58 protein-coding genes, 1 tRNA gene and 3 pseudogenes are annotated in these 51,491 nt (G+C 61.7%); 25 read left to right on the top strand and 37 right to left on the bottom strand.

Annotated elements, in window-relative coordinates; all coding sequences use genetic code 11:
- The 3 genes and pseudogenes from BLR85_RS16210 to BLR85_RS16200 all read right to left on the bottom strand — a co-directional run.
- Nucleotides 1-243: pseudogene (locus tag BLR85_RS16210) on the bottom strand (IS110 family transposase); the annotation flags it as partial.
- On the bottom strand, nt 240-686 hold the full coding sequence (locus tag BLR85_RS16205; protein ID WP_093158303.1) for an aldehyde dehydrogenase family protein: 447 nt from the start codon (nt 684-686) through the stop codon (nt 240-242). The gene BLR85_RS16205 and the pseudogene BLR85_RS16210, both read right to left, overlap by 4 nt.
- Nucleotides 687-696: 10 nt before the next feature.
- The gene (locus BLR85_RS16200; RefSeq protein WP_093158300.1) at nt 697-1,086 is read right to left on the bottom strand and encodes a 5-carboxymethyl-2-hydroxymuconate Delta-isomerase; all 390 of its coding nucleotides are present in this window, start codon (nt 1,084-1,086) and stop codon (nt 697-699) included.
- A gap of 250 nt (nt 1,087-1,336) precedes the next feature.
- On the opposite strand from BLR85_RS16200, the gene hpaR reads away from it, so the two are divergent.
- From hpaR to BLR85_RS16160, 8 genes are all read left to right on the top strand, one after another.
- Nucleotides 1,337-1,804, top strand: a complete 468-nt coding sequence (hpaR, locus tag BLR85_RS16195; RefSeq protein WP_093158295.1) for a homoprotocatechuate degradation operon regulator HpaR — start codon at nt 1,337-1,339, stop codon at nt 1,802-1,804.
- Nucleotides 1,805-2,132: 328 nt separating this feature from the next.
- On the top strand, nt 2,133-2,372 hold the full coding sequence (locus BLR85_RS16190) for a DUF2798 domain-containing protein (RefSeq protein ID WP_093158290.1): 240 nt from the start codon (nt 2,133-2,135) through the stop codon (nt 2,370-2,372).
- Between the two features lie 349 nt (nt 2,373-2,721).
- Nucleotides 2,722-3,570, top strand: coding sequence for a transketolase (locus BLR85_RS16185; RefSeq protein ID WP_093158285.1), 849 nt, complete (start codon nt 2,722-2,724; stop codon nt 3,568-3,570).
- Nucleotides 3,567-4,595, top strand: a complete 1,029-nt coding sequence (locus BLR85_RS16180) for a transketolase family protein (RefSeq protein ID WP_093158280.1) — start codon at nt 3,567-3,569, stop codon at nt 4,593-4,595. Before BLR85_RS16185 ends, BLR85_RS16180 begins: the two co-directional genes overlap by 4 nt.
- A gap of 24 nt (nt 4,596-4,619) precedes the next feature.
- A complete protein-coding gene (locus tag BLR85_RS16175; RefSeq protein WP_093158275.1) occupies nt 4,620-5,372 on the top strand; it encodes an SDR family NAD(P)-dependent oxidoreductase in 753 nt (250 codons plus the stop codon).
- Between the two features lie 165 nt (nt 5,373-5,537).
- Nucleotides 5,538-6,506, top strand: coding sequence for a TRAP transporter substrate-binding protein (locus BLR85_RS16170; RefSeq protein WP_093158270.1), 969 nt, complete (start codon nt 5,538-5,540; stop codon nt 6,504-6,506).
- The gene (locus tag BLR85_RS16165; protein WP_093158265.1) at nt 6,503-7,075 is read left to right on the top strand and encodes a TRAP transporter small permease; all 573 of its coding nucleotides are present in this window, start codon (nt 6,503-6,505) and stop codon (nt 7,073-7,075) included. Before BLR85_RS16170 ends, BLR85_RS16165 begins: the two co-directional genes overlap by 4 nt.
- Before the next feature lie 12 nt (nt 7,076-7,087).
- Nucleotides 7,088-8,344, top strand: coding sequence for a TRAP transporter large permease (locus BLR85_RS16160; RefSeq protein ID WP_093158259.1), 1,257 nt, complete (start codon nt 7,088-7,090; stop codon nt 8,342-8,344).
- Here the strand turns inward: BLR85_RS16160 and BLR85_RS16155 are convergent.
- A complete protein-coding gene (locus tag BLR85_RS16155; protein ID WP_093158254.1) occupies nt 8,338-9,363 on the bottom strand; it encodes a LysR family transcriptional regulator in 1,026 nt (341 codons plus the stop codon). The genes BLR85_RS16160 and BLR85_RS16155 overlap by 7 nt on opposite strands.
- 176 nt (nt 9,364-9,539) lie before the next feature.
- Entirely contained in the window at nt 9,540-9,992 is a 453-nt protein-coding gene (locus BLR85_RS16150) for a MarR family winged helix-turn-helix transcriptional regulator (RefSeq protein ID WP_093158248.1), read from the bottom strand.
- A gap of 135 nt (nt 9,993-10,127) precedes the next feature.
- Between BLR85_RS16150 and BLR85_RS16145 the strand changes: the two genes are divergently transcribed.
- Both BLR85_RS16145 and BLR85_RS30485 read left to right on the top strand, forming a co-directional pair.
- Nucleotides 10,128-12,044 carry an FAD-binding monooxygenase gene (locus BLR85_RS16145; protein WP_093158243.1) on the top strand — a complete coding sequence of 639 codons (1,917 nt, stop codon included), beginning with the start codon at nt 10,128-10,130 and terminating at the stop codon, nt 12,042-12,044.
- Between the two features lie 12 nt (nt 12,045-12,056).
- Nucleotides 12,057-12,479, top strand: a complete 423-nt coding sequence (locus BLR85_RS30485) for an integrase core domain-containing protein (RefSeq protein WP_093158238.1) — start codon at nt 12,057-12,059, stop codon at nt 12,477-12,479.
- Here BLR85_RS30485 and BLR85_RS16135 read toward each other — a convergent pair.
- The 5 genes and pseudogenes from BLR85_RS16135 to BLR85_RS16115 all read right to left on the bottom strand — a co-directional run bounded on the left by BLR85_RS16135 (nt 12,440) and on the right by BLR85_RS16115 (nt 16,144).
- Entirely contained in the window at nt 12,440-12,901 is a 462-nt protein-coding gene (locus BLR85_RS16135) for a NanQ anomerase/TabA/YiaL family protein (RefSeq protein WP_093158233.1), read from the bottom strand. The two genes, BLR85_RS30485 and BLR85_RS16135, sit on opposite strands and share 40 nt — an antisense overlap.
- Nucleotides 12,902-13,010: 109 nt before the next feature.
- Nucleotides 13,011-14,024 (bottom strand): LacI family DNA-binding transcriptional regulator, encoded by a 1,014-nt coding sequence (locus tag BLR85_RS16130; protein ID WP_244520755.1) that lies wholly within the window; start codon nt 14,022-14,024, stop codon nt 13,011-13,013.
- Nucleotides 14,025-14,114: 90 nt separating this feature from the next.
- Nucleotides 14,115-14,447 carry a hypothetical protein gene (locus BLR85_RS16125; RefSeq protein WP_093158228.1) on the bottom strand — a complete coding sequence of 111 codons (333 nt, stop codon included), beginning with the start codon at nt 14,445-14,447 and terminating at the stop codon, nt 14,115-14,117.
- Nucleotides 14,444-15,340: pseudogene (locus tag BLR85_RS30365) on the bottom strand (NAD(P)-dependent oxidoreductase); the annotation flags it as partial. The gene BLR85_RS16125 and the pseudogene BLR85_RS30365, both read right to left, overlap by 4 nt.
- 30 nt (nt 15,341-15,370) lie before the next feature.
- Nucleotides 15,371-16,144 (bottom strand): SDR family oxidoreductase, encoded by a 774-nt coding sequence (locus tag BLR85_RS16115; protein ID WP_093158220.1) that lies wholly within the window; start codon nt 16,142-16,144, stop codon nt 15,371-15,373.
- 89 nt (nt 16,145-16,233) lie between these two features.
- Here BLR85_RS16115 and BLR85_RS16110 point away from each other — a divergent pair, with 89 nt between their 5' ends.
- On the top strand, nt 16,234-17,181 hold the full coding sequence (locus tag BLR85_RS16110; RefSeq protein ID WP_170844599.1) for a 2-hydroxyacid dehydrogenase: 948 nt from the start codon (nt 16,234-16,236) through the stop codon (nt 17,179-17,181).
- An 84-nt stretch (nt 17,182-17,265) separates the two neighbouring features.
- Nucleotides 17,266-17,487, top strand: a complete 222-nt coding sequence (locus BLR85_RS29895; protein WP_425284487.1) for an alcohol dehydrogenase catalytic domain-containing protein — start codon at nt 17,266-17,268, stop codon at nt 17,485-17,487.
- A 548-nt stretch (nt 17,488-18,035) separates the two neighbouring features.
- Here BLR85_RS29895 and BLR85_RS16100 read toward each other — a convergent pair.
- From BLR85_RS16100 to BLR85_RS16080, 5 genes are all read right to left on the bottom strand, one after another.
- Nucleotides 18,036-19,580: an alanine/glycine:cation symporter family protein gene (locus BLR85_RS16100; protein WP_093158212.1), complete on the bottom strand. Its 1,545-nt coding sequence runs from the start codon at nt 19,578-19,580 to the stop codon at nt 18,036-18,038.
- Nucleotides 19,581-19,591: 11 nt separating this feature from the next.
- Nucleotides 19,592-20,029, bottom strand: a complete 438-nt coding sequence (locus tag BLR85_RS16095) for a universal stress protein (RefSeq protein ID WP_093158209.1) — start codon at nt 20,027-20,029, stop codon at nt 19,592-19,594.
- A gap of 450 nt (nt 20,030-20,479) precedes the next feature.
- A complete protein-coding gene (locus BLR85_RS16090; RefSeq protein ID WP_139188424.1) occupies nt 20,480-20,959 on the bottom strand; it encodes a DUF6538 domain-containing protein in 480 nt (159 codons plus the stop codon).
- 82 nt (nt 20,960-21,041) lie between these two features.
- Nucleotides 21,042-21,117: transfer RNA gene (locus tag BLR85_RS16085), tRNA-Ala, on the bottom strand.
- A gap of 69 nt (nt 21,118-21,186) precedes the next feature.
- The gene (locus BLR85_RS16080) at nt 21,187-21,510 is read right to left on the bottom strand and encodes a TIGR02300 family protein (RefSeq protein ID WP_093158203.1); all 324 of its coding nucleotides are present in this window, start codon (nt 21,508-21,510) and stop codon (nt 21,187-21,189) included.
- Between the two features lie 100 nt (nt 21,511-21,610).
- On the opposite strand from BLR85_RS16080, the gene BLR85_RS16075 reads away from it, so the two are divergent.
- Both BLR85_RS16075 and BLR85_RS16070 read left to right on the top strand, forming a co-directional pair.
- Complete coding sequence (locus tag BLR85_RS16075; RefSeq protein ID WP_093158198.1) at nt 21,611-22,312, top strand: M48 family metallopeptidase; 702 nt, start codon at nt 21,611-21,613, stop codon at nt 22,310-22,312.
- A gap of 31 nt (nt 22,313-22,343) precedes the next feature.
- Nucleotides 22,344-23,012, top strand: coding sequence for a GntR family transcriptional regulator (locus tag BLR85_RS16070; protein WP_093158192.1), 669 nt, complete (start codon nt 22,344-22,346; stop codon nt 23,010-23,012).
- Here the strand turns inward: BLR85_RS16070 and BLR85_RS16065 are convergent.
- The 4 genes from BLR85_RS16065 to BLR85_RS16050 form a co-directional block, all read right to left on the bottom strand.
- Nucleotides 22,981-23,595, bottom strand: coding sequence for a thymidine kinase (locus BLR85_RS16065; protein ID WP_093158188.1), 615 nt, complete (start codon nt 23,593-23,595; stop codon nt 22,981-22,983). The two genes, BLR85_RS16070 and BLR85_RS16065, sit on opposite strands and share 32 nt — an antisense overlap.
- A gap of 83 nt (nt 23,596-23,678) precedes the next feature.
- On the bottom strand, nt 23,679-24,383 hold the full coding sequence (deoD, locus tag BLR85_RS16060) for a purine-nucleoside phosphorylase (RefSeq protein WP_093158183.1): 705 nt from the start codon (nt 24,381-24,383) through the stop codon (nt 23,679-23,681).
- A 73-nt stretch (nt 24,384-24,456) separates the two neighbouring features.
- Nucleotides 24,457-24,777: an H-NS histone family protein gene (locus tag BLR85_RS16055; RefSeq protein ID WP_093158177.1), complete on the bottom strand. Its 321-nt coding sequence runs from the start codon at nt 24,775-24,777 to the stop codon at nt 24,457-24,459.
- 117 nt (nt 24,778-24,894) lie between these two features.
- Complete coding sequence (locus BLR85_RS16050; RefSeq protein ID WP_093158173.1) at nt 24,895-26,862, bottom strand: protein meaA; 1,968 nt, start codon at nt 26,860-26,862, stop codon at nt 24,895-24,897.
- Between the two features lie 296 nt (nt 26,863-27,158).
- On the opposite strand from BLR85_RS16050, the gene ccrA reads away from it, so the two are divergent.
- From ccrA to BLR85_RS16030, 4 genes are all read left to right on the top strand, one after another.
- Nucleotides 27,159-28,445, top strand: coding sequence for a crotonyl-CoA carboxylase/reductase (gene ccrA, locus BLR85_RS16045; RefSeq protein WP_093158168.1), 1,287 nt, complete (start codon nt 27,159-27,161; stop codon nt 28,443-28,445).
- A 606-nt stretch (nt 28,446-29,051) separates the two neighbouring features.
- Nucleotides 29,052-29,765, top strand: coding sequence for a helix-turn-helix transcriptional regulator (locus BLR85_RS16040; RefSeq protein ID WP_093158163.1), 714 nt, complete (start codon nt 29,052-29,054; stop codon nt 29,763-29,765).
- A gap of 114 nt (nt 29,766-29,879) precedes the next feature.
- Nucleotides 29,880-30,518, top strand: coding sequence for an acyl-homoserine-lactone synthase (locus tag BLR85_RS16035; RefSeq protein WP_093158158.1), 639 nt, complete (start codon nt 29,880-29,882; stop codon nt 30,516-30,518).
- A gap of 80 nt (nt 30,519-30,598) precedes the next feature.
- Complete coding sequence (locus BLR85_RS16030; RefSeq protein WP_093158153.1) at nt 30,599-32,122, top strand: ATP-dependent DNA helicase; 1,524 nt, start codon at nt 30,599-30,601, stop codon at nt 32,120-32,122.
- A gap of 46 nt (nt 32,123-32,168) precedes the next feature.
- On the opposite strand, the gene BLR85_RS16025 is transcribed toward BLR85_RS16030, so the two are convergent.
- From BLR85_RS16025 to lgt, 5 genes are all read right to left on the bottom strand, one after another.
- Nucleotides 32,169-32,972 (bottom strand): Hint domain-containing protein, encoded by an 804-nt coding sequence (locus BLR85_RS16025; protein ID WP_170844598.1) that lies wholly within the window; start codon nt 32,970-32,972, stop codon nt 32,169-32,171.
- Nucleotides 32,973-33,244: 272 nt separating this feature from the next.
- On the bottom strand, nt 33,245-33,391 hold the full coding sequence (locus tag BLR85_RS29190) for a hypothetical protein (protein WP_170844597.1): 147 nt from the start codon (nt 33,389-33,391) through the stop codon (nt 33,245-33,247).
- A gap of 127 nt (nt 33,392-33,518) precedes the next feature.
- Entirely contained in the window at nt 33,519-34,274 is a 756-nt protein-coding gene (pgeF, locus tag BLR85_RS16020) for a peptidoglycan editing factor PgeF (RefSeq protein ID WP_093158143.1), read from the bottom strand.
- Nucleotides 34,271-35,344 (bottom strand): class I SAM-dependent methyltransferase, encoded by a 1,074-nt coding sequence (locus BLR85_RS16015; RefSeq protein ID WP_093158139.1) that lies wholly within the window; start codon nt 35,342-35,344, stop codon nt 34,271-34,273. The genes pgeF and BLR85_RS16015 overlap by 4 nt, the downstream gene beginning before the upstream one ends.
- A complete protein-coding gene (lgt, locus tag BLR85_RS16010) occupies nt 35,341-36,267 on the bottom strand; it encodes a prolipoprotein diacylglyceryl transferase (protein WP_093158136.1) in 927 nt (308 codons plus the stop codon). The genes BLR85_RS16015 and lgt overlap by 4 nt, the downstream gene beginning before the upstream one ends.
- Before the next feature lie 96 nt (nt 36,268-36,363).
- On the opposite strand from lgt, the gene BLR85_RS16005 reads away from it, so the two are divergent.
- The 4 genes from BLR85_RS16005 (at nt 36,364) to BLR85_RS15990 (ending at nt 38,745) form a co-directional block, all read left to right on the top strand.
- On the top strand, nt 36,364-36,615 hold the full coding sequence (locus BLR85_RS16005) for an accessory factor UbiK family protein (protein ID WP_093158133.1): 252 nt from the start codon (nt 36,364-36,366) through the stop codon (nt 36,613-36,615).
- A 344-nt stretch (nt 36,616-36,959) separates the two neighbouring features.
- Nucleotides 36,960-37,460 (top strand): type III secretion system chaperone family protein, encoded by a 501-nt coding sequence (locus BLR85_RS16000; RefSeq protein WP_093158130.1) that lies wholly within the window; start codon nt 36,960-36,962, stop codon nt 37,458-37,460.
- A 137-nt stretch (nt 37,461-37,597) separates the two neighbouring features.
- A complete protein-coding gene (gene proC, locus BLR85_RS15995) occupies nt 37,598-38,410 on the top strand; it encodes a pyrroline-5-carboxylate reductase (protein ID WP_093158127.1) in 813 nt (270 codons plus the stop codon).
- Nucleotides 38,407-38,745, top strand: a complete 339-nt coding sequence (locus BLR85_RS15990) for a tRNA-binding protein (protein WP_093158124.1) — start codon at nt 38,407-38,409, stop codon at nt 38,743-38,745. The genes proC and BLR85_RS15990 overlap by 4 nt, the downstream gene beginning before the upstream one ends.
- Nucleotides 38,746-38,767: 22 nt before the next feature.
- On the opposite strand, the gene BLR85_RS15985 is transcribed toward BLR85_RS15990, so the two are convergent.
- From BLR85_RS15985 to mntR, 7 genes are all read right to left on the bottom strand, one after another.
- Nucleotides 38,768-39,610 (bottom strand): urea carboxylase-associated family protein, encoded by an 843-nt coding sequence (locus BLR85_RS15985; RefSeq protein WP_093158121.1) that lies wholly within the window; start codon nt 39,608-39,610, stop codon nt 38,768-38,770.
- A gap of 282 nt (nt 39,611-39,892) precedes the next feature.
- Nucleotides 39,893-40,672, bottom strand: a complete 780-nt coding sequence (locus BLR85_RS15980) for a succinate dehydrogenase iron-sulfur subunit (RefSeq protein WP_068308611.1) — start codon at nt 40,670-40,672, stop codon at nt 39,893-39,895.
- 87 nt (nt 40,673-40,759) lie between these two features.
- Nucleotides 40,760-41,185 carry a hypothetical protein gene (locus BLR85_RS15975; RefSeq protein ID WP_093158118.1) on the bottom strand — a complete coding sequence of 142 codons (426 nt, stop codon included), beginning with the start codon at nt 41,183-41,185 and terminating at the stop codon, nt 40,760-40,762.
- Nucleotides 41,185-42,990, bottom strand: coding sequence for a succinate dehydrogenase flavoprotein subunit (gene sdhA, locus BLR85_RS15970; RefSeq protein WP_093158115.1), 1,806 nt, complete (start codon nt 42,988-42,990; stop codon nt 41,185-41,187). The genes BLR85_RS15975 and sdhA overlap by 1 nt, the downstream gene beginning before the upstream one ends.
- A 16-nt stretch (nt 42,991-43,006) precedes the next feature.
- Entirely contained in the window at nt 43,007-43,414 is a 408-nt protein-coding gene (locus BLR85_RS15965) for a succinate dehydrogenase, hydrophobic membrane anchor protein (RefSeq protein WP_093158111.1), read from the bottom strand.
- A gap of 14 nt (nt 43,415-43,428) precedes the next feature.
- A complete protein-coding gene (gene sdhC, locus BLR85_RS15960) occupies nt 43,429-43,827 on the bottom strand; it encodes a succinate dehydrogenase, cytochrome b556 subunit (RefSeq protein ID WP_093158108.1) in 399 nt (132 codons plus the stop codon).
- Between the two features lie 206 nt (nt 43,828-44,033).
- On the bottom strand, nt 44,034-44,510 hold the full coding sequence (mntR, locus tag BLR85_RS15955; protein ID WP_093158105.1) for a manganese-binding transcriptional regulator MntR: 477 nt from the start codon (nt 44,508-44,510) through the stop codon (nt 44,034-44,036).
- 163 nt (nt 44,511-44,673) lie between these two features.
- Here mntR and BLR85_RS15950 point away from each other — a divergent pair.
- Nucleotides 44,674-45,955 (top strand): annotated as a pseudogene (locus BLR85_RS15950) (Nramp family divalent metal transporter).
- Between the two features lie 4 nt (nt 45,956-45,959).
- Here BLR85_RS15950 and BLR85_RS15945 read toward each other — a convergent pair.
- The 4 genes from BLR85_RS15945 to BLR85_RS15930 are packed head-to-tail and all read right to left on the bottom strand — an operon-like array spanning nt 45,960 to nt 48,639.
- Entirely contained in the window at nt 45,960-46,991 is a 1,032-nt protein-coding gene (locus BLR85_RS15945) for a MaoC family dehydratase (protein WP_093158102.1), read from the bottom strand.
- Between the two features lie 3 nt (nt 46,992-46,994).
- Nucleotides 46,995-47,198, bottom strand: coding sequence for a DUF1737 domain-containing protein (locus BLR85_RS15940; protein ID WP_093158099.1), 204 nt, complete (start codon nt 47,196-47,198; stop codon nt 46,995-46,997).
- A gap of 4 nt (nt 47,199-47,202) precedes the next feature.
- Entirely contained in the window at nt 47,203-47,760 is a 558-nt protein-coding gene (locus BLR85_RS15935) for an NnrU family protein (protein WP_093158096.1), read from the bottom strand.
- Between the two features lie 9 nt (nt 47,761-47,769).
- The gene (locus tag BLR85_RS15930) at nt 47,770-48,639 is read right to left on the bottom strand and encodes an HpcH/HpaI aldolase/citrate lyase family protein (protein ID WP_093158093.1); all 870 of its coding nucleotides are present in this window, start codon (nt 48,637-48,639) and stop codon (nt 47,770-47,772) included.
- A gap of 216 nt (nt 48,640-48,855) precedes the next feature.
- Here BLR85_RS15930 and BLR85_RS15925 point away from each other — a divergent pair, with 216 nt between their 5' ends.
- Nucleotides 48,856-49,206, top strand: coding sequence for a hypothetical protein (locus BLR85_RS15925; protein ID WP_093158090.1), 351 nt, complete (start codon nt 48,856-48,858; stop codon nt 49,204-49,206).
- 4 nt (nt 49,207-49,210) lie between these two features.
- On the opposite strand, the gene BLR85_RS15920 is transcribed toward BLR85_RS15925, so the two are convergent.
- The gene (locus BLR85_RS15920) at nt 49,211-49,963 is read right to left on the bottom strand and encodes a sulfite exporter TauE/SafE family protein (RefSeq protein WP_093158087.1); all 753 of its coding nucleotides are present in this window, start codon (nt 49,961-49,963) and stop codon (nt 49,211-49,213) included.
- A gap of 140 nt (nt 49,964-50,103) precedes the next feature.
- On the opposite strand from BLR85_RS15920, the gene mdh reads away from it, so the two are divergent.
- The gene (mdh, locus tag BLR85_RS15915; protein WP_093158083.1) at nt 50,104-51,066 is read left to right on the top strand and encodes a malate dehydrogenase; all 963 of its coding nucleotides are present in this window, start codon (nt 50,104-50,106) and stop codon (nt 51,064-51,066) included.
- A gap of 105 nt (nt 51,067-51,171) precedes the next feature.
- Here mdh and BLR85_RS15910 read toward each other — a convergent pair.
- The coding region (locus BLR85_RS15910) for a transposase (RefSeq protein ID WP_244520753.1) at nt 51,172-51,491 on the bottom strand (320 nt) is incomplete at its 5' end.

The raw sequence follows: 51,491 nt of genomic DNA, 5'->3' as shown, positions 1-51,491 counted from the left end.
AGGTTTGACATAGGCCGCCGGCATGAGCCGAACATCATGGCCAAGCTTGCGCAGTTCGCGACCCCAGTGATGGGCTGAACCGCAAGCCTCCATTCCAACCACACAGCGTGGCAATGTCTCGAAGAAGGCGAGCAGCTTCGCGCGTTTGATTTTCTTGTTGATGATCTTACGCCCGGTAGCCGAAACGCAGTGCACCTGAAAAACGTCCTTGGCCAAATCCAGGCCCACCGTCTTTACTGTCATTGGATGGCTCCTTTCCTCGCAGTCGATGACAACTGCACTTTGGCACGTTCGATGCCGGTGGAGCAGGAGCCATCCACCTCATCCGCTTTCGACATGAAACGCAGCGCCTGACCAGTATCCATGCATTCGGTGAAGGCGATCTCCTCGGCGCGCGCCTCGATGGCTTCGGCGACCTTGATGAGGATCGCGCGGCGCTCCTTGCCGGGCGTTTTCGACCAGGTCTTGAAGGCCTCCGTGGCCGCGGCGACGGCACGGTCGATATCCTCCGCGCCCCCCTTGGCGACGGGAGCGAGTGACTTGAGGTCCACCGGTGAAATCGTCTCGAAGGTTTCACCGGAGGCGGCCGGCACGGAAGCGCCGTTGATATGGTTCAGTACGCCGGCCTCGCGGAATTTCGCCATGTAGGCGGACGCGCGGGCGATATTTTCGTTCAGAACATCCATGTCCGATCCTTCAGTTCTGGCCCGCGAGGCGGGCGTGAATGGGTGTGTCTTTCCAGCTCAGCACCGGGTCGATGACGCGGATTTCGAGCGAAAGGGCGAAATGCGGTGTGGAGAGGGGCTCGACGAGCGCGCTCTGTGCGGCGACGAAAATTGCCTCGCCGGCTTTCTGCAGTGCTTCCCTCGACCTGCCGGCGCCGACGGCGAGGGTGAGCGCGGCAAAGTCGTTCTCCGGCAGACCATCGGCGACGATGCAATGATCGGCGCGATGGGCGCGGATGCGGATCCCGGCGAGAGGGAAGATCCCGGCGCCAACCATTGCGTCATGCAGCTGTTGGCAGAGCATCGAAAGATCGGCCCGGGACTCGAGCCCGGGGGAATATTCTATTGTCAGATTTGGCACGAGATCTCCTCCCTCGGCAGCATCATTAACGTGTTAAGTTATAGCGTATGGCTGTTTTTTGTCGTTACGAAGCGATTCTTGACATGAATACATCATTAACATGGTAAGTAACAATCCGGAATATTATCGTTTATTCAATAAATTTGACGATATTCGGAAAGAGCAGTAATTTCCGATGTTAAGTACTTGGCTTGTGCGTGCCTTGTGAGGACGGCTGGGCGAAGTGGGCGGAAAGTTACGGGGGAGCGGAATGGTGGCGCCAGAATCGATTCATGACGGGTTCGAACTGGCCAACACGCGCCGAACCCTGCCGATATTGCTGTTGAGTGCCCGCGAGGCGGTGATGGAGCATTTCCGTCCATTGCTGCACGCTCACGACATTACCGAGCAGCAGTGGAGGGTGATCCGGGTGCTGCAGGAACGTGGCGAGATGGATGCGTCGCGGCTCGCCGATCTGGCCTGCATTCTGGCGCCGTCCCTGACGCGAATGATCAAGGCGCTGGAGGCGCGGAAGCTGGTAGCAAGCCGGCGGGACGAGACCGACGGACGGCGCAGCCTGATCTCGCTCACGGAAAAGGGGCGGACCTTCATCGCAACGGTCGCACCGTCCAGCGCACGTATCTACGCCGATATCGAAGCGCGTGTTGGAACCGAACTGTTGCAACGCTTGACCGATGACCTGGTGGCGCTCCGAACGGCGTTGGACGACGAGCTTTGACGAACAGGCGGCGTCACGAAGTTGTCGGGGGGGCTGTGCTGAAACACGTTCCGGGTAAACTGGCCAGAGTGTGTGCGGGCAGGGGAGCCAACCGCTGGGGCGCTATCGGTCAGCCGCACAATCACTCTGCGTTCACGCGCTTGACCGGCCGTTCCCGGTTACGCTAGCAGGCGGGTGATGTCGAAAAACGTCCGGCCGGTTCGGTTATCCCGGTCACCGCCTTGAAAGGCGGGAGCTAGTCGAGTTTCGAACCCACGACATTCATGATCGCGAGCCCGCGCCGGTCCTGCCGTTGCGGGGTTTTCAGGTTTGAATACGGAGTTCGACAATGAAAGACACAACAACCCTCTTCACGGCGCAAATCTTCATCTCCTTCCTGATGGCGCTGATAATGACCGGGATCTTTTCCGCCGTGCCGACCGGCTTCGCGCCCGGTTGGATTCAGACCTGGCTCGCCCACTTTGCCGTGGCATGGCCGGTCGCTTTCCTGCTGTCCCTGCTCGTCGGACCGGAGAGCTTCTTCCTGGCGGAGAAGGTGGTCGGCAGGTTGAAGTATCCGTCCGTATAGGTGGCCTGCTCGAAATGTGGGGTGCCTGTTTCCAACTGAGTCCCGGGCGGGACTTGACGCCGTTGCCGCAAAGGTTCCGCGCGATTCACCTGGATGTCTCCAAGCAACGCGTGACCTGTACGGCGGGTCACCAAGAAAGGCAGGATTCGGGAGACGGAATCCGTGTTCTTGGTTACCTGGGTGGGTCATTTAGCCCTTTGAAAACACTAGCGGCATTCAGCTTCCGAGCGCTTTGTTAATTTCTTCTACGCAAAGTGATAATTCTAGTTTGTTTCGTTTCCCGATTGTTTGCCGCAAGATGCCCTCCACGGGACGCAGATCGACGCGTCTCTCAGGAGGATCAAGAAATATGGAAGCTTCGATCGAGAGACGATCGAATGTCTCGCTTGCAAGGCGAGCATGGAATATCCGTCGCAAAGCCATCCAGATGGGAGAAGTTCAGGGGCAGGGTTATGTCGGACAGGCGCTCGGCGTCGCCGACGTTCTCGCCGTCTCGTTCTTTCACGCAGTTGAGTACCGTGCCGAGGATCCCGAATGGGAAGGGCGCGATCGCTACCAACTCTCCATCGGCCACTATGCCATCGCTTTCTACGCGGCGTTGATGGAAGCGGGCATCCTGCCCGAGGAAGAGCTTGGAACCTACGGGATGGACGATAGCCGCATGCCAATGTCCGGCATGGCCAGTTACACACCCGGCATGGAGATGAGCGGCGGCTCGCTCGGTCTTGGCCTCTCGGTGGCCGTTGGGCGCGCGCTCGGTCTCAAGCGCAAGGACAGCCCGGCCTTCGTTTTCAACCTGATGTCCGATGGCGAGTTGGGTGAAGGCTCGACCTGGGAGGCGGCGATGGCCGCGGCCCATCACAAGCTCGGCAACCTGATCTGCATCGTCGATTTCAACAACCAGCAGGCCGATGGTGCGTCGACCGGCATGTGTTCCTCCGAGCCGATCGACGCCAAGTTCGAGGCTTTTGGCTGGTTCACCCAGCGGATCGACGGCAACGACATTGATACGCTGGTCGCCGCCTTCGATGCCGCGCGCGAGCACGAGGGTGCCCGGCCGCGCGTGATTATCTGCGACACGAAGATGTGCAAGGGCGTGCCCTTCCTGGAAGAGCGTGAGATCACTCATTTCGTGCGGGTCGAGCCCGACGAATGGCAGAAGGCCCTGGCCGTTCTTGACGAGGAGACCCCGGAATGACCGCCGCGACACGCGCCCGCAAATATGAGCCTCGCAAGGTCCCCGAGGGGAAACAGGCCACTTCCGCGATGATCGCCTCGCTCGAGGCGGAGGGCTATGATACCGTCGCCGCCCCCTTTGGTAACGCGCTGAACGCGTTGGCCGAAAAGGACGAGCGCATTGTCGGCCTCTCGGCCGATCTGTCAAAATATACCGACCTGCATGTCTTTGCGAATGCCTATCCCGACCGGTTCTACCAGATGGGCATGGCCGAGCAGTCGCTGATGGGAACGGCCGCCGGCCTCGCCCATGAAGGGTTCATCCCCTTTGCCACGACTTATGCCGTGTTCGCATCGCGCCGGGCCTATGATTTCGTCTCCCAGACGATCGCCGAAGAAGGTCTGCCGGTGAAGATCTGCTGCGCCCTGCCGGGCCTCACCTCCGGTTACGGACCGAGCCACCAGGCGACCGAAGACATCGCCATCTTCCGCGGGCTCCCGGATATCGCCATCGTCGATCCCTGCGACGCGACGGACGTGGCGCAGATGGTGCCCGAACTCGTGGCCTACAACGGCCCGGTCTATGCGCGGCTCCTGCGCGGCCAGGTCGCCAATGTGCTGCAGAAGCACAAGCCGGACTACCAGTTCAAGCTGGGCAAGGCGCAGATGATCCGCGAGGGCAAGGACGTCCTCGTGATCTCGACCGGCATCATGACGATGCGGGCGCTCGACGCGGCCGAAGATCTGGCGAAGGACGGCATCGATGTCGCCGTGCTGCACTGCCCGACGATCAAGCCGCTCGATACCGAGACCATCCTCGCCGGGGCCGGCAAGGGCCGGCTCTGCGTGGTGGCCGAGAACCACACCAAGCTTGGCGGGCTGGGTGAAGCCGTGGCCACGACCCTGCTGACGGCGGGTGTCGTGCCGGTCTTCCGCCAGATCGGCCTGCCGGATCAATTCCTCGAAGCCGGCGCCCTGCCGACGCTGCACGACATGTACGGGATCTCCCGCCGTGCCGTAGGCGAGCAAATCAAAAGCTGGCTCTGACAGCCCTCACGAATGGAGAATAAAATGGGACTACTTGAAGGCAAATTCGCCGTCATCACCGGCGCAGCCTCCCCGCGCGGTCTGGGCAAGGCCACCGCGAAACTCTTTGCCGAGCATGGCGCGACGGTGGCGATCCTCGATCTCGACCAGGCGCAGGCGGAAGCCGCCGCGGCCGATCTCGGCCCGCAGCATGTCGGCATGGCCTGCAACGTGATCGACAAGGCGCAGGCCCAGCAGGTCATGGACGCGCTTATCGCCAAATGGGGCCAGATCGACATCCTCGTGAACAATGCCGGCATCACCCAGCCGCTGAAATTCATGGAGATCGAACCCGAGAATTATGACGCGGTGACAGATGTCAGCCTGCGCGGCACGCTCTACTGCACCCAGGCCGTTGTTCCGCACATGCGCGGACGCAAGTCGGGCTCCATCGTCAACATGTCGTCGGTCTCCGCACAGCGCGGTGGCGGCATCTTTGGTGGCCCGCATTATTCCGCGGCCAAGGCCGGCGTGCTCGGCCTGACCAAGGCTTCCGCCCGCGAACTGGCCCCCGACAATGTCCGCGTCAACGCGATCTGCCCGGGCTTCATCGCCACGGACATCACGCAGGGCAAGCTGACGCCGGAGATGAAGGAAATGGTTCTGGCCGGTATCCCGATGGGCCGCGCCGGTGAGGCCAGCGATGTCGCGGGTTGCGCTCTGTTCCTTGCCTCGGACCTGTCGGCCTATTGCACCGGCACCGAGGTCGATGTGAACGGCGGTTCGCTCATTCACTGAGACGCCGGCCATTGAACGGCTTGGCGGCTGAGGGCGCCGAGCCGGAAATTGACTGATCCAGAAAACGAAATCACGAACCGCAGCCTCTTCGACCGAAGGGGCCGCGCGGGACGCCCGCGACTTCTCGCGCGGCGACGGAAGTTGCTTTTCTTGAGGAGGAAAACCATGAAGACAACGTTGATCACGGCCCTGTTGGGCGCGACGATGCTGGCCGGGGCCGCGCAGGCCGATGAGGTCATCTTCGCGCATGGCGCCAACCCGGGCAATCCGCGTTACGAGGCGGCCGAGAAATGGGGCGAGCTCTTTGCCGAGTGCACCGGTGGCGCACACAGCGTCAACGTCGCGCCTTCGGCAACTCTCGGTGACGACGCCGAGATGCTGACCTCGGCTTCGGCGGGCATCATCCAGGTGACGGCGAACAGCCAGGGCGCCATGTCCCAGATCGTGCCGGAAATCGGCCTGCTGGGCCTGCCTTTCCTGTTTAGCGACCTGCCTACGGCCTGGGCGGTTCTTGACGGTGAAGTCGGCGAAATGCTCGATGCACGCGCCAACAATGCCGGCCTGAAGATCGTTGGTTTCTGGGATAACGGCATCCGGAACATCACGCACCTGACCAAGAACGTCCCGAACCCGGGCGATCTCAAAGGCATGAAGATCCGCACCCCCCCGGATCAGATGACCGTGGACATCTTCGAAGCGCTCGGCGCCGCACCGGCACCGCTCGCATGGTCCGAACTGCCGACCGCGCTGGAATCGGGCGTGTTCGACGGGCAAGAAAACCCGCTGGTGAACATCTATTCAGCCAAGCTGCACGAGATCACGCCCTTCGTCACCATGACCGGCCATAAGTACGAGACCACCCCGGTGGTTGTTGGCCTTGCATGGTGGTCGGGTCTCGACGAGGCCACCCAGGCCTGCGTGGTGAGCGCCACGGCCGAGGCCGGCAAGATGCAGCGCGAGATGGTTGCGGCCTCCGATGCCGCTCTGCAGCCGAAAATGGAGGAAGAAGGCGCAACCTTCGCCGAGGCCGACAAGGCGGCCTATCAGGCAGCGACTCAGTCGGTTTACGACAAGTACGCCGAGACTTATCCCGAGCTAGTCGCCGCGCTCCGCAAGGCAGCGGGCCTCGAATGACCAACGGGGATGCACATGCCCCGGCCCAAGACGAGAAGGGGCGGCAACGCCCCTTCCTCCCTTTGGTGACCGGGATCTCGACGCTCCTGGATTGGAGCGGTCGGATTGTCGCCGCCGTGTGCCTCGGAGTCACCTTCGCGACGCTGCTGGTCAACGTGATCCTGCGGTATGCTTTCGGCTCCGGCATCGCCTGGGCTTATGAAATCCACGCCATTCTGCTTCCCTGGATGGTTGGCGGCGGCATCGTTATCGCGGCTGCGCGTGGACGCAACATCGCCATCACCCTGATGCCCGACATGCTGCCCCAAGGACCGCGGCGCATCCTGTCGCTGGCAATCAACATCACCATCCTCGTGATCTCGGTGAGCGTGCTCGACGCCAGCGGGCCGATCCTGAAGGCGGCAAAATTTCAGACACTATCGACGCTCGGCATCAAGCAATACTGGGGCTATCTCAGCCTGTTCTATGCTTTCGCCGGCATGTCGGTGATCGCTGTAGTGGACATCATCCGCACGATTGCGGGTGAGGACCTGCATGCCAGCGATTATGAAACCTCCAGCCTGAGCTAACGGAGAAAAAGCATGACCGCTCCCCTGATTTGGGTCTTCTTCGGGCTACTGGCCTTCTCGGTGCCCGTGGCCCACGCAATGCTTGGCGGCGTCGCCGCGGCGCTGATTGCCGATGGCAAGCCGCTCGCGGTCATCGTCCAGCGCCTCTACACGCCCACGCAGAGCTTCCCGATGCTCGCCATCCCGTTCTTCATCATGGCCGGTTCGTTGATGATGTCGGGCAAGTTCGGCGTCTATCTCGTCAATATCGCACGCCTGCTCGTCGGCCATTTCCGTGGCGGACTGGGGCAGGTGACCATCATCGGTTCGGTGATGTTCGGCGGCGTCTCCGGCTCGGCCGTGGCCGACGCTTCCGCGCTCGGCAATGCGCTGATCCCGGTGCAGAAGAAGGAAGGCTATCCCGGCGGCTTCTCGGCGGCGGTCAATTCCTGCGCCTCCACCGTCTCGGTCCTGATCCCGCCCTCGATCCCGCTGATCCTGTTCGGGCTGGTCTCCAACGTCTCCATCGTCGATCTCTTTGTCGCCGGCATCCTGCCCGGCCTGATGCTCGGCGTCGGCATGTTCGCCATGGTGGCCATCGTTGCCCGGGCGATGAAGCTGCCGCGCTCGCCGCTGCCGGGAGGCTTCGCCGCCTTCAAGAGCCAGGTGTTCATCGCGATCCCGGCGCTGCTGATGCCCGTCTTCGTCATAGGCACGCTGCGCTTCGGCATCGCCACGCCGACCGAGGTTTCGGTCATGGCCGTGGCCTATGCGCTGATCGTGTCGGGCCTGCTTTACCGCGACCTGACATGGAAAGGCATCTGGGACGCCTCGGTCGAAACCGCGATGATGACCGGTGCGGTGATGATCATCATCATGGCCTCCTCCACGATCCAGTGGGTGCTGACCGCCGAGCGCGTGCCGCAGATGCTGGCCGAATGGGTGGGCGTGACCTTCTCCGAGCCTTGGATGGTGATTATCGCCCTCAACTGCGTGATGCTGGTCGTGGGCGCCTTCCTCGACCTGCCGGCCGCCGTGCTCCTGCTCGGGCCGCTCTTCGTCACCATCGCCAACTCGATCGGGCTGGACCTGGTGCAACTGGGCCTGATCATGGTCGTCAACCTCGCCATCGGCCTCTACACGCCGCCGGTGGGCACGACGCTCTTCATCTCCACCGCCATTGCGAGATGCAGAATCGGCGAAACAGTCCGCGCGCTTCTGCCTTTCTACGGCGTCGCGATCATCGTGCTGCTGCTGATCTCCTACGTTCCGGCGCTGACCATCTACTGAGGGTCCTGCGCTTCCGGACGGGCCGGCTTCTCCCCGTCACTCCCTCCCTCCGACGCCGGCCCGTCCTCATGAACCACACGACACCCGTTCGCCTTCAGGAAGGCCCGGATCTCGGTCATGTGCTCCAGGCCTTGCTCTACGACCCATTCGGTGAACAGCCGAACGATCCGGCGGTTGGTATGCCGGGGCGGACAGACCACGCGATATGCGGGATAGGCGATCACGTCGATCTGCGAAGAAAGCGGTACCAGCCGTCCCTCAGAGAGTTCTCGCCAGGCCAACACCACGCTCTCCAGCGCCACGCCGGCGCCGTCGGCGGCAAGTTGTATCGCCATCGATGAACGGTCGAAGCGTAGCTGATACAAGGGCGGTATCGACAGCGACTGTCCGCCATACCGGTTCAGCCACAGATCCCAACGAAACACGCTCTTCGCGGAATCGATTAGCTGGGCCTTGCGAATTTGCTCCATCGGGTCGTCGCTGATTTCCCTGAGCTTCTCCAACAGGGATGGCGCGCACATCGGCATCACGAAATCCTGCATCACCAGCACTTCGTGAAATCCGGTGGCCGTTTCCTGGCCGTAACGCAGGTCGAGATCCACGATCTCGGTTTCGAAATCGGAGAAATCCGGCGTTGCATCCACCCGGACCGCCCAGTTCGGGTTCTGTTCAAGGAAGGATTTTATCCGCGGCCCCAGCCAGCGCACACCGAAGGATGGGCTTACCCGCATGATGAACTGCCGGCCCTGCGGTTGGCGGACGATGGCGGATTGAACATCCGTCATCAGCCGGAAGGCCTTCGATGTGGCGTTGTAGAGCCGCTCGCCTTCTTCGGTCGGGATCAACCGGCGGTTGCGACGGCGGAACAGCAAAACACCGAATTGCTGTTCGAGCAGGCGTATCTGTTGGCTGACGGCCGAGGTGGTCACCTGAAGCTCTTCGGCGGCCTGAGACACTTTCCCGAGCCGCACGACGGCTTCGAAGTACCGCAAGCCGTTAAAGTTAATGTCTTTCAGCATACGACCTCTCGGATGTGCCGCCCTCTTGCGGCGGCGCGGCTGGTCCTTGGCGGACGTCGGCCCTTCCGGGGCATCGTAATCGCCCGCACGCAGACCGCAATCCCTGGAGCACGCGCTGGCGTTTCAGCATGCGGGAATACCGGGTCAGAACGTCGGTCGTTAGAAGAACCGGCGTCTCACTCGACGTGCGAGGAGGGCTCCATATCGTCCTCGCTTCCGACCGCTTTGTGGGCGAGCTTCAGAAAGGTCTCTCTTTCTGTCTCGTCCAATCCATTCAGAACCTCATCCTGAAGCGCCGTCACGATCGGCAGGATCTGCTCGAAAGCCTCGGCGCCCTTACCGGTCACCCTGACCTCCCGGGCCCGTCGGTCGCGCTTGCTGACCTCCCGGCGCACGTACCCCTTGTGCTCCAGCCGGTCGATCACGCCCCCGATGGTCGCCCGGTCATAGGCGATCAAGGCGGCGACGCTCGCCTGGTCGATGCCGGGATGCGTGATGATCGCGTCCATGGCGGCAAACTGGACAGGCGTGAGGTCGAGCCCGGCATTGTGCATGTGCTTCGAAAACACCTGCGTCGAAATCTGGTTCAACCGGCGAATCAAGTGCCCGGCCATCCCGCGCGCCTTCATGTCTCCTGACTCCAATCCGTAACTATCTGCAATAAAGTTAATTTGTTGAAATTAGTTTGTATACGTATTTTTCTTGATCGAGAATAGTAAGTATAGTTATTATATCCGGGAAACGTGGCGCGAGGAGGATGGGCGATGCAATTTTACGTGGACGGTTTTCGCGGGGGCGATCCCGATATCAGGAACGCAGCGCCCTGTCGTCGCAATCGCGGGCACCATGCGCCGCTGCCGGAAAAGGTGGATGTGCTGATCGCCGGTTGCGGACCGGCGGGTCTTTGCCTTGCCGCGCAGCTTTCACAGTTTCCCGAAATCGAAACGATGATCGTGGAGCGCAAGCCGGGCCCGATCGAGAAAGGGCAGGCCGATGGCATCAACACCCGGACGATGGAGATGTTCCAGGCGTTCGGCTTCGGCGAGCAGGTGAAGCGCGAAGGCTACTGGGTGAACCAGACCACGTTCTGGTCGCCCGACCCGAAGAACCCGGAACGGATCCAGCGGATCGGACGGGTGCAGGACGTGCCCGAGGATTCCTCCGAAATGCCCCATACTCTCATCAACCAGGCGCGGGTGCATGAGTTGTTCCTCGACGTGATGCGGAATTCACCTTCGCGGCTGGAGCCGGACTATTCCTGGTCGGTGCGGGATGTGAGCATCGACAACTCGACCGACGACTATCCCGTTACGGTGACCCTGGAGAATACCGGCATCAATGCGGGTGAGACAAAGACAGTGCAGGCCAATTACGTCGTGGGCTGCGACGGCGCGCGCTCGAATGTCCGCACGGCCATTGGCGGGCAGTTGCACGGCGACGCGGCGCACCAGGCCTGGGGTGTAATGGATATCCTCGCCAATACCGACTTTCCGGATGTACGGCAGAAATGCCTGGTTGCCTCCTCTTCCGAAGGCAACATCCTGATCCTGCCGCGCGAGGGTGGCTACCTGTTCCGGATGTATGTGGAGCTGGACAAGCTGAACCCGGACGAGCGGGTCTCAAGCCGGAATTTCACCGAAGCCGACATGATCGCCGCCGCGAACCGGATCATGAAACCCTACACGATCGACGTGAAGCAGGTCGTCTGGTGGTCGATCTACGAGATCGGGCATCGGCTGACCGATCGTTTCGACGACGTTCCGGCCGGCGAGGATCGCAACCCGCGCGTGTTCACCGCGGGCGATGCCTGCCACACCCACAGCCCGAAGGCCGGGCAGGGGATGAATGTTTCGATGCAGGATACGTTCAACCTCGGCTGGAAGCTGGTGCATGTGCTGCAGGGGCGTTCCGATGCCAGCCTGCTGCGGAGCTACTCGGCCGAACGCTGGGCCGAGGCCAAGCGGCTGATCGACAAGGACCACGAATGGTCGCGTATCATGTCGGCCCCTCCGGGAAAATCCGAACTCGACGGCGGGCACATGCCGCGCTTTCAGAAGCAATTCATCGAGAACCTCGAATTCACCGGTGGGCTTGCCGTGAAATATGGACCTTCGGCGCTCACCGCTGCTTCCTCGCACCAGGCGCTGGCCACTGGCGAGGAAATCGGACGGCGTTTCCACTCGGCCCCGGTGGTGCGGGTGGCGGACGCGATGCGGATGCAGCTCGGCCATGTTGCCGAGGCGGATAGCCGCTGGCGGATCTACGCCTTTACCGGCGCAAAGGACGGGTCTGCTCCGGGGTCGGCAATTCACCGGCTGGCCGATTGGCTGGAGACCGATCCCTCCTCGCCTGTCGTGAAATACACTCGTCAGGGCGAGGATATCGACGCGGTCATCGACCTGCGTGCGGTGTTCCAGCAGCACTTCGACGAGCTGGCCTATGAGGACATGCCGTCGCTCCTCAAGCCCAGCAAGGGCCGGCTGGGACTGCAGGATCACGAGAAGGTCTTCTGCGTCGATCACAAGGGGCTTGGCGATATCTACGACATGCGCGGCATCGATCGCGAGCACGGCTGCATGATCGTGGTGCGCCCGGATCAGTATGTCGCAAACGTCCTGCCACTGGACGCCTTTACGGAGCTTTCAGAGTTTTTCGCGGTTTTTCTTGTTCCGGCAGGGTAAAGCTGATCGGGAATGCCAGTGGTTGGTCTGCTCTCGGGCTGGCCAACCGATAGCGCGTTGCGCGACGGCTGGCCGGCAGTCCGCACGTTCACAGCTGGGGTAGGCTCACGTCGCCGAGCGACTTTGACGCTGGTGGACAGGAGGTGTCCTCGACTTGCCTTGAACGAACGGTTCAACGGCACAGTGCGCAGGGAAATCCTGAACGCCGAATGGTTCACATCAACCAGACAGGCTCAGGTCGTCATCAATTGCTGGCTCAAGCAGTACGTCCCCAGAACTGAACGGTACGCCCCGCTATCGTTCCCCGAGTTTCCCCTCCATTCGCCCGATGGATCCCTGTCCCCTGCGCACCAATTGGGGACAAGGAAAACCTGTCGTTGGGAGATTGCGACTGGCTACAGGAGAACCTTGACGACGATCTTCCGGACGTCCTGATTCTGCTCCGCCGAGCAACCGGGGCGATGTATATCCCACGGGTAGAAAACGGCATAACTGCCCGGCGAGAGGGTCAGATAGCACTCATCTGGGACATCGGCGAAGAAAAGAACGTCGTTCTCTTCCAGAAGGTCCTCGACCACGGTCGGCTTGCCGATCATCGGCGCAAACCCCATTTTCTCTCGGCCGGACACAACGAACTGGACGTCGATATAGCTCTTATGTGCTTCGGGCCGCTTTTCGGAGGCCGGTTGCGTCACGTAGTCTTGCACCTGTGCGAATAGCCTCTCGCCATCGATATCTATGCGCCCCGTCTTGGCGCTGGTGAAATCCGTACTGGCCAGGAACTCGAGGGCCTCCAGAATATTCGCCGGCAGCGTCTCGGCTGCTGCGGCCAGGTTATCCAGGCGTCCAAAGATCATGTTCTCTCCTCTTCGGTTCATCGGTTCATCGGTCCAGCAAGCGGCTGAACCGTAAATCCTTGTTTCTGTCCCCATTCAATCCCGCAACCCGGCTTCCGGCGCCAACCCGCTACGGAGCCGATTGCCGTACAACCAGTTGCGGAAAGATCTCTTCTATTTGCGGATCGACAGGCACCTCGTCGCTCCGCAACAGCTTGACGATCAACTGCCCAGTCTTGCGCCCGATCTCGGTCGGAAATGCGTCTATCGTCGTGATTGTCGGGTGAGCGAAGGCCGAGATGTCATAGGCACCGAACCCGGCGATGGCGATGTCCTCCGGAACCCGCAGCCCGCGGCGCTGACATTCGGTCAGGGCGCCGAAGGCGGACAGGTCAGACACGCAGACCGCTGCTTCCGTATCCGGGAACCTGGCCAGCAGGCTTTGCATGGCCAGGGCGCCTTCCCGCATGGCGACGGGGGCCGGGCCGGCGGAAATGAGGCGTGAAGCGTCCAGGCCGTGGCGACCGAGCGCCTCCAGGAAGCCGGCCAGCCGCGCCTGGCCCCGGTGGTCACCCGCCGCATCCCCACCGAGAAAGGCGATCTTCGTGAAGCCTCTCGAAATGAGGTGATCCACCAATCCCTTCATGGCGGTCGTGTTGGAAAAGCCAACGACATGCTGGACCGGCTTGTCCGGAAGGTCCCAGGTTTCGATAATCGGAACAGTGGCGTTCGCGAGCAGTTCTCGCGCCCGCTCGGTGTGGTGGCCCCCTGTCAGCACGATCGCTTCGGGGCTGCGGCGCAACAATTGTTCGATCAGGCGCTGTTCCTCGTCGACGCTGTAGCCGGTGTAGCCTAGCAGGATCTGGAGCCCATGCTGTTCCAGGACCCTGGACATGGCACCAATCGTGTCGGCGAAGTTGGCGTTGTTCAGCGACGGGATGATCGCTGCGACAAAGCCGGACTTCCGGGAACGCAGGTTGGATGCCGCGCTGTCGAAGACATAGCCCAACTCCTCGGCCGCTTTCATCACCCTGGCGCGGGTATCGGCGTTGACCACGGCGTCCGACTTGAAGGCGCGCGAAACCGTCATCGGCGCGACGCCGGCGGCCTTGGCAACGTCCTTCATTGTGATCTTGCGGCTCATGTTCGCCTTTTCGATCCTGTCGGTGCCATCCGCAAGGGAGCGCAAGCATTTCCGGGTTCCCGCTTTTTAGTGCCGGGAGGCCGGGTGCGATTACACCGGATAGGCCGTGCGCTCCGTGACATGGTGGTGAATGTGGCCGTCAAAGCATTCGGCAAAGATCTCGCCGGTCACTTCGATCGCATGTTCGCGGGCAGGGCTGGCAAGTGCGGCCCGCATCGTATCGACATCCGGATAGGACACCGCGAGGATCAGCGGCAGGTCCGGCGCCCCTTCGTCGCGCTCGTTCGTAAAGGCGATGCTTACCTCGAGGACACCGTCGAAGGTTTTCAGGATCGGCACGAGGCGATCGCGGATGCCGTCCCGGAAGGCCTGTGTCTTGCCGTCCTTGAGGCGACCTTCGAACATGGCATATCGGGTAATCATGACAGTTTGTCCCTGTTGGGGCCTTTGAAGTATTCCATCAGCGCGGCCTGGTCTTCGCCGCCAAGACCGGCGGCGGTGAGCATGCGGTGCACCTCGGCGCAGACCGCCGTCAGGGGCATGGACGTGTTGGTCAGCCGTGCCAGGTCCTGGGCGCCGTTCAGATCCTTGACCATGTTGTCGATCCGCCCTGTGCGGCGGTAATCGCGCGTGGCAAAGCGGGGCATGTACTCCTGAAGCAGCGCGCTGTCGGCCCGCCCGCCCTTCAATGCCTGCGGTATCTTGGCCGCGTCCACGCCCGCATCCTCGGCAAGTTGCGTCGCTTCGGCGACAGCAAGAAACCCGAGACCGCAAAGGACCTGGTTGATCAGCTTGGTCGTCTGCCCGGCGCCGGACGGCCCCATATGGGTGTAGTTGCTTGCGACGTGCTTGAGAACTTCATGGGCGTCGGCAACGTCCTTTTCGGTGCCGCCGGCCATCAGGGTCAACTCGCCGATCAGCGCCTTCGGCGCACCGCCGGAAAGCGGGCTGTCGACCCATCGAAGGCCCGCTTCGGCCGCCTTCACGGCCAGCGCCTTGGTCGCTTCCGGATCGATCGACGACATGTCGATGATCAGCGTTCCCGGCTTCGCGCCTTCGGCCACGCCTTGAGGTCCGAAAACGGCGATCTCCACGATCTTTGCCGCATTCAGGCTGGTGATGACAAAGTCGCTTGCGGCGGCGGCCTCCGCGGCTGAACTCGCCGCCGAGGCGCCCTTTTCCGTCAGGACCGCGACCTTTTCCAGATCCAGGTCAAAGACTGTCAGGTTGCATCCGGTTTCCACAAGCCGGGTGCCGATGGCACCGCCCATGGCGCCGGCTCCGATCAGGGCAACGTTCAATGTCATCATGCTCTCCTGTCTGTTGCTTGCCTGGAAGGCTCTGGCTCAGAGCGACGCGGTGATGCCGCCATCCACGTACAGTGTGTGGCCGTTGACGAAGCTCGACGCGGGCGACGACAGAAACACGCAGGCGCCCACTAGTTCATCGACATTGCCCCACCGGCCAGCCGGGGTCCGCTTTTCCAGCCATGCGGTAAAATCAGGGTCCGCAACAAGCGCGGCGTTGAGTGGCGTGTCGAAATAGCCCGGAGCGATCCCGTTGCATTGCAGCCCGTACTTCGCCCAGTCGGTCGCCATGCCCTTGGTCAGGTTGCCGACGGCGCCTTTGGTCGCCGTGTAGGGGGCGATGCCCGGGCGGGCGAGGGAGGTCTGTACCGAAGCGATGTTGATGATCTTGCCTTCACCACGTCCAATCATGTGGCGGGCGACAGCCTGGCCGACGTTGAAGACGGTCGTGATATTGGTCTGAAGCAATTGTTGAAAGGCTTCAGGCGGGAAGTCCTGAAGCTCGGTGCGGTGCTGCATCCCGGCATTGTTCACCAGAATGTCGATCGGTCCGATGTCCGTCTCGAACGTGTCAATGGCGGCCTTGACGGCAGCATGGTCAGTCGCGTCGAAGGCGAGTTCGTAGACAGTTCCACCTGCAGCGCGCAGTTCTTTGGCCGCGCCCGCCAGTTTGTCCACATCGCGTCCGTTCAAGATGAGAGCGGCACCGGCCTCCATCAGGCCCTTGGCAAGAGCGAAGCCGATCCCTTGGGACGAGCCGGTTACGAGGGCCGTCTTTCCGCTCAGATCGAAAAGTTCCATTCCAGTCGCCATGGTGTGTCTCCGATTTTGGCCTCGACAAATCTGTGCAATCCCGCTTATGGTATCGATACCATAGAATGTCAAGGCGAGGAGAAGCAGATATGGAAACCCCCGAAATCCTGCAGGTCGGCCCCTATCCCGAATGGGATGAAATCCCTCTGAACGAAGCCTTTTCCGTGCATAGATATTTCGATGCGCCGGACAAGGCGGCGTTCCTTGCCGAGGTTGGACCGACGATTCGCGGGATTGCCACCCGCGGCGAGCTCGGGGCGGATCGCGCGATGATTTCCGCCTGTCCCAACCTGGAAGTGATCTCGGTCTACGGGGTGGGCTATGACGCTGTCGATCTGGAAGCCTGCCGCGAGCGCGGCATTCGAGTGACCAATACGCCTGACGTGCTGACCTGCGATGTTGCCGATCTGGGCGTGGCGATGATGCTGGTCCAGTCCCGCGGCATGATCGGTGCCGAAACCTGGGTGAAAGACGGAAGCTGGGCAGCCAAAGGGCTGTATCCGCTCCGCAACCGGGTGCACGGCAAGCGGGCTGGTGTTCTCGGCCTTGGCCGGATCGGTTTCGAAGTCGCCAAGCGGTTGTCCGGTTTCGACATGGATATCGCCTATAGCGACGTGGCCCCGAAGGAATACGCTTCCGATTGGGAGTTCATCGCCGATCCCGTTGCCCTGGCCGAACGGTCCGATTTCCTTTTCGTGACCCTCGCAGCCTCAGCCGAAACCCGCCACATCGTCAGCCGCGAGGTGATCGAAGCGGTCGGCCCGGAAGGGATGATCATCAACGTTTCCCGCGCTTCAAATGTCGACGAAGAGGCGCTTCTTGATGCGCTGGAAGACGGCACGCTCGGTTCTGCGGCACTGGACGTTTTTGAAGGCGAACCAGCGCTGAATAAACGCTTCCTCAAGCTCGACAACGTCCTTCTCCAGCCCCACCACGCTTCGGGCACGTTCGAGACCCGCAAGGCGATGGGCAAACTGGTACGTGACAACCTCTCGGCCCATTTCGCGGGCGAGGACCTGCCCACTCCCGTTCTGTGAGGCTTTAACGAAAACATCGTAATTCACGCGGCCAAGGATCTCCGGGTCGAAGAGCAGGAGGCCGGGCAACCTGGCCCATGCGAGGTGGCGGTGCGGCTTGCTGCTGGCGGCGTCTGTGGCTCCGACCTGCATTACGACAACCACGGCGGTTTCGGTGCAATCCGTTTGAAGGAGTTGATGATCCTTGGCCACGAAGTGGCCGGGCTCATCACCGCTGTGGGCGAAGGCGTCGAAGGGCTCGATGTTGGGCAGTTGGTCGCCGTCTCGCCATCATGTCCCCGTGGAAATTGCAAATATTGCCAATAAGGCCGGCACAACCAGTGCCCCAACATACGGTTCTACGGTTCGGCATTGCCCTTCCCCAACATCCAAGGCGCGTTCCGCGAAATACTGGTGGCCGACCCGGCCATCACCCTTGTTGCGACCAACGTCCGCTATCGGAGAGGGGGCCGAACGGGTGGACGCAATACTCGAGTCTTCGGAAAAAGAAATATGCGTTCGACATGGTGGGTGAGCACACAACGCGCAAGCAATTTCCCGGCCCCTTTTCGCCCCTCCAACCAGCGGCCGGGCCATTGGGGCCATCCACAAACTCTCGTCTTTCATCATCTCGCGGCCTCGTCCAAACATGCGCTGCGACGAGAACGCTCCAGTTCCTGGTCTTGAGAAGCGCAATCGTCCGCTTACTCAGATATCCGGCAATGCTTCACACCGGGGTAGGCGGCGTGGAGGCTGGAGACGACGATTGCAGGGAACTGTTCCTGAACGCGGCCTGTCCGAATCGTACGAGCCGATACGCGCAGGAAATGGAGGTGGCGGGCCGGGTATGATCCGGCCCGCCGGGGGGCACGTGGCTAGTGCCCGGTGAACTTCTTGATCTCACCCGACTTTAACCGCGACGTATAGCTTTGAAGCTCTGCCTTCACGATGGGCATAAGCACGTAAAGCGCCGAGATATTGACCACCGCCATAGCGAAGATCGCCGCGTCGGAGAAGTCGATCACCGGCCCAAGGCTCGCGGCCGCGCCGATCACGACAAAGACGCAGAAAATGATCTTGAAGATCAGTTCGGTCGTCTTGCCTTCACCGAAAAGGTAGGTCCATGCCTTCAACCCATAATAAGACCACGAGATCATGGTCGAGAAGGCGAACAGGATCACCGCGATGACCAGGACATAGGGGAACCAGCTGAAACCGGTGGCGAAGGCCGCCGAGGTCAGGCTGACGCCCGAGACATCACCCACGGTCTGGATCGAACTGCCGTTGAGGATGTAGTCACCCGAGGCCGGGTCGATCATCAACATGCCCGAAATGGTAATGACCAACGCGGTCATCGTGCAGATCACGACGGTGTCGATGAAAGGCTCGAGAAGCGACACGAAGCCTTCGGTTATCGGCTCCTTGGTACGGACCGCCGAGTGCGCGATGGCCGCCGAACCAACGCCGGCCTCGTTCGAGAATGCCGCCCGCTTGAAGCCCTGGATCAGCGCGCCGACCATGCCGCCAGCGACGCCCGCGCCGGTGAACGCACCATCGATGATCTGGCCGAAGGCCCAGCCTATCTTGTCAAAGTTCACCAGCAGGATGATCAGCGCTGTGCCAACGTACAGTACCCCCATGAACGGCACGACTTTCTCCGTCACCCGGGCGATCGACTTGATGCCGCCAACGATGACCGCAAAGACCACCCCCGCGAACAACAGGCCGGTGATCCAACCAGGGTAATCGCCGACGATACCCGCGATCTGCTGATGCGCCTGGTTGGCCTGGAACATATTGCCACCACCAAGCGCGCCGAGAATGCAGAAGATCGAAAAGACAACGGCAAGGATCTTGCCTCCCGGCGTGCCCTTTTCGGCAAACCCTTTCGACATGTAGTACATAGGGCCGCCGGAGACGGTGCCATCGGGATACTCGTTGCGGTATTTCACGCCCAACGTGCACTCGGTGAACTTCGAAGCCATGCCCAACAGGCCCGCGAGGATCATCCAGAAGGTGGCCCCGGGACCCCCGATGCCGACGGCCACCGCAACTCCCGCGATGTTGCCCAGTCCCACGGTGCCTGACAGCGCTGTGGCCAGCGCCTGAAAATGGCTGACCTCGCCTGCGTCATCGGGGTCGGAGTAGTCGCCCTTGACCAGCGCGATCGAATGGCCGAAGGCCTTGAACTGGACAAAGCCAAAATAGATCGTGAAGATCGACGCGGCGATCACCAGCCACATGACGATCCACGGAAACGATGTGCCAGGGATGGGTGCGAAGATCAGGCTGACGAAGGGGCCGGTCACAGCTGCGAAAGCCTCATTGACGGTCGCGTCGATCGTTTTTGCCTCTTGTGCGGCCAGCGGGGTCGCGCTGAGCGCCAGCCCGGAAAGGGCTAGGGGAAATAGGCGTTTCATATACTTTCTCCTTAGCTCACGACCGTGACGGGCACGCTGGCATTCATGACCAAATTTGCGGTGGACGAGCCGAATATTCGGGAAGCAAAGCCGGTGTCGGAAGCGCGGGCGACCACGATCTGGACGGCCTTTTCCTCTACCGCGACGCGCTCGAGAGTGTCGGCGACATCGCCGTGCCGGACCACGCCGCGCGTTTCGAAGCCTTCTTTCTTAAGGCCATCGACGGCTGGGGTGACCACACGGTCCATTGCCTGCTTAATTTCTTCTTGCCGGCGCTTGTGGCGCTCTGCATTTTCTTCCGGAGTCTGAAAGGAAAACGGCGACCATTCCACGACGTAAACCAGGATCAGTTCGCAGGACCCAATCAGGGCGCCCAGCTTCTTGGCGTAGTCGACGGCGCGCGCGCCCGACCCGCTGCCGTCAAGTCCGACGACTATCTTTTCTGACATTCTGTCCCTCCCTAGCGAATTTGTTTATTTTTATTCGGTTCGGATTCATCTCGACGACGTTTTTGCCAAGATGGAATAGTTCACAGAACCTGCTCAATTCCGTTAGGTCAACAGATTTTGGGATAACGTCCGTCCAGGTTTCGCGGATCTCCCGACCGCCGCGACCCAGATTTGATGGGCCGCCTGGCCGTTTGTGACACGCCCGTATTGGGCTTGGCCAGGAAGGTAACTCACGAGCACGGCGGGTTCACATCTTCCTCCATTCCTTCCGGAACGGGATGTCGCGAAACGTAGTAACCGACTTCGGGGTGCCTGCGGCGAAAGCTCACTTTGTCCCGCTCTCCGGCCATTCGAACGTATCGTGGCGGAGGTCCGAAAACCGCCCTTTTTGACTGATGCTGCATTCGGGATGAACGGCGACTTCTAGCGTCCTTGCCGTCATTCGTCACATCATCCTGCAGCGGTTCCTTCGCGCATGGCATCCACGGTTTCGGAGCGTTCTTCGAACATACCTCTCGTGTCTTTCAGCGCCTCGTCGACAGCCTCGAAGATCGATAGCCCTCCGAACGTCGTCGAACGGTCTTCCTGCTCCATGAACCCTTCAAGGCGCACTTCGTCGTCCTCATCCAGAAGGTAGTGGACGTAGGCTTTCTTCATCAGATTGATCTGATCCTCCGGCAGTTCGTCCAAGGGCGCACTGCGCGCGGTCGCGAGCCACTGTCTGTGCTTCCCGAAGCGCTGATCAACTCCTACAGCCGCAATCCGCACACGCCTAACCGCCTCGCCGTGTTCGTTAGTCCGGAGCGAGAAGGTCTCTTCGCTCTTGGGATACGTCTCGGAGATGTCTCTGGGGATCGCGGCGCGGTGGTATAAGGTGCTTTTTCGGCGGTAGAGGCGTGGGTGTCCGGGCATCTTTTCAAGAGCCGCCACTGTAATACCTCACTGTAACAGGCCGTGAAATCCTCCCAATGAAACCAAGGGCTTGCAGTGAAACCAATGACTTAGGGGTGGATGGTGGAGCCAAGGGGAGTCGAACCCCTGACCTCTTGCATGCCATGCAAGCGCTCTCCCAACTGAGCTATGGCCCCGGTAGCGCGGTGTGTATTCACCGGCTGGAGGGAGTTCAAGTAGAAAATGAACTCCCCGAAAAAAGATATTTACGAGTCGTCGTCATCCGAACCAACATCGGCAATTTCGTCGAGCGAGACGTTGTCATCGTCGGCATCGTCGTCGAGCACGTCATCACCGAGATCGACATCGGTGTCTGCATCCAGATCGTCATCGTCATCGATCAGGACTTCTTCTTCGGGTGCGGACTGCTTGTCCTTCTCGTCCTTGATCAGGACGCGGGACTTGTTCCCGGTGTCGAGCTGCACGATCTCTCCGGTATACGGGCTTACGATCGGATCCCGACCGAGATCGTAGAACCGCTTTCCGGTGGTCGGGCAGACGCGCTTGACTCCCCATTCTTCCTTGGGCATCGGATGGTCCTTCAACTGAGGGCGGATTATGAACGCTGCCCGATGCCACAGGAATGCGGGCCTGTCAAACCTAAAGCGACTCGGCCGGGAAAGGGACGCTATGAGTGAACATGTGCTGGAGGGCGACCCGCCTGTTCGACTTGTCCTGCGGCGCTCCGCACGAGCGCGCCGATACTCATTGCGGGTGTCGCGGCTTGACGGCCGGGTGACCCTCACAATGCCGAAAAGCGCCTCGCCGGCGCGGGCGCTGGAATTCGCACGGGAAAAGGCTGCTTGGATCCGCACGCGGCTCGCGGACCGACCTTCCGAGGTTCTGGCGGATTTCGGCGCCTCCCTTCCGGTCGACGGCCGGCAGATGCGGATCGAAGCCGGAAGTCGAAACCTTCTCGACATGGAGGGGGGGCGAATCGTGGTGTCTCAGCGGAGCAAATCCGCCCCCGCGGCCGTGTTGGCCCTTCTGCGCGCGCTTGCCCGGGACCGGTTGGTCGCGGCTTCCGACCATTTTGCCGAGGGTTTGGGGCGTGACTACAGCCGGATAACCCTGCGGGACACGTGTTCGCGTTGGGGGTCGTGTTCGTCGGCAGGCGCGCTGATGTACTCGTGGCGCCTGATCCTGGCACCGCCCGAGGTGTTGCGCTATGTGGCGGCGCATGAGGTGGCTCATCTGGCCGAAATGAACCACGGGCCGCGCTTCTGGGCGCAGGTTGAACGGCTCTATCCGGGCTACCAGGCGCATCGCGTCTGGCTGCGCAGCCATGGCGAGACGTTGCACCGCTATCGTTTCGCCGAGCGGGCGGATTGACCCGGCCCGGAATGCGTGGGCAGTATTCGCTATGTTTCTCAACTCGCGCCCTTCCGAGAACTCAACCCATGGCGGACCGACAGCGGCCGCGCATGACCGGATCTATCGCACGATGCGGACCCGGATCATGCATGGCGAACTTTTGCCGGGGCAGGCGCTGACGCTGCGCGGTATCGCCAAGGACTTCGGCGTTTCGATGACGCCGGTGCGTGAAGCGCTGCGGCGGCTGGTGGCCGAAGGGGCGTTGATGCTCTCAGCGTCCGGGCGGGTCTCGACGCCGGAGTTGACCGCTGAGCGCATCGAGGAGCTTGCTGCGCTGCGAGCGCTGCTGGAGCCCGAGCTGGCCTCACGTGCCCTCCCAAGGGCCCATATGGCGCTGATCGAGCGGTTGCAGAGCATCAACGCCAATATTGCCACGGTAAACGCCCGACCCGACGCATCGGTCTATATCAAGACGAACCTGGAGTTCCATCGTACGCTCTACCTGCGCGCGCAGGCGCCGGCGATGCTGGCCATGGCCGAGACGGTGTGGTTGCAACTGGGGCCGACGATGGGGCTGCTTTATGATCGGCTGCAGCGGCAGGACGCACCCTATCACCACAAGCTGATCATTGCCGCACTCAAGGCCGGGGATGAACCCTCGCTGCGGCTCGCTGTGCGCAGCGATGTCACGCAGGGGCTTCGGCTTCTGGCGCAGTAGGTTCCACGTCTCCCACCGCTTCGCGCCAGTGCTTGCGGCATAGCGAGACATAGGTCTCGTTGCCGCCGATCTGTACCTGTTCGCCTTCAACCAGCGCACGCCCGTCCGGCCCCATGCGCGCGACCATCGTCGCTTTGCGTCCACAATGGCAGATCGTCCGGATCTCGCGCATCTCGTCGGCAAGCGCGAGCAACGTGGCCGATCCGGGGAACAGGTGTCCCATGAAGTCCACGCGCAGGCCGTAGCACATGACTGGTATCTTGATATCGTCCACGGCGCGCGCCAATTGCCAGACCTGCGTTTCGCTCAGAAACTGCGCCTCGTCGACAAAGACGCAGGCGCAGGGGCCTTCCTGCCGACGTTGGCGGATCTTCTCGTAGAGGTCGTCCTGTTCGGAGAACACGTCCGCTTCCGCGGAAATGCCGATCCGGGACCCGATCTTGCCGATGCCCGCGCGGGTATCGACGCCGGCCGTCAGCAAGTAGGTCTGCATGCCGCGTTCACGGTAGTTATGCGATGCCTGCAGCAGGATCGTCGACTTGCCGGCATTCATGGTGGAGTAATGAAAGTAGAGCTTGGCCATGTTCCGCGATTAGCGCGAGCGGGCAGGGCAGGGCAAGCAGAGACGCGAGCGGGGCGGCGATCCGCCCCTGCCCGGGATCGTGATCAGGCGAAGGCCGCTTCGAGGGCGATCTCGACCATGTCGCCGAAGCTCTTTTCGCGCTGGTCGCTCGGCAGCGCCTCGCCGGTCTTGAGGTGATCCGAAATTGTCAGGATCGCCAGAGCCCGGCGGCCAAAACGCGCAGCGACCGTGTAAAGCTCGGCGGCCTCCATTTCGACGGCAAGGGTTCCGTGGCGGGCCAATTGCTCCACGAGGTCGGGCCGTTCATCGTAAAAGACATCAGAGGAATAGATGCCGCCGACATGGGTGTCGACATCCCGCGTTGCGGCCGCCTTTGCCGCCGCCGAAAGCAATTCGTAATTCGCGCAAGGCGCGTAGTTCAATTCGCGGAAGATGCCGCTCGAGGGTGTGGACAGGGTTGAGGCGGTCATGGCGAGGACAATGTCGCGCACTTTCACATCGTCCTGCATTCCTCCGGCCGAACCTATGCGAATAAGCGTCTGCGCGCCGTAATCCCGAATGAGTTCGTTGGTATAAATCGACAGGGACGGCATTCCCATTCCGGACCCGTGAATAGTCACGCGATTGCCTTTCCATGAGCCGGTAAACCCGAGCATTCCCCGGACCTCGTTAACGCAGACCGCATTTTCCAGGAAAGTCTCTGCAGCCCACTTTGCCCGATACGGGTCTCCGGGCATCAGGACGGTTTCGGCGATATCGCCGGGCTTCGCTCCGATATGAACTGTCATGTGTTCCTCCAATGAAAACGGACCGCGCAGGCGGTCCGTCTACAATAGCCCGAGACAGGCGCGCTTGCGCCCCTCAGATTTCGAATTCTGCTATGTCGGTGCCGGCGGCCTCCGCATCGTTGATCCATTGCGGCTTGCGGCCACGGCCGCTCCAGGTTGCCGAAGGGTCTTGGGGGTTGCGGTATTTGGGCGGGACCTTGCCGCGCGTCTTTGCCTTGGCGGGCGCGATACCGGTCAATTCCTTGAGGCTGAAACCATGCGCGCGTGCAGCTTCTTCAGCTGCGTCCAAAGCGGCCTGCCGTTCGCGTTCGGCCAGCGTCGAAAGCGCTTTTTTGGCATTCGTGATGAGCGCTTCCAATTCGGAACGGGACAGGCTGTTCAGGTCGATTTCCATTTTTATCTCCCGATGTTTGGACTCGTTTCATGAGCACAGTCATCGGGAAAATCAATTGGAATCTTGCCAATATTCACGAATTGGCCGGAATTGGTGGTGGCGACCTGTCTAAAAGGGCTACTCGGCCGCCATTTCCGTTGGATCCGCCAGGGTCACAATATCCATCATGATCCGATTCAGTTCGAAATCCTTGGGCGTGTAGACCTTGCGCACGCCCATTGCGAGCAGCCTTTCAGCGTCGTCATCCGGGATAATTCCCCCGACCACGACGGGGGTGTTTCCCAAGCCGGCCGCGCGCATTTTCTCCATCAGGTCGGACACCAGTGGTATATGGCTGCCCGAGAGAATAGACAGGCCGACAACGTGCGGCGCGCCTTTGAGCGAGGCCTCGACAATTTCCTCGGGCGTAAGACGAATACCCTCGTAGTCGATATCCATTCCACAATCACGGGCACGGAAAGCGATTTGCTCTGCGCCGTTGGAATGGCCGTCCAGACCCGGTTTGCCCATCAGGAATTTCAACCTCCGGCCTAGACGGTCGGAAACGGCGTCGATGGCGGAGCGGATCTCGTCCAAACCTTCGGTCTTGTTGGAAACAGCGCGGGAGACGCCGGTCGGTCCACGGAACTGGCCGAAGACCTCGCGCATGACGCCGGCCCATTCGCCCGTCGTCACTCCGGCCTTTGCGGCGGTGATGGATGGGATCATGACATTGTCGCCGTTGCGGGCGGCATCGCGCAGCGCGTCCAGGGCAGCCTTCACGGCCGAGTCATCGCGCTCGGCCCGCCAGGCGTTCAGCCGGTCGATCTGATCCTGCTCCATCGCCGGATCGACCACCATGATACCGCCTTCTTCGTCCATCAGCGGGGACGGCTCGCCTTCGGTCCAGCGGTTGACGCCGACAACCGTGGTCTCGCCCGCTTCGATGTCGTTCAGACGGTCCGCGTTCGAGTTCACGAGTTGCGATTTCATATACTCGATCGCGCCGATAGCGCCGCCCATGCCCTCGAGGTTGGCAAGCTCGTGGCGGGCGCCGGTCTTTAGCGCCTCCACCTTGGCCTCGACGGCGGGGTTGTTGTCGAACAGGTCCTCGTATTCCAGCAGGTCGGTTTCATAGGCCATGATCTGCTGCATGCGGAGCGACCATTGCTGGTCCCAGGGGCGGGGAAGACCGAGCGCCTCGTTCCAGGCAGGAAGCTGCACGGCGCGGGCACGGGCCTTTTTCGACAGCGTTACGGCCAGCATCTCGATCAGGATACGGTAGACGTTGTTTTCCGGCTGCTGCTCGGTCAGGCCGAGCGAGTTCACCTGAACGCCGTAGCGGAAGCGGCGGTATTTCGCATCCTCGACGCCATAGCGCTCGCGGCAGATCTCGTCCCAGAGATCGACGAAGGCGCGCATCTTGCACATCTCGGTGACAAACCGGATGCCGGCGTTCACGAAAAACGAGATGCGGCCGACAAGCTTGGGAAAATCTTCTGCCGGCACCTTGTCCTTTAGCCCGTCCAGCACCGCTTGCGCCGTGGCCAGCGCGAAAGCCAGTTCCTGCTCGGGCGTCGCACCCGCCTCCTGCAGATGGTAGGAGCAGACATTCATCGGGTTCCACTTTGGAACCGCCGAATAGCAATACTCGGCCACGTCCGTGATGAGTTTCAGCGACGGTTTCGGCGGACATATATAAGTGCCGCGCGACAGGTACTCCTTGATGATGTCGTTTTGCACCGTACCCTGCAGCTTGGAGATATCCGCGCCCTGCTCCTCGGCCACCGCAATATAGAGCGCCAGCAACCACGGCGCCGTAGCGTTGATGGTCATCGAGGTGTTCATCTGTTCCAGCGGGATCTGGTCGAAGAGCGCCCGCATGTCACCCAGATGAGCCACCGGCACACCGACCTTGCCAACCTCGCCGCGCGCCAGTTGGTGGTCGCTGTCATAGCCGGTCTGGGTTGGCAGGTCGAAAGCGACCGAGAGGCCGGTCTGTCCCTTGGCGAGGTTGGTCCTGTAGAGCTCGTTCGACTTTTTCGCGGTCGAGTGGCCGGCATAGGTACGGAACAGCCAGGGGCGGTCTTTCTTCGCGTCGCTCATCGGAGTCCTCCCGAGTCAGGATGGGCAATATGATTTCGTTCTGGGTGAGTTATGCGAAATATTATAGCTCTGTCAATTCGCTGCGTTGCGGCAGGATCTGGATGCGGATCTTTGCGTCTGCAGCGCGCAGAGAAATTGGGTGTTTTCTGAGGTTTCTGTGGAGAGCTGCAATTCCGAGAGACATAAAGTTACAAAAATACACCAAAGTCCGATTGCAATGTTGCGCGACGCACCGTATCAAATCTCGAAACCCGCGTTGATTCTGCGACGCGGCAAGTGATGACAGGGAGGCTTACATGGCTCTGGATGACATGACCCACGCAAGTTACGAGGCCCCGGAAAAGGACCTCTACGAGATCGGCGAAATCCCCCCGATGGGCTTCGTGCCGCCCAAGATGTACGCTTGGGCAATCCGTCGCGAGCGCCACGGCGAGCCGGACAAATCGTTCCAGGTGGAAGTGGTCGACACGCCAAAGCTCGACAGCCATGAAGTGCTGGTTCTCGTGATGGCCGCGGGCGTCAACTATAACGGTGTGTGGGCCGGTCTCGGTGTGCCGATTTCTCCCTTTGACGGCCATGGAGCCGACTATCACATTGCCGGCTCCGATGCCTCGGGGATCGTCTGGGCCGTCGGTGACAAGGTGCGCAGTTGGAAGGTCGGCGACGAAGTCGTGATCCACTGCAACCAGGATGATGGCGACGACGAGGAATGCAATGGTGGCGACCCGATGTATTCTCCGAGCCAGCGGATCTGGGGTTACGAGACCCCGAACGGCTCCTTTGCCCAGTTTACCAATGTTCAGGCGCAGCAGCTTCTGCCGCGTCCGCGGCACCTGACTTGGGAGGAAAGCGCCTGCTACACGCTGACGCTGGCCACCGCTTACCGGATGCTTTTTGGTCACCACCCGCATGAGCTGAAGCCCGGCCAGAATGTGCTGGTCTGGGGCGCCTCGGGCGGTCTGGGCTCCTATGCCATCCAGCTCATCAATGCCGCTGGCGGCAACGCGATTGGCGTGATCTCCGACGAGGACAAGCGCGACTTCGTGATGAATCTTGGCGCAAAAGGCGTGATCAACCGCAAGGACTTCGACTGCTGGGGGCAGTTGCCGACGGTCAACACGCCGGAATATGCCGCGTGGTTCAAGGAAGCCCGCAAGTTCGGCAAGGCGATCTGGGACATTACCGGCAAGGGCAACAATGTGGACATGGTGTTCGAGCACCCCGGCGAGTCCACTTTCCCGGTCTCCTCCTTCGTCTGCAAGAAGGGCGGCATGGTCGTGATCTGCGCCGGTACCACCGGTTTCAACTGTACCTTCGACGTGCGCTACATCTGGATGCACCAGAAGCGCCTGCAAGGTTCCCACTTCGCCCACTTGAAACAGGCCGCCGCGGCCAACCGGCTGATGGTGGAGCGGCGCCTCGACCCCTGCATGTCGGAGGTCTTCTCCTGGGACGAGATCCCGGCTGCCCACATGAAGATGCTGCGCAACGAGCACAAGCCGGGCAACATGTCCGTGCTGGTGCAGGTCCCGACGACCGGCCTGCGCACGCTTGAAGATGCTCTGGAGGCTCGCGGCGCCTGATCGCGGCCACGGGCACGGACAGCAAACGGATCGCCGCCTGGCCTCAGGCGGCGATTTTCGTTTTGGTTCGTTTGTTCGCCGTTTCTGCCAAAGGAGGCTGTCATCGATTGGCAAGATTCTCTGCGCTATGCGGAACGCCGTTGCGAGACTCGCATTGTTCTCAAGCGCTATTAAATCCAATTCACAAGTTGATCGGTTAGCGTGAATAGGCCGGAGAAGGTGTGAGCTTTCCTCCCTTATCATTAGCTCAGAGAATCAAGCATATTTAATCTGGATTTGGGCCGGAAAATACAAATTTTTAGGGGTTTATTTTTCGCGTTCTCGCTATTTATGGGGAGGATAAAGACGCGAATTCTGTCGCATCCGCTCTCGTGTTAAGGTTGTGGCAAGGATTTACTGCAGCGGTGGAAAGAGACTCTGAAATGAATCACGAGTGGATACTGGACGTCCTGACCGATCTGGGTGCATATGCACATAAACATAACCTGCGCGCCCTCTCGGAGCAGCTGGACGATGCCAGGTTCGTTGCTAGTGCTGAGATCGCCACTCGGACCGTTGCGTCGGTTCCGAACGGAATCGAAAGGAGACAGCCGAAGCCGGCAAGTTATGAAGGAGAAGCTCGAAGCGCTCTGTGAATTGGTCCAGAAGGCCGACGATGTAGGGGATCTGCAAACCGCGACTGAGCAGTTGCGGGAGATTCTCGGGATCGCGCACATCGTCTACCACTGGGTGAATTCCGTCGGTGAGCGTTTCGGGGCGGGGACCTACAGCCAGGATTGGGTCGATCGCTATGTCGAGAAAGACTATCTGCGCATGGACCCGGTCATTCTCGGCTGTCTGCAACGGTTCAACCCGGTCGACTGGAAGGAGTTGGACTGGTCCAGCCGCGCGTCACGCGCCTTTTTCCGCGAGGCTGTCGAGTATGGCGTCGGCAACCAGGGGCTCTCCATACCGATTCGCGGTCCAGCCGGTCAATTTGCACTCTTCACCGCCTCGCATAATTGCGACGACTACAGCTGGGCCACATTCGTGGACGAGAACATGCGGGATCTCATGATTATCGCGCATGAATTCAACAAGCGGGCCTTGGAGTTCGAACAGGAAGGCGACTCGGCGCCTACGCCCACGCTTTCGCCGCGTGAGCTTGCTGCCATGACCTACCTGGCCAAAGGAATGAGTCGCGCGCAGGCGGCCCAGGAGATGGAGATCTCGGAACATACCTTGCGCGTTTACATCGAAGCGGCGCGGCACAAACTTGGCGCTTTGAATACAACCCACGCGGTCGCACGGGCGCTAAGTCGCGGTTTGATCGTCGTCTGACGGCATTTTGATATTTTTTGGCAAAGTCGGCCCCTCAATTGCAATCAAAAGTAGGCTTCTGTTAACTAAGATTGGACAATCTTTTCCTCACCTGACGGAAAGGAGCCTCTCGTCATGCTGCGTTATGTGTATGGAACTGACCTCGACCGCTTTGCCAAACTCCGGGACACAATGTTCCAGGATAGGGCCGAGCAATTCTCCCACCGCCTCGGTTGGGAAGTCTCCGTGAACTCACGGGGAGAAGAGCGCGATCAATATGATGTATTGAACCCGCTCTACGTGATCTGGGAACTGGAAGATGGGAGCCATGGCGGCTCCATGCGCTTCCTGCCGACAACCGGACGGACGATGATCAACGAACATTTTTCACATCTTCTGGACGGTGTGAAAATCGAATCGCCCTTCATCTGGGAGTGCACGCGATTCTGCATCTCCCCGCGGGCTGACCGCCGCGCCGCTGCGGCCCTCGTTCTGGGGGGCGGAGAGCTGATGGACAATTTCATGCTCTCCCATTTCTGCGGTGTCTTCGATCCTCGGATGGAACGGATCTATCGTCTTTATCATGTGGACCCCGACATCGTCGGCATCACCGGTGAAGGCAAGAACCGCATCGGCGCCGGCCTTTGGGAGATGAAGCCGGAGGCTTGGGCGCCCACGCTCAAGCGTCTCGGAATTGACCGCGAAACCTCGCTGTCGTGGTTCGATCTCTCTTTCAACCGGGCGCCGCGGCATCCCATTGCTGCGACGGCCTGATCTCAGGAAATCACCGTTGACCGCGGCGAAAGCGACGCGGGTATCTGGCGCCCGGATTCTGCAGGCAGTAGGGTCCGGGAATGCCACCAACGGCCCTGACATTTTCCGAAGACCAGGCAGAAGCCTGGGATCGCGCGGCCGAGGTTCTGGCCTCCGCCGGAGTCGACCTTGTAAGTGAGGTGTTGCTGCCCCGGTCCGATACGGTCACGGGGGCGCTCGCCGTGATAGGCAAGGCGGGCTCGGGCAAGACATTGCTGCTGGCCCGCCTCGCGCAGGAACTCGAACAAATCGGAGTCGATATCGTTTCGGGCGACTGGGAGGGCAAGCGACGGCGCGACCGACGAACGCTTGCGATTCTCGCACCCACCAACAAGGCCGCGAGTGTGCTGCGCAACCGGGGCGTGCCGGCGACGACGATCCACCGGATCCTCTACACGCCGGTCTATGACCCCGAATACGAACGAATCGCTGAATGGCTGGCCGGGCAGGGCGAGCGGCCCGAGATCGAGGGGCTGACGGATGCAGCGCTGGATCGCGCCTTCGCCTTCTACCAGTCCCACAAATCCATTCCCGGTGCGCTTGCCTCGGCCGGGCTGCGCGGATCAGATTTCATCACCGGCTGGAAGCGACGCGAAGATCCTCTTGATATCGGCTTTGTGGACGAAAGCTCGATGCTGGACCGACGTCAATTCGAGGATCTGCAGGAGATTTTCCCCACGCTGATCCTGTTCGGCGACCCGGCCCAGCTCGCCCCGGTAAACAATTCCGGCGAGATGGTCTTTGAGACCCTGCCGGAGAAGCGGAAGGCGGTCCTGCATCGTGTCCACCGGCAATCCGGCGACAATCCGATTCTCGACCTTGCCCATGCCCTGGCAGATCCGGAGCTAAGCTTCGAGCAATTCGAGGCCATGGTGGAAGATGCCGCGCGTCAGGATGAACGGGTCCGGATCGGCCAGCGGGTTGAATCGGAGCTCATGGCGCGCTCCCCGGTGCTGGTTTGGCGCAACGCGACGCGGATCCGCCTGATCCACGCCTTCCGGAGCGCCTATGGCGCGCCCGAGGACAGCCTGCTTCCCGGCGAGCCGCTCGTTTGCGATGGAATCGAATTGCCGGTCAAGCACCGCAAGAAGCGACTCGATCTCGAGGCACGCGGGCTGATCAAGGGGGCGCAGGTTGTCTATCTGGGGCCGGGGCGAAAGCCCGGATTCTCTCAGCTTCACGTGATTGGGGCAGAGGATCCGCGCCTCTCGGCGGCCTCGATCGTGAAGATCGAGAAGCCGGACGAGGAAGAGCCCTTTATCCCCTTTGCCGCCCGAATGGGGGCGACTTTCCTGCATGGTGCGGCCGTAACGATCCACAAGGCGCAGGGGTCGCAATGGCCCGTGGTGCAGGTTTTCGCGCCAGACCTCTACGGTGCGGCTCGGGCTGGGCGGGTGGAAGCTGGCCAGCCGCTCTGGAAGCGCCTAGCCTATGTCGCGATCACGCGCGCAGAGGAGCAGCTCATCTGGGTGACACGCTATCGACTTGGAAAACCGAAGGTGCCGCTCGACACGAGCGACCTTCTGGCGCCGGCGCCGGTGTTGAAGCTGGCAGAAGAGGAATGAGCGCGCTGTTCCCCGTCGCCGGAGCGGCGCGCGCTATTGGCCACTGCTAACCGCTTCGCAGAGATTCGAACTCGAAGGCCGTCAGACGCGGGATGCGCATCGGGCCGAAGCGGTCGAAGCGCGTGATCCAGGGAAACAGGCCGAGGAACTCCTCGCGGTCCTCGGGATCCATCATGGACTCGATGTGCTGGCCGGGATGGAAGCTTTCGACCTCGATCCCATTTGCACGGATCACCTGCTGACCGTGCAGAAAGAGATGATAGAGCTGAATCGGCGCCATCGGGTTGAGGCCAATGACGTTAATCCCGTCCATAAGCGCATGGGCGGGGGCAAAGGCCTTGTCGGCGCCAAGCATCTCGCGGCACCGGTTGCTACGAAACAGCGTGCGGGCGCGCGGGCCCAACACCAGGTCCGGGGCGGGTCTGTCCAGCCCGAACGTGTCGCTGGCAATCCGCGTCAGGCGGGGCAAATCGCCTGCATGCTCGTTGAAGGCAGTGGGAGCGAAGGTGGTCGAGCCGACCCAAAGAAGCGGTCGTAACTGTTCCGAGGCGGTGTAAACGAGCATGCCGGGTTCAAGGTCCTCGACAGCCGTCTGGCCGTTTTCAGTCGCGATCAGGGTGCCGCGGGCGAAGGCCATGAAGGCATCCTCGAAAGCCGGGGTCGCCGGGGCGTGCGTGGTGAATTGCTCGATCTCGCCGCGAAGAGTCAGGTAGGCAACCTCGTAATGGCGTGAGAGAGGCGATGCGCACCGAGGTTGCCGATCCGAACGAACGGTCCTTTCGGACATACTGGCTTCGAAGCCAGATCTCTCCGTCGCAAGCGCGCCGACGGTTACGCGTGGGGTCACCATGCAATCGATCCTTCCGGTCGGTCGCATCTGCCGTGGCCCCCACCAGGTCGCAGAAGGACGTGTCTTGGCCCCTTTGATGCCGGAGTTGACCATCAAATGTCAAAATTTCCGGGCGATTGCAGAGAGTCTTCGATCCAATACAGGGCGATCGGCAGGGGTTGTTTCCCTGACTGGGATAGATGCGGCTCGATGAGGTGGCAGAGTCCGAATCGAAACGCCCACCGTCAGGGGCGATCGGTGGGCGTGGGAGAAAATTCGGGGAGAGGTGCGGGTCAGGCGCTCAGGACGTCCGGCTCTTCCATCTCGATGCGGCGGGAGATCATTTCCTTGCGTCGGGTCCCGCGCGCCCACGGCATGACAACGGTGGATTCCTCGGCAGCTTTCAGAACCGATTCCAGCCAGCGTCTCTCGTTGTTCATGCTCTCGTTCCTTCTTCGATGGCCTTCCGTGGCGCCTTCGTTTCCTGCATGTCGATAAACTGCAGGTCCAATTGGGCGCCACTGAGGCAGAACGGGGACAATCTGGAAGCCTAAAGGCGGCCTGTTTCTAGAGCCGGATGACCGATATCAGCCGGCCATAATCGGCTTCCTTCCTATGAACGGTCCGACGGTAGGAAAAGAAACGTTGCGGGTCGCTATAGGTGCAGTGGCGGGTCCAGAGGGCCTGGCCGATCCCGGCGCGCCGCATGCGGTGAAGGCCGTAGGCGGGCAGGTCAAACTGGGCCTTTTCACCGCCATTCCCGGCAAAGAAACGCTGGCTTTCCGGATCGTCGGCAACGAACTGGTCATAGAAATCCCAGTCGACCTCGTAAGCGCGCTGGCTGATGGTCGGACCGATCACGGCCACCGTGTTCTCGCGATGCGCGCCGAGCGTCTCCATGCGCCTCAGCGTGGCTTCCAGCACGCCGGCCAGCGCCCCGCGCCATCCCGCATGGGCGGCGCCGATGACGCCGGCCTCGTGGTCGGCAAAAAGCACGGGCTGGCAGTCGGCCGTCAGAACCGACAAAGCCAGTCCCGGGCGGTCGGTTACCAGCGCATCCACGTTCGGGGCCGTCTCGAGAGGGCCTTCCACGACGGCCACTTCCGGTGAATGGACCTGGTTCATGGAAATCAACTCCGTGGTCTTCACGCCCATGGAGGCGGCAACTCGTTCGCGGTTGATTGAAACGATTTCCGATTGGTCGGAGGAACCCCTTCCACAATTCAACCCTTCGAACACGCCGGAAGAGGCCCCGCCGCGTCGCGTGAAAAAACCGTGCCGCAAGGGCGAGAGAATGTCCGAAGTCAGAATTTCCAGCGTCATGTCTCGAATCCGGGAGGCGTGGGCGCCCCTGTCGGGTGAATGGCAATTGCCTTGAAGAGCGAACCCATTTCCTGCGGGTGGGTCAAGCGCCTATGCGCGGCGATATGTTCTTCCATGGCCTTCGGATTGGGCATTGCCCTCGCAAGAGCTTGGGCACGTTGTGTTATTCCGAGTTGCTCAAGAAACAGACCCTGCGCGATCATCGGCGTGGCGTGAGCGCCCTCGGCGGTTGCGACCCGCGCGATTGCCTCGAAATCGACATGCGCGGTCAGATCGGCCGTCCCCGGTGCGGTGAAGGGGTCTACGGGTTGGTGATTTTGGACCGCCTGAAACGTATCGCCGCGCGATTTCCAGTCGCCGTAATCGACGAAGAGCGCCAGTCCGCCATGGCGGGCAATCCGGCCGGAGATTTCACCGACGACGGAAGGCAGGGAGGGACAGTATTCGACGACATCGCCGTCGCGCGTATCGGCGAGGCGGTGGTCCAGTTCGGCAAACGGCGCCGGTTCCGTGAGGGCAACGGCAAGACCGCCGCCGTCCTCCCGGACGAGCCGCTCGCTCCAGTCTTGCCCTTGCCGCACGAACTGCCGGATGGGAAGCGCGTCGAGGAACTCGTTGGCGACGAAGAAAAGCGGCGCCTCGGGCAGATCGCGCACCGTATTGAGCCAGTTCGGTCGATAGCCGGACAAGGCTTCCCGCTGTCGCGCCCTAAGCTTGGGGCTGGCCTCGATCAGCTGGATCTCGAATGCGTCCAGCAGGCCCGGAACCGGTCGCATTGCCCGCAGCATGTCCGACATCAGCGTTCCACGCCCCGGACCGGCCTCAGCCAGAACCGCTTGCGAGGGTGCACCCTGGTCCATCCACGCCTGCGCAAGCGCAAGGCCGAGCAATTCGCCGAACATCTGGCTGATCTCGGGGGCCGTCACGAAATCCCCCTTGGCGCCAAAGACGGTTTCGGTCGTGTAGTAGCCATGCTCCGGATGCAGCAGGCATTCCGCCATGTACTCGGCCAGAGTCATCGGGCCAGTATGCGCGATTCGGCGGCGCAGAATGTCGGCGAGCGCATTCATGCCGGCGCCGGAACGCGCCGCCGCGCATAGGCGATGAGCGCCAGCCCAAGCAGGATCATGGGAAGCGAGAGCAACTGCCCCATCGTCACACCTATGGTCCCTTGTCCGATCACGAAGCCGATCGGGTTGTCCGGGGTGATGAATTGCGCATCCGCCTGCCGGAAATATTCGACGATGAACCGTGAAATTCCGTAGCCGGCAAAGAAGCTTCCGGTGACGATACCGGGCCGTTTGAGCGCGCCGCGGCGCAGGGCCAGCCATAGAAGAACAGCCCCGAGCACCAGCCCTTCCAACGCCGCCTCATAGAGCTGGCTCGGATGGCGTGCCAACTCGCCGCCGTAATAGAACCATTCGCCGGGTATCGGGCAACCTTGCCAGCCGGGATCAACGCACATGGTGGGGAATTTCATCGCCCAGGGAACGTCGCTCGGGCGGCCCCAAAGCTCGCCATTGATGAAATTGGCCAGCCTGCCAAAGAACAGCCCCGGCGGTGCTGCCATGGCCAGCGCGTCGGCGGCGCTCATGCGGGCGATGGCGTGTTTGCCGGTCCAGAGCCAGGTGGCGATCACAACCCCGAGCAAGCCGCCATGAAAGGACATGCCTCCCTCCCAGACGGCAAGGATCTCGACCGGGTTGGCGAGGTAATGGGCGGGTTTGTAGAACAGCACGAAGCCGAGCCTGCCGCCGATAACGACGCCGAGAATAACCCAGGTCAGCAGGTCTTCCACCTGCTGCGGCTGCATCGGCGGGCGGTTTTCCGGCCACAAGGTCGGGCGCTTCATCAACGCCACCACCAGCCGCCAGCCGAGCAGGAGCCCGGCGATATAGGCCAGCGCATACCAGCGCAGGGCGAACTCCATCCCGAACAGGGAGATGGAAAAGATCTCGGGGCTCAGCTCGGGAAATGGAATGACTGCCTGCATGGTTTCGCTGTTGATCTCCTCACTGTGGCAAAGTCAACCTTGAGGCTGACCGCCTTGAACGCCATATAGGAGCCAGATGTAACGAACGGGTGCCCCATGCAAAGCCGCAACAGGTTTTTCGATGACATGTCCCAGCTGATGACCAACGCGATGGGTGTGGCCCAGGGCGCGAAGGACGAGGCCGAGACTGCTTTCAAATCCATGATCGACCGCTGGATGGCCGACCGCGATTTCGTCACGCGCGAAGAGTTCGACGCGGCACGGGCGATGGCCCAGAAAGCGCGCGAGGAAAACGAAGCGCTCAAGGCACGAATCGAAGCGCTCGAATCAAAGATTAACCAGTCTTAACAGCGGGTTAACATTCGGTTCCGGCGCAGGCTCCGATCTGAGTCATAATATCGCGGACCGCACCTGATGCCTTAAGGGCCGCGCCATGCAAACTGGCGCGGCTTTTCGCATCCCGGCCTTGAATTGCAGGCCGAATTGGCCCTGCTTTCACCACTACGGGTCTGTATGGCCGCAACATCTTGCGGGTCGGTTGTACTGTGTCACAAAAATTATGCTTTACAGTGTGCTGCTTTGCGGCGCACCATATGTAGTAAGGACGGCGGCACGTATCGCCGGACCTAGAGCAGGCACCAAGCCCTAGTTGTCGCCAAAAAGACTGGGGCGAACAACGTATGAGGCCCGGCATGTCACTCTCCGAAGAGTTTCTGACAGAAGACCTACATCCGATCGACATCGTTGAGACACTGGCGGAAAACAACGCTTGGGACTTCGACCGGATTGCCGAGGACCAGATCGCCATGGCGGTCGAAGGACAGTGGCGGACCTATTCGATCACCCTTGCCTGGTCGGCCTATGACGAGACATTGCGGCTCATCTGCACCTTCGAGATGGAGCCCCCCGAGGAACGTCTTCCCAAGCTTTACGAGGCGCTGAACAAGATCAACGATGCCTGCTGGGCGGGCGCGTTCACCTATTGGCGCGAGCAACAACTGATGACCTATCGCTATGGTCTGGTGCTCGGCGGCGGGCAGACGCCGCACCCTGAGCAGATCGACCGTTTGATCGGTACCGCCGTCATGGCGGCAGAGCGCTACTACCCGGCCTTCCAACTGGTCGTCTGGGGCGATCAGGAGCCGGAAGAGGCCATGCAGGTCGCAATTGCCGAGGCTTTCGGCAGGGCTTGATTCTGAAAGGGCGCGGGCGTTCACGCCGCGCGTCCGGCCGCATTTTCCAGACAAATCTGCCGTGGTTGGCGGCGCGGACCGTTGCAGGCCAGTGTCCTGCAACGTAGCTTCCTGCCGAAACGGATCTGGAGATTTTCATGGATATGGCACAGGTGCATGCGCGGGGGCTGGTGCTCCTGGGCTGTGGCAAGATGGGCTCGGCAATGCTTCAGGGCTGGCTGGCGGACGGCTTCCCTCCCGATGCGGTGACGGTTCTCGACCCATTCCCGTCCGATTGGCTGAAGGCGCAGGGCGTTCGGTTGAACGCGCCGCTGCCCGCGGCGCCGGCGATCGTGCTCGTCGCGGTCAAGCCGCAAATGATGGCCGATGCGCTTCCGGTGTTGAAACCGTTTGGCGGTGGAGAGACCCTGTTCCTCTCGGTCGCGGCTGGAACGCCGATATCCTTTTATGAAGACGTGCTGGGCGCCGAGACACCGATCATCCGGGCCATGCCCAACACACCGGCAGCGGTCGGGCGCGGGATCACGGCGATCATCGGCAATACCTATGCCACGGCAGATCAGCTCGATCTGGCCGATCACTTCCTCTCTGCTGTCGGTGAGGTGGTCCGGCTTGGCGACGAGAGCGAGATGGATGCCGTTACCGGGCTCTCCGGCTCCGGCCCGGCCTATGTGTTCCATATGGTCGAAGCGATGGCGCGGGCGGGCATGGCCGAGGGCTTGCCCGAGGCATTGGCGATGCGCCTGGCCCGCGCAACCGTGACCGGGGCAGGGGAATTGCTCTACCAGTCCGGCGAAAGCGCCACGCAATTGCGGATCAACGTGACCTCACCCAACGGAACGACAGCGGCAGCTCTGGACGTCTTGATGGCAGAAACGGATGGGTTGCCGGACCTGATGGTAAGGGCGGTCAAGGCGGCGGCGGACCGAAGCAGGGAGTTGGCGAAATGAGCGAGATCACCTTCGACGATTTCCTGAAGGTGGATATTCGTGTCGGGCGCATCCTGCGGGCCGAAGCTTACCCGGAAGCCCGCAAGCCGGCGATCAAGCTCTGGATCGATTTCGGCCCCGAGATCGGCGAGAAGCGCAGCTCGGCCCAGATCACGCGGCACTATGATGTCGATAGCCTGGCCGGCAAACAGGTGATGGCGGTGGTCAACTTCCCGCCCCGACAGATTGGCAAGTTCATGTCCGAGGTCCTCGTCCTGGGCCTCCCGGACGAGGAGGGCGAGGTCGTGCTGCTGAGCCCGGACAGCGATGTTCCGGTCGGTGGACGTATGCACTGATCGGATGATGCGTGGCGGCTCGTCAGCCCGCCACGCCATGGCTGCGATCGTAACCATTCATCGGCGGGCAGACCCAATCGGTTCCAGTGGGCGGCGCGAACACCTCGACCAGAAGCGGGTAGCACGCCGCCTCATCCGAGGAATGCGCGGCTGAGCAGTCGCCGCCCGGGCAGGCCGACAAGGCGCCCAGCAGGTCGATCTCGGCGATGAATTCGATGTAGTCCCCGGGCCGCACCGGACTGGCCTTCATGAAATACCGACCGGTGTCGCGGGTGAAACCGGTGCACATGAAGACGTTCAGGACGTCGTGGACATGCGTCTCGGCTTCGGCGAGCGTCATCCCGGTCTCTCGCCCCAGTGCTCGGGTGAGGTTCGAGTGACAGCAGGCATGATATTGGCCGCCCGAAAGCAGGGTGTTGGTATACGGATCGCAACGCGTGCCAATCACGTCATGCACGGAGCCGCCGAAGGGATCGATCCCGTACCAGTCCAGCGTGTCGGCGATGATCGTTGCCATCGGGCGCAGCGCGGGAAAGGACGACCACATCTGTTCGCCCGTGCTCAGATGCGTGCCGTGCAAGGCGCGCGTCTTGCCGGAGTAAAAGCGTTCGGACAGATCGCGCGCATTCCAGATATTCAGATCCCCGACCTGCGGTCCTTCGACCGAGGTGATCCGGAAAGCTCCCCCCGCCGGAACCCGGAAACAGGATGCATCGCGTGGCAGCACTAATGTCTCGCCGGTCTTTGCGAGCGTCGCCCGATGGCGCGCGAAGGCCGGCATGTCAGGTCCAGGCAGGGTGTCGACAGGGTAGCAGATGACGGGGGCGATGGCGCGCCGCGCGTCGGCGTCTTTGGGTGCTGGCATGGTAATCCGTGCTTGGTCGTTGCCATGCAAAACTGACGTTGAATCCGCCATTGGACAAGGGACGTCAGCTGCCGCGGGTGAGCTATTCCCCGCTCGACCACACGCCATCGTCGATTAATCGCACCGCAGCTACGATCTTCATCTTTCCCCAAATATCTCGGGGGGAGCGCTCGGAACGAGCGCGCGGGGGGCAGCGCCCCCCGGGTTGTACGATTCGCAAATTGCAAAAGCAAAAGGCCCGGCGAAAAGCCGGGCCTTCGATTTGTCAAAGCTGCGTCGCCGTCAGTGCAGACGGGCCTGTGCCATCAGCCGGATCTCGGCAATCGCCTTGCCCGGGTTCAGGCCCTTCGGGCAGGTCTGGGTGCAGTTCATGATGACGTGGCAGCGGTACAGCTTGTACGGGTCTTCCACGTCGTCCAGACGCTCGCCGGTGGCTTCGTCGCGGCTGTCGATCATCCAGCGATAGGCGTGCAGGAGTGCTGCCGGGCCGAGATACCGATCGCCATTCCACCAATAGGCGGGGCAGGAGGTCGAGCAGGAGGCACAGAGCACGCATTCATAGAGGCCATCGAGCAAGGCACGATCCTCAGGTGTCTGCAGCCATTCCTTTTCCGGGGCCGGCGTCTTGGTTTCCAGCCACGGCATGACCGAAGCATGTTGGGCATAGAAATGCGTCAGGTCGGGAACGAGGTCCTTGACCACCGGCATATGCGGCAGCGGGTAGATCTTGATATCGCCCTTCTGCTCGTCGATGCCCCAAATGCAGGCCAGCTTGTTGATGCCGTTGATGTTCATCGCGCAGGACCCGCAGATGCCTTCGCGGCAGGAGCGGCGGAACGTGAGCGTCGGGTCGATCTCGTCCTTGATCTTGATCAGCGCGTCCAGGATCATCGGGCCGCAGCTGTCCATATCGATGAAATATGTGTCGAGCTGCGGGTTTTTCCCGTCATCCGGGTTCCAGCGATAGATCACGAACTTCCGGACATTCTTCGCCCCGGCCGGCTTCGGCCAGGTCTTGCCCGTCTTGATCGTGGAGTTCTTGGGTAGAGTGAATTGAACCATGTGGTCACCTCAGCTATCTCGCGCGCGGCGCAAGAGCCGCCGCGTGGCTTGGGTTCAAGTGATATGTGGCTAACAGATGCATCCGGGTCAGCGCCTTGCCCATTGGCAGTAGAGATCTCCCCGATAGAGAACGGAGGCGTTGCGTCCGCAGCCCTTCCGATCTCCGTAGGGTTGGCGGATCGACCGAACGACCGTCCGCTTGCGGGAGTTGAAGGAGGCGATTTCCGCCTCGCTCAGCCCCAGCCGGCTCGCGGCGCAGGCATTGATCCGGTCGGCGTCAAGGATGGTCACCTGATCGTAGGGAACGATCATCACATCCATCTGCCCCACCGCGCGTGCGGAAGAGGATCGTTGCTCGATATAGGCTGCGCCGGAGATCCCGTTCTGGCGTTTGCAGGTCAGAATAGCCGACCGCTGGTCCTCCACCGCGATATTGGCGGAAGCCATCCCGGGAAGGGAAGCGGCAATCGAAATCGCCGTTGCGGAAATCAGCAGTCTGACCCGGTCTGTCATCAGTAAACCCTCGCTTTCGGTGCAATCTTGGCCACGTCAATACCACCTTCTTCTGTAGTGGTGAGCGGGTCAAGATGGACGGGCCGGTAGGAAAGGGTCACATTCGGGCCATCGACGACCGCAAGCGTGTGCTTGCGCCAGTTGACGTCGTCGCGATCCGGGTAATCCTCGTGGGCATGCGCCCCGCGGCTCTCCTTGCGGGCCTCGGCACCGACGATGGTGGCCATCGCGTTCGGCATGAGATTGGTAAGCTCAAGGCTCTCCATCAGATCGGAGTTCCAGACCATCGAACGGTCGGTGAGCTTCAGGTCGTCCAGCTTACCGGCAACCACCTTCATCTTCTCGCAACCCTCGGCGAGCACCTTGTCGGTGCGGAAGACGGCAGCGTTGTCCTGCATGGTCTTCTGCATTTCGAGACGCAGCTCGGCAGTGGGGGTGCCGCCATCGGCGTAGCGAACCTTGTCGAAGCGCGCCAGGGCCGCGTCCAGCGAGGCCTTGTTGAACTCCGGGTTCGGCGTTTCCGGGTCGACCACCTGGCCGGCCTTGATGGCGGCGGCGCGGCCGAAGACCACGAGGTCGATCAGCGAGTTGGAGCCGAGACGGTTGGCGCCATGCACGGAGGCACAGCCCGCTTCGCCAACGGCCATCAGGCCGGGTGCGATCGCGTCCGGGTTGTCGGCGGTCGGGTTCAGCACTTCGCCCCAATAGTTCGTCGGGATGCCGCCCATATTGTAGTGGACCGTCGGCAGGACCGGGATCGGCTCGCGGGTCAGGTCGACGCCGGCGAAGATCTCTGCGCTCTCGGTGATGCCCGGCAGGCGCTCGGCGAGCGTCTCTTTCGGGATGTGGTTGAGGTGCAGGTAGATGTGGTCCTTGTTCGGGCCAACGCCGCGACCGTCACGGATTTCCATGGTCATGCAACGCGAAACCACGTCGCGCGAGGCCAGGTCCTTGTAGGTCGGGGCATAGCGCTCCATGAAGCGCTCACCTTCGGAGTTGGTCAGGTAGCCGCCTTCGCCGCGGGCACCCTCGGTGATCAGGCAGCCCGAACCGTAGATGCCGGTCGGGTGGAACTGAACGAACTCCATGTCCTGCAGGGGCAGGCCCTGACGGGCGATCATGGCATTTCCGTCGCCGGTGCAGGTATGCGCCGAGGTGGCGGAGAAGTAGGCACGGCCATAGCCGCCAGTGGCCAGAACGACCATCTTGGCATTGAAGGCGTGCAGGGTGCCGTCGTCGAGTTTCCATGCCAGAACGCCCTGGCACACGCCGTCTTCGGACATGATCAGGTCGGTGGCGAAATACTCGATGAAGAACTGCGCGTCGTTCTTGATCGACTGGCCATAGAGCGTGTGCAGGATGGCGTGGCCGGTCCGGTCGGCGGCGGCACAGGTCCGCTGGACCGAGGGGCCCTCGCCGAATTCGGTGGTGTGGCCACCGAAGGGACGCTGGTAGATCTTGCCTTCCTCGGTACGCGAGAATGGCACGCCATAGTGCTCAAGCTCGTAAACGGCCTTCGGCGCCTCGCGGACCATGTATTCCATCGCGTCGGTGTCGCCGAGCCAGTCGGAACCCTTCACGGTGTCGTACATGTGCCACTGCCAGTTGTCCGGGCCCATGTTGGCGAGCGAGGCGGCGATGCCGCCCTGAGCGGCGACGGTGTGCGAGCGGGTCGGGAATACCTTGGTGACGCAGGCGGTCTTGAGGCCCTGCTCGGCCATGCCGAGCGTGGCCCGAAGGCCCGCGCCGCCGGCACCCACAACGACGACGTCGTAGTTATGGTGTGTGATATCGTAAGCGGTCATTTGTTTCTCCGAAGTCTCAACCGGCGATCATGGAGGCGATCAGGATCTTGACGAGGGCAAAGAGGCCCAGGCCACAGAAGAACCAGCCAAGTAGGTAGGTGATGATCATTCCGGCGAAGTCGAAGCCGTGCGGGACGTAGTCTTCGAACACCTTCCTGATATTGGAGCGCCAGTGATAGGTCGTGGAAACCACGAACAGGCCCATGATGACGAAGTTGAACGGCCGGGTCAGGCCTTCGACGACGGTTTCGTAGGGCGCGCCAACCAACGGGGCAACGCAGAAGAGGAACAGGACGACCACGGTGGCCATCGCGTAAGAGCTGTAGGTGACTTCCAGCTGGTGCTCGGCGCCTTTGGCCAGCGAACCTTTGCCGGTCGCGCGCTTGCGGTCGGTCTGGAAGGAGGGACGGTCGGACGTGGACATGTGCTGCCTCCGGATCAGAAGATGAGAAGGAGGACCGAGGTCAGCACGGCGCCCAGAACGGAGCCAGCGACGATGGTCCAGCCGAGTTTTTCGGCCGTTTCAAGTTCAAGGCCGATGGCCTCGTCCCAGATAAGGTGACGGATGCCGCCCAACATGTGGTACCACAGCGCCCAGATAACGCCGAACCAGACGATATAGGCGAGCCACCAGCCGAACAGCCATTCGCTGTGGGCTGCATAGGTTTCGGGACCTGCCGCTGCGGCGAGCATCCACCACAGAACAAGAAGCATACCTACGGTCGAACCATTACCGGTGATCCGTATCAGGATCGAGCTGACCATCAAGATATGCGGACGATAAATCGAGAGGTGGGGCGACCGGGGCCGATTTCCCCGGTTCACATCTGCTGTCATCTACCTAGCTCCTTTGCTTGGCGCGGGTAGGGGCCCGCATTTGACCCCTTTCCTAATACATCTTCTCGGGGTGTCACGCGAATGCGCTGCAGTGGCGGCGCGGTTAATTGGCGCAACGAGAGACGAAATTCGGCTTTTTAGAGCACATATTCGAATGTTTGATGGTGTTTTCCGCCGTCCGGCGCGGACCTGTAATCGGTTTCAGGTTACCCTTTTCCGGTGGCCTCGTCACGCCTGTCGCGTGGGGGCAAGGCCCGCTGCAGAAAGGCCTCGAAGGCCTTCAGGGTAACGTCCGAGACGTGGTGCTCCATGCCCTCGGCATCGAGTTCCGCCGTCTCCGCCGGAACGCCAATCGCAACGAGAAGATCGACCACGGTGCGGTGCCGGGCGCGTACCCGTTCGGCCATGGCCGCGCCCTGGTCGGTCAGGAAGACGCCGCGATAGGGACGGGAGATTGCCAGCCCTTCACGCTTGAGCCGACTCACCGCCTTGGTCGCGGTCGGGTGGGTGACGCCCATGCGCTGGGCGATGTCGGTAATCCGCGCTTCTCCGAATTCGCCGATAAGATCCCCGATCATCTCGACGTAATCTTCCAGAACCGCCATGGATTGCGCCGCGCGCGCCTGGTTGAAGCGCTCAGGCTCGACAACTGCCTCGCTCTCCTCCGGACGGTCCTGTTGCATATCTCTTCTCCCCGGCGCTCCGGCCGACCCTAGCGCATCCGGACCTGCGAGCGAAACCCGTGGAGCGATTCGGCAGACCAGTCATGCATTTGAAGCCTGTTGACAGAAGTGTTGCCAAGGCTTCATTTGCAATTGGCGTTCACGAGTGCGAGGCAATTGCAAGATGACCGGGCGGGTAACCGTGCGAACGCAGGCCGCAATGGCGCAGGTGCTGGCCGGAAAACGGCGCGGGCCGCGGGCGACGCTGCTGTTCTTCGGTCCGGCGGTGATCGCCTCTGTCGCCTATATGGACCCGGGCAACTACGCGACGAATATCCAGGCTGGCGCGGGCTATGGCTACACGCTGCTTTGGGTCGTGCTCTGCGCCAACCTGATCGCAATGCTGTTCCAGGCGCTCTCGGCGCGGCTTGGCATCGTCACCGGCAAGAACCTCGCCGAACTCTGTCGCGACAATTTTCCCCGCCGCACGGTCTGGGTCATGTGGGCGGTGAGCGAAATCGCGGCCATGGCAACGGACCTCGCCGAGTTTCTAGGCGGAGCGATCGGCCTTGCGCTGCTCTTTCAGATGCCGCTGATGGCGGGCATGGCGGTCACGGCGATCGTCACCTACGGCATCCTGCTCTTCGAAGGCCGCGGTTTTCGGCCGATGGAGCTGATCATCGGTGCCTTCGTCGCCGTCATAGGGCTGTGTTACCTGATCGAGCTGGTCATTGCGCCAATTGCCTGGGGCGATGCCGTGACCGGGATCGTCACGCCGCAGATGCCCGATTCGACCGCCCTGCTGATCTCGGTCGGCATCATCGGCGCAACGGTCATGCCGCACGCGATCTATCTCCATTCCGGACTGACGCAGGGGCGCAAACCGATTCGTAGCGACGCGGACCGCCGCACGATCCTGCGTTTCTCCAACCGGGAGGTGATCATTGCGCTCGCGCTGGCGGGGATGATCAACATGGCGATGGTGATGATGGCCTCGAGCGCCTTTCACCTCGGCTATAGCGAGGTGGCCGAGATCGAGACCGCCTATCACATGCTGACGCCGCTCCTCGGCGGTGTTCCTCGTCTCGCTGATCGCGTCGGGCATTTCGAGCTCGGTCGTGGGCACGATGGCCGGCCAGATGATCATGCAGGGCTTCCTGCACATACGCATCCCGATCTGGCTGCGCCGGCTCGTCACCATGGCCCCGGCCTTCGCCGTGGTCGCGCTCGGCGTCAACGCGACCGAGGCGCTGGTCATGAGCCAGGTGATCCTGAGTATCGCCCTGCCAGTGCCGATGTTGGCGCTCATCATCTTTGTCGGCCGCAAGGATATCATGGGCGACTTCCGCATCGGCCCGCTGACCCGCGTGGGCGGCATCCTCGGTGCGGCGGTGGTTCTGACACTGAATTTCGTTCTGCTGGCGCAGGTCTTCGGCGTGCCGATCCCCGGCCTTGCGGCCGGGTGAGGTCTCAGAGCGGCATCAGCGCCCAGAAATCGAGATCGAGCAGAACCTCGGGGAGGTATTTCCCGTCCTGGCCTTTCAAACGGAACGGATCGCCCCCCTTGGTCGCCACCAGTCGGAGGCGAACCGCGCCGACGCCGGGCGCCGAGGTTTCGGCCTTGTCGAGCACTTCCGACCAGGCCTTGACCGTGTCGCCCGAGAAGCAGGGGTTGGCATGTGCGCCGCCATTCAGGCCGACGATCATCTGCGCATTGGCCAGCCCGTTGAAACTCAGTGCGCGCGCCATGGAGATGACGTGCCCGCCATAGATCAGCCGCTGACCGTCCGGGCGGAAGGTGGCGTCGAAATGGACCTTGGCGGTGTTCTGCCAGAGCCGCGTCGCCATCATGTGCTCGGCTTCCTCGATGGTCACGCCATCCACGTGGTCGATCTGTTCGCCGATCTCGTAATCGCCCCAGCGATGCGGCTCGCCGGCGAGCGTGAAATCGTAATTCGAGAAATCCAGCCCTTCGGGAATGATCAGGTCGGCCGGATCGACCGCCTTGGCCAGATCGGGCAGGACGGTTTCCGGCGCGGGCGCGTCGAGATCGCCCTTCCGGACCATCACCCAGCGGACGTATTCCATGACGACTTCATCGCGCTGGTTGCGCCCGGTGGTGCGCACATAGACCACGCCGGACTTGCCGTTGGAGTTCTGCTTGAGGCCAATCACCTCGCTTTCCGAGCGCAGCGTGTCACCCGGATAGACCGGCTTACGGAAATACCCCTCGGCATAGCCGAGATTGGCCACCGCATTGAGCGAGATATCCGGGACGGTCTTGCCGAACACCGTGTGAAAGGTGATCAGGTCGTCCATCGGCGCGGCGGGCAGACCGCTTGCGCGCGCGAATTCATCCGAGGAGGCCAGCGCGAAACGGGACGGGTAGAGCGCGTGATAGAGCGCCCGCTCGCCACCCGAAACGGTGCGCGGCACGGCGTGGGCGATCACCTCGCCCAGCCTGTAATCCTCAAAGAAACGGCCCGGATTGGTCTTGGCCATGCGTCAGTGCTCCCCCAGTTTGATCTCCGGGCTGTAGGTCCCTGTCACCTCTTTCACCACCGCCTGGCCGCAGCGCATCACGCCGCGGCTCGCATCGAAGGCATAGGTGGGCTCCCCGTGCAGGTGCCAGCCCTTGTTGAGCGCCGCCGTCACCTTGTGACAGAAGGCAGATGTGTCGTCTTCGGACAGGAAACGATAGAGTTTCATAGGTTTACCCTCCAAAGACCGGGTAGCCGAGCCACCCGTGAATGAAACCGATTACCAGCAGCAACACGACCGAGGCTGCGAGGAATATTGCGTCCTTGGCGATGCTGCCCGGTTCCGGTGCGGTCCACTCAGGCTCGGCGCGATTGATGATGCCCGGGGTGACCAGCGACCACGCGAGCAGACCGCCGAACAGGATCATCGCGGCCAGGTCGCCATTGACCAGCAAATGCGCGATGGCCCAGAGGCTGAATCCCATCAGCATCGGGTGGCGCATGCCGCTGAGCAGTTTGCCTTTCTTGGGAGCGGGCGACATCATGTAGATCGCGACCAGCACGATCAGGTTGTTGAGATGGCGCAGGAAGCTGGGCGGGGACCAGATCTCGACAAAGGGCGCGGCGCGGTAGCCCACGACCATCAATACGATGCCGGCGACAAGCCCGGCGGTGACCATGCCCCTGGCCTTGCTGTCTTCCATCATGGCGCGCTTCTCCGGCGCGACACGTTTGAACAGATGGGCGCCCCACCAAAGTGCGACGCCGAGGATGAGAATGATCCAGCTCATGAAATACTCCTAGCCGAGGGCTTCAATGGCCTCCGCCTTTGCCAGCGTGGCCTTCGCTGTGACTATATGGAGATTCTCGACGATCTTTCCATCAACAACAGCCACGCCCTGGCCTTCGGCCTCGGCGGCCTCGAAGGCGGCGATCTGGCGGCGGGCCAGTTCGATCTCGGCTTCCGACGGCGCGAAGGCGGCGTTCGTGACGGCGACCTGCGCCGGGTGGATCAGCGTTTTGCCGTCCATGCCGAGGTCCCGGCCCTGTTCGCATTCGGCCTTGAGGCCCTCTTCGTCCTTGAACGAATTATAGACGCCATCGATGCAGACGATCCCGGCGGCGCGGGCGGCCATCAGGCAGGTCTGCAACGCGCTCTGCATCGGCAGGCGGTCGGCGCGGAAGCGGCAGTTCAGTTCCTTGGCGAGGTCGTTGGTGCCAATCACGAAACCTGCCATGCGCGGTGCCCCGGCGATGGCCAGCGCGTTCAGGATGCCGCGCGACGTTTCCATCATCGCCCAGATATGGGTGCCGGCACAGGCCGGGTGCGCGTCGAGCTTCGCGGCCACGGCCGCGACCTGTTCCGCGCTTTCAACCTTGGGCAGCAGCACGGCCTGCGGACCGATCTCCATGATCGTGGCGAGATCCTCGGCGCCCCATTCGGTGTCCATCCCGTTCAGGCGGACGATCTGGGCGCGCTGGCCATAGCCACCGGCGGAGAGTGTCTCGGCCAGAAGCTTGCGGGCATTGACTTTCTCGTCCACGGCCACGGCGTCTTCGAGATCGAAGATGATGGCATCCACTGCCAGGCCCTTGGCCTTCTCCAGCGCGCGTTCCTTCGAGCCGGGAATATAGAGAACAGAACGATAGGGGCGGGCGGCGGTGTCCATGACTCTCTCCTGCTATTTTGCTGCAGAGCAGAAAACATACCCGAACCGGCTACGCAAGATATGAAATGCCGCAATGCCAGATGGCGCAAGAAATTTGCGCAGCGACCGATCCTGGCCGGGAAGCGACCGACGTAAAGACATTCTTAACCACTCTATTAATAGAGAGTTACCGGGATGCGAGGCGGGCCGCGGTGGGGCGCAGGTCTGGAGAATGCCATGTTGAAACCGAGACGCGACCGACCGCAACTGCGCTGGTTTGTCCTCTCTGCCGCCTGCTTCCTGCTCTCGGCAACCGCTGCCTATCGCTTTATCCCCGCCCCGGGCGAGACGGTCTGTTCGCCGCGCGCGCGGGTTGTCTCCGGGCTGGACCGGCTCTTTGGGGAGGTCCAGCGTGCCCGGGCCGTTTCCGGCGATCATAGCGTGATGGAATTCTTCAGCTCGCGCGAAAACGGAACATGGACTCTCCTGCGGAGCCTTCCGGACGGGCGTGCCTGCGTGGTGGCGACCGGACATGGAGACTGGAACAGTCAAGGCGCAGACCTGCGCGAGACGTCGTTCGAAATCTGATCGCTCAGGTCAGCGCGTCCCAGATCAGTTTGCAGCCCGCACCGACCAGCAGAACATAGGTTATGGCAAAGAAGCTGCATTCGGGCACGACGTGATGCGCTTTCACGCCGAGCAACGCGCCGATCACGGCGACAGGGGCCAGCCAGAGATCCAGCACGAGCGTTTCCCTGGTGAATAGTCCGATCATGGCATAGGGGATCGCCTTGGCGATGTTCACGAACCAGAAAACGATCACCGAGGTTGCCTGGTAGACGCCCTTGCGCAACCCCTGGGCGAGCAGAAAGATCGCAGCGGGCGGTCCACCGGCGTGGCTGACGAAACTGGTGAAGCCGATGACGGCGCCAGTGAGCAGGCCCGTCGACCAGCGGAAGTCCATATGCGGGATCTTCAGCCAGCCGAGGTTCCGGCCCAACTGGTAGGCGACGAACAGCAGCGCGATCACCCCGATCAGAAGCCGCAGCATGTCGGCATCGGCCTGCTGGAAGAACCAGACGCCGAGCGCCACGCCGGGAAGCGCGCCGAGCATCAGCGCCACCGCGGAGGGCCCATGCCAGCCGCCCCAGAAGAAGCGAAGGCTGACGGCATCCACCAGCATCAGCAGCGGCAACAACAGGCCGATCGCCATGGCGGGCTCGATCACGAGTGCCAGAAGAGGAGCCGCCGCAAAGGCCGCACCCGAGCCGAATCCCCCCTTGGAAATGCCGGCGAAGAGGACGGCGGGAATGGCAAAAACCATGATCGCAAGATCCGGGAACATGCTTTTAGTCCCTTATGTCCTTTGCTGCGGGCCAGTTCGCGCACGTGCAGCCTTGTGCCGCGCTGCCTCTAGCTTGCATGGGCGCGGGCAAATGGCTAGGCACGGCGCCGAAGTCAACCAAATTCAGGGAAACCCACACCATGGCCAGACCCAAGATTGCCCTCATCGGCGCAGGTCAGATCGGCGGCACGCTCGCCCACCTCGCTGCGATGAAGGAACTCGGCGACGTCGTGCTCTTCGACATCGCCGAAGGGACTCCGGAAGGCAAAGCGCTCGACATCGCCGAGTCCGGTCCCTCCGAGGGCTTCGATGCCGCGCTCAAGGGCACCCAGGACTACGCCGATATCGCCGGTGCAGATGTCTGCATCGTCACCGCCGGCGTGCCGCGCAAGCCGGGCATGTCCCGCGATGACCTGCTGGGCATCAACCTCAAGGTTATGAAGTCCGTCGGCGAAGGCATCCGTGACAACTGCCCCGACGCGTTCGTCATCTGCATCACCAACCCGCTCGACGCGATGGTCTGGGCGCTGCAGCAATTCTCGGGCCTGCCGACCAACAAGGTCTGCGGCATGGCCGGTGTGCTCGATAGCGCCCGTTTCCGTCACTTCCTGTCGGTCGAGTTCAACGTCTCGATGAAGGACGTCACCGCCTTCGTTCTGGGCGGCCACGGCGACACGATGGTTCCGTCGGTGCGCTACTCCACCGTTGGCGGCATCCCGCTGCCGGATCTGGTCGAGATGGGTTGGACCACGCAGGAGAAGCTGGACGCCATCGTGCAGCGCACCCGTGACGGCGGCGCCGAGATCGTTGGCCTGCTGAAGACCGGCTCCGCCTATTACGCCCCCGCGACCTCCGCCATCGAGATGGCCGAAGCCTTTCTCAAGGACCAGAAGCGCCTGCTGCCCTGCGCCGCCTATTGCGATGGCGAGCTGGGTCTGAAGGACACCTATGTCGGCGTGCCGACCATCATCGGCGCCGGTGGCGTGGAGAAGGTCGTGGACATCAAGCTCTCCAAGGAAGAGCAGGCGATGTTCGACAGCTCCGTTGCCGCGGTGAAGGGCCTTGTAGAGGCCTGCAAGGGCATCGATCCGTCGCTGGCCTGATCCGGCTTGAGATCCCGACTATAACGATGGGCCGCAGCCGGAAACGGCTGCGGCCCATTCTATTGTGACGGAAAATCACAGAGCGGTTTCAGGGCCGAGTCTAGGTCATGTTGACAAATGGCGGAGCCAGAGGCGGATTGATGTGATATCGATGAAGCCGAGGAAGCTTTCGGCCGTTTTGTCGTAGCGGGTCGCGACGCGGCGTGCATTCTTGAGCTTGTTGAAGCATCTCTCCACCAAGTTCCGCAGGCGATACAGTGGGCGATCAACGCCAACACGCTTCTTTCGCGACTTCCGCATGGGGATCACTGGTTGAATGGCCCGTTCCCGCATCTCTTCGCGAATGCTGTCAGCATCGTAGCCGTCGCCATTTTCGCTCGGACCAATGGCGCTCCGATGGCAACTCGGCCAGCAACACGAAGGGT

Origin of the sequence: Aliiruegeria lutimaris, from assembly GCF_900099935.1 — a bacterium.
Classification (GTDB): Bacteria; Pseudomonadota; Alphaproteobacteria; order Rhodobacterales; family Rhodobacteraceae; genus Tropicimonas; species Tropicimonas lutimaris.
The sequence above is the reverse complement of the archived record's forward strand: the minus strand, read 5'-3'. Positions and strand labels throughout refer to the sequence as shown.

Coding starts and splice junctions, on each gene's coding strand:
- BLR85_RS16205 (WP_093158303.1), bottom strand. CDS start 686: ATGGATGTTCTGAACGAAAATATCGCCCGCGCGTCCGCCTACATGGCG.
- hpaR (WP_093158295.1), top strand. CDS start 1,337: ATGGTGGCGCCAGAATCGATTCATGACGGGTTCGAACTGGCCAACACG.
- BLR85_RS16190 (WP_093158290.1), top strand. CDS start 2,133: ATGAAAGACACAACAACCCTCTTCACGGCGCAAATCTTCATCTCCTTC.
- BLR85_RS16185 (WP_093158285.1), top strand. CDS start 2,722: ATGGAAGCTTCGATCGAGAGACGATCGAATGTCTCGCTTGCAAGGCGA.
- BLR85_RS16180 (WP_093158280.1), top strand. CDS start 3,567: ATGACCGCCGCGACACGCGCCCGCAAATATGAGCCTCGCAAGGTCCCC.
- BLR85_RS16175 (WP_093158275.1), top strand. CDS start 4,620: ATGGGACTACTTGAAGGCAAATTCGCCGTCATCACCGGCGCAGCCTCC.
- BLR85_RS16170 (WP_093158270.1), top strand. CDS start 5,538: ATGAAGACAACGTTGATCACGGCCCTGTTGGGCGCGACGATGCTGGCC.
- BLR85_RS16165 (WP_093158265.1), top strand. CDS start 6,503: ATGACCAACGGGGATGCACATGCCCCGGCCCAAGACGAGAAGGGGCGG.
- BLR85_RS16160 (WP_093158259.1), top strand. CDS start 7,088: ATGACCGCTCCCCTGATTTGGGTCTTCTTCGGGCTACTGGCCTTCTCG.
- BLR85_RS16155 (WP_093158254.1), bottom strand. CDS start 9,363: ATGCTGAAAGACATTAACTTTAACGGCTTGCGGTACTTCGAAGCCGTC.
- BLR85_RS16150 (WP_093158248.1), bottom strand. CDS start 9,992: ATGAAGGCGCGCGGGATGGCCGGGCACTTGATTCGCCGGTTGAACCAG.
- BLR85_RS16145 (WP_093158243.1), top strand. CDS start 10,128: ATGCAATTTTACGTGGACGGTTTTCGCGGGGGCGATCCCGATATCAGG.
- BLR85_RS30485 (WP_093158238.1), top strand. CDS start 12,057: ATGCCAGTGGTTGGTCTGCTCTCGGGCTGGCCAACCGATAGCGCGTTG.
- BLR85_RS16135 (WP_093158233.1), bottom strand. CDS start 12,901: ATGATCTTTGGACGCCTGGATAACCTGGCCGCAGCAGCCGAGACGCTG.
- BLR85_RS16130 (WP_244520755.1), bottom strand. CDS start 14,024: ATGAGCCGCAAGATCACAATGAAGGACGTTGCCAAGGCCGCCGGCGTC.
- BLR85_RS16125 (WP_093158228.1), bottom strand. CDS start 14,447: ATGATTACCCGATATGCCATGTTCGAAGGTCGCCTCAAGGACGGCAAG.
- BLR85_RS16115 (WP_093158220.1), bottom strand. CDS start 16,144: ATGGCGACTGGAATGGAACTTTTCGATCTGAGCGGAAAGACGGCCCTC.
- BLR85_RS16110 (WP_170844599.1), top strand. CDS start 16,234: ATGGAAACCCCCGAAATCCTGCAGGTCGGCCCCTATCCCGAATGGGAT.
- BLR85_RS16100 (WP_093158212.1), bottom strand. CDS start 19,580: ATGAAACGCCTATTTCCCCTAGCCCTTTCCGGGCTGGCGCTCAGCGCG.
- BLR85_RS16095 (WP_093158209.1), bottom strand. CDS start 20,029: ATGTCAGAAAAGATAGTCGTCGGACTTGACGGCAGCGGGTCGGGCGCG.
- BLR85_RS16080 (WP_093158203.1), bottom strand. CDS start 21,510: ATGCCCAAGGAAGAATGGGGAGTCAAGCGCGTCTGCCCGACCACCGGA.
- BLR85_RS16075 (WP_093158198.1), top strand. CDS start 21,611: ATGAGTGAACATGTGCTGGAGGGCGACCCGCCTGTTCGACTTGTCCTG.
- BLR85_RS16070 (WP_093158192.1), top strand. CDS start 22,344: ATGTTTCTCAACTCGCGCCCTTCCGAGAACTCAACCCATGGCGGACCG.
- BLR85_RS16065 (WP_093158188.1), bottom strand. CDS start 23,595: ATGGCCAAGCTCTACTTTCATTACTCCACCATGAATGCCGGCAAGTCG.
- deoD (WP_093158183.1), bottom strand. CDS start 24,383: ATGACAGTTCATATCGGAGCGAAGCCCGGCGATATCGCCGAAACCGTC.
- BLR85_RS16055 (WP_093158177.1), bottom strand. CDS start 24,777: ATGGAAATCGACCTGAACAGCCTGTCCCGTTCCGAATTGGAAGCGCTC.
- BLR85_RS16050 (WP_093158173.1), bottom strand. CDS start 26,862: ATGAGCGACGCGAAGAAAGACCGCCCCTGGCTGTTCCGTACCTATGCC.
- ccrA (WP_093158168.1), top strand. CDS start 27,159: ATGGCTCTGGATGACATGACCCACGCAAGTTACGAGGCCCCGGAAAAG.
- BLR85_RS16040 (WP_093158163.1), top strand. CDS start 29,052: ATGAAGGAGAAGCTCGAAGCGCTCTGTGAATTGGTCCAGAAGGCCGAC.
- BLR85_RS16035 (WP_093158158.1), top strand. CDS start 29,880: ATGCTGCGTTATGTGTATGGAACTGACCTCGACCGCTTTGCCAAACTC.
- BLR85_RS16030 (WP_093158153.1), top strand. CDS start 30,599: ATGCCACCAACGGCCCTGACATTTTCCGAAGACCAGGCAGAAGCCTGG.
- BLR85_RS16025 (WP_170844598.1), bottom strand. CDS start 32,972: ATGGTGACCCCACGCGTAACCGTCGGCGCGCTTGCGACGGAGAGATCT.
- BLR85_RS29190 (WP_170844597.1), bottom strand. CDS start 33,391: ATGAACAACGAGAGACGCTGGCTGGAATCGGTTCTGAAAGCTGCCGAG.
- pgeF (WP_093158143.1), bottom strand. CDS start 34,274: ATGACGCTGGAAATTCTGACTTCGGACATTCTCTCGCCCTTGCGGCAC.
- BLR85_RS16015 (WP_093158139.1), bottom strand. CDS start 35,344: ATGAATGCGCTCGCCGACATTCTGCGCCGCCGAATCGCGCATACTGGC.
- lgt (WP_093158136.1), bottom strand. CDS start 36,267: ATGCAGGCAGTCATTCCATTTCCCGAGCTGAGCCCCGAGATCTTTTCC.
- BLR85_RS16005 (WP_093158133.1), top strand. CDS start 36,364: ATGCAAAGCCGCAACAGGTTTTTCGATGACATGTCCCAGCTGATGACC.
- BLR85_RS16000 (WP_093158130.1), top strand. CDS start 36,960: ATGTCACTCTCCGAAGAGTTTCTGACAGAAGACCTACATCCGATCGAC.
- proC (WP_093158127.1), top strand. CDS start 37,598: ATGGATATGGCACAGGTGCATGCGCGGGGGCTGGTGCTCCTGGGCTGT.
- BLR85_RS15990 (WP_093158124.1), top strand. CDS start 38,407: ATGAGCGAGATCACCTTCGACGATTTCCTGAAGGTGGATATTCGTGTC.
- BLR85_RS15985 (WP_093158121.1), bottom strand. CDS start 39,610: ATGCCAGCACCCAAAGACGCCGACGCGCGGCGCGCCATCGCCCCCGTC.
- BLR85_RS15980 (WP_068308611.1), bottom strand. CDS start 40,672: ATGGTTCAATTCACTCTACCCAAGAACTCCACGATCAAGACGGGCAAG.
- BLR85_RS15975 (WP_093158118.1), bottom strand. CDS start 41,185: ATGACAGACCGGGTCAGACTGCTGATTTCCGCAACGGCGATTTCGATT.
- sdhA (WP_093158115.1), bottom strand. CDS start 42,990: ATGACCGCTTACGATATCACACACCATAACTACGACGTCGTCGTTGTG.
- BLR85_RS15965 (WP_093158111.1), bottom strand. CDS start 43,414: ATGTCCACGTCCGACCGTCCCTCCTTCCAGACCGACCGCAAGCGCGCG.
- sdhC (WP_093158108.1), bottom strand. CDS start 43,827: ATGACAGCAGATGTGAACCGGGGAAATCGGCCCCGGTCGCCCCACCTC.
- mntR (WP_093158105.1), bottom strand. CDS start 44,510: ATGCAACAGGACCGTCCGGAGGAGAGCGAGGCAGTTGTCGAGCCTGAG.
- BLR85_RS15945 (WP_093158102.1), bottom strand. CDS start 46,991: ATGGCCAAGACCAATCCGGGCCGTTTCTTTGAGGATTACAGGCTGGGC.
- BLR85_RS15940 (WP_093158099.1), bottom strand. CDS start 47,198: ATGAAACTCTATCGTTTCCTGTCCGAAGACGACACATCTGCCTTCTGT.
- BLR85_RS15935 (WP_093158096.1), bottom strand. CDS start 47,760: ATGAGCTGGATCATTCTCATCCTCGGCGTCGCACTTTGGTGGGGCGCC.
- BLR85_RS15930 (WP_093158093.1), bottom strand. CDS start 48,639: ATGGACACCGCCGCCCGCCCCTATCGTTCTGTTCTCTATATTCCCGGC.
- BLR85_RS15925 (WP_093158090.1), top strand. CDS start 48,856: ATGTTGAAACCGAGACGCGACCGACCGCAACTGCGCTGGTTTGTCCTC.
- BLR85_RS15920 (WP_093158087.1), bottom strand. CDS start 49,963: ATGTTCCCGGATCTTGCGATCATGGTTTTTGCCATTCCCGCCGTCCTC.
- mdh (WP_093158083.1), top strand. CDS start 50,104: ATGGCCAGACCCAAGATTGCCCTCATCGGCGCAGGTCAGATCGGCGGC.